Consider the following 56,833-nt stretch of genomic DNA (forward strand, 5'->3'; position numbering starts at 1 on the left):
GGACCAGCATAGAAGGCGTAGGCACAACGGTAGAACCCCTGGACCGGGTGCTTGTTGCCGCCAGCGCCATCATTCCCATCTTCGGGTTTAAAGACTGGGAATATTTCAACCTGACCAACGTCATCCTCTACCCGGATACATTCAATGAAACCTACCAATACGAGGGTAATCGCAGGAATATCCTGGGAATGGTCGGCAGCGGGCCGCTGAACGGGCAGATGATACTCTCCCGCTCCGCACTTAGGGAAGGCTTCTCCAACACTACAGATAAAAGCAATACCGCTATACACGAATTTGTACACCTGCTGGATAAAACAGACGGCGTAATAGACGGGTTCCCCAGCAAGCTGATAGAACATAGCTACAGCATTCCGTGGATGCAGCTTGTACACAAAACCATCCAGGATATTTCACACGGCCATACAGATATCAATCCTTACGCGGCATTGAATGAAGCTGAATTCTTTGCAGTTATTTCAGAATATTTCTTTGAACGTCCTGATCTGCTGGCAGAAAAGCATCCGGAATTATACCAGATGCTGACGAAAATATTCAGGCAGGATCCGGAGAAAATGGTAGCGGGGAATTAAAACATCAGTCTATAACAATAAAAAAAGAGTCTCTGATCATCGACCGAGACTCTTTTTTCTATACTATTCTTCTACAACGTTTTCACCCTGATATTCCTGAACCTCACTACAGAACCATGCCCGAGGAAGCCGATATGCCCGGTTTCATTTTTAAGCCCCGGGTGATCCTTATGATCCAGCGTGCCATTTTTACGCGCCTCTGCGATATCTCCATCCAGGATCACTGTACCATTCAATATCACTTTGATCTTTGTACCGTTCACAATCGCTTCTTCCGTATTCCACTCTCCCACCGGTTTCAGGAAACCGCGTTTGGCAGGAATAACGCCGTATACAGACCCGTGGTATTGATAGACATTCAGGTCCTTGTAAATATCTGCTTCGTTGTCGAGGATCTGCAATTCCATTCCCTGGTAAGCGGCATCGCCTTCCAGCGGAGCGCGGATACCCAGGCCGTTATTGGCGCCGGGAGTCAGCTGGAACTCGAAACGGAAAGAGAAGTTTTTATACTCGTCTTTCGTATAGAGGTTACCGTGCCCTCCATTAGTTGGGTAAATAACCAGGTCGCCATTGTCTATCACGTAGTCTTTGGTATTACCTATCCATTCGTGCATGTTGGTACCATCGAACAATACCTTGTAGCCGGCTTTCTTTTCTTCGTCGCTCAACACGAAAGGTTTAGGACGCGGAAGCTCCTTGATATACAGGTCCCTGTACGCTACATAGGTACCATGCGCCTGCAGTTCGATCTGTTCTTCCGGGAAGATTGGCAGTCCCCTGTCCCAGTAATTTTCAAGGATGGTATTGTCGGTAACCAGCTGGCCATTCAGGTAAACAGTTACCCTGTCGCCCTTCATGATGATATGGAAATGGTTCCACTCACCGATGGCGTTATCAGCCAGTACCAGCGGTTTGCTTTCATTTTTCTGGTTGTTGTATAAACCGCCCGAACCTACCTGGGCGCCCACATCGCGGCGGGAAGTATCCCAGATCTGTACTTGCGGCGTACCACGCAGGTAGATGCCGGCATCGCCCTGGGAAGTGATCTTCCAGTCGACCAGCATTTCAAAGTCGCCGTATTTCTTTTCGGTGCAGAGGTTATCGCCATGCCCGTTGAATACCAGCAGGCCATCTTTTACTGACCAACCGGTGCGCATGGTTTCATCCGCTTTCTGCTGCGCTTTAGCCAATGCCTGCGCATTCATTTTGCCGCGGGCGATGGGGTTTTCTACCAGCCCTTTCCAGCCGCTCAGGTCTTTGCCGTTGAAGATGGAAACAAAGCCTTCGCCGGCAGGCATTTCGGCAAGGTATTTCTTAATGGCCTGGCGCTGGTAATCAGCATCTCCGCCTTTTAAAGCAGCAGACGTTTTTTCCAGCAGGTTGCGAACAATTTGCCCGTTATAGCTTTTATCGGCCAGGGCGATGTTCATTACCGCGTTGGCTGCTGCCTGTTTGGTAGCCTCGTTGTCGAGGTAGTTACCTGCAAACAACAATGCAGGCAATGTTTTACATTGTTCAACATTGCGAAGGATCTTCACCTGCAAAGCCGGAGAAGTAGCCAGTTCCATAGCATTTCTCAGCATCAGCAATTTCTGATCGGCAGGAAAAGCAGATTTACGGGCAAGTTCCACGTACCCTGCCACGGCGTCTTCACGGCTGTCGCTGTTCTTGCGGGCGATATCCAGCAGTACAGGAGCGGCTTCGTTGTTCTGCCAGGAAGAAAGGGCCGCAACGGCCGCTTTTTTCGTAGCTGCATCACCGTTATTAAAGGCAGCGGCAACGGCGTTCAGGCTTTGCTGTCCGCCAATCCCTGCCAAAACAGGAAGATAGAGCGCCTGTTTATTTGCGCCTGCCTTTTGGTATTGTGGCATGATCTCATTTCCGCCGGCGCCGCTATTGATGATTGCAGCCTGAAGACCGCCAACATCCGCAGCGTTGCTGCTGTTATCCAGCAATTCAAACAAGGAAGGCAGGATATTTTTTGAGGATACATCTTTCAATGCACTTACCGCCGCAGTTCTTACTCCTGCGTCGTTGCTCCGTGCCAGCGCCAGTACCTCAGCGGCTTTGTTGTCGGCCTGGCGGGAAGCCAGCACATTCAACAAGGCAATCTGTGATGCAGCAGGTACTGCAGGTAAAGCTGCGGCGGCCTGGTTAACCACTTCGTCGCCCGGTATTACCAGCAAAGAATTTTTCACCGCCTCCACAGTGGCGGCGTCGCCTGTTTTCAACAAGCCTATCAAAGCGCCGACAGCTGCTGTGCCGCCTGTTTGGCCGGCAGCTTTAATGGCTGCAAGTTTTACGTCTTCGTTCTTACTTGATAATGCTTTCTGGATAAGGGGGAAAGCGGCAGCTACTTTATTATTTCCCAACATTCCTATTACGGCGGCTTTATCGGCATTATCAGCGCCTGCCAGCTTCTTCAGCCAGGCCGGGTTAGCAGCCAGGCCATACTGACCAGCAAATTTCAGGGCCGCATCGCGGTATTCGGCGTTTTTATCATTAGACGCCGCCAGCAATAATGGAAGGGCTTTTTCACCATCGATAGCCGTCAGCAGTTTCAAAGCAGCGGTGCGGGTATAAACCTGCCCCGGCGCTTTGGCTTTCGCCAGCAACTCGCGGGCGATTTTCGCAGCGGCGTTTTTATCGTCCAGCGACTCAGCATATACCAGGTAAGAGCTGGTTGCATTGGTAGTTTCGTATGAATAGTTGCTTTTCGCAGCTGCAGCGGCCAATACCGGCGCGGAGGAAGGATCAGCAATATGAGCCAATGCATAGAGGGCTACCTTTGCCAGTTTTTTATCCGGAGATGCAGCCAGGGGAGCGATCGCTGCAGCGGCAGCTGTATATTTCGCATCGCCCAATGCCTCTGTCAAAAGGATCTTGTTTTCTGTTGAAGCGGATGATAAAGCATTCAATAATGCAGCTTTAGCGTCCGGCGTATTTATTTTAACCAGTGCCCGGGCAGCAGGGTCGCATAAGCGGTTATCTGCCAGGTAAGGCTGCAATACGGCTACCGCACTGTTGTCGCCTACCGTCTGAAGTTGCGAGATAAGGAAATCCTTTATTTCAGGAACGGAAGCTTTGGTAAGGGCCTTGCAAAGAGAGGTCACCGCCGTTTTACGGGCGCCTTCCTTACCGGGTTGAGTAACGTAATAGGCGTAGCCGGAGATGGCATATTCCAGCTGGGTATTATCGCCTTTCCCCGGAGCCACCATCATACCAGCTATGGTTGTCAGCCCGTCTTCACCCAGTGCCGCAATGGTTTCCATATTAGCATTGAACTGGGTTTTATTCTGGGCTGGCATCAAAGCCAATACATCGGCGATTTTGGTATTAAAGGCCCGCTGATCCAGTGGCCCCTGGGCCATTAGCCCGGTGCTTATTCCGATCAGCAAGGCTATAAGCGCATAGCGTATCTTTTTCATACTTGTTTACTTGTTGATGTTAGATAGTCCAGGGACCACGCATTGGTTGATATATCAGGGCGTTTGCGCCTGCATCGTCTATGAACTCCTGTTTTACCGGGTCAAATTTCAGTGAGCGGTTCAGTTTCAGGGCGATCTTGCCCATGTTCACCAGTGTTGCAGAACGATGCCCGTTTTCTTCGTTCAGGGCAAATTTGCGGCGGCGTTTTACGGCGTCCACGAAATCTGTTTGCTGCGGGGCAGGATCGGGAAATGCTGCCAGCTTTTTCTGCAGATCCGGGATATCTGAACGGAAACCAGGATATAGTTTTCCTTTAGGGCCTTCTATATAAGCTGCTTTTTCATCAGCTCCTTCGCCATCCAGGATGATCTGGCATCCGTCGGCATAGGTATAGGTGATCCTTCTCCAGGTTCCTACAGCGTCAAAATGCTGTTGGGGAGCGTCTACTTCCACGCTTACAGGACTGGTATCATCTTTACCCAGGAAATACTGAACAGGATCTAAATAGTGCTGTCCCATGTCGCCAAGGCCGCCTCCATCGTAGTCCCAATAGCCGCGGAATGTGCCATGTACGCGGTGCGGGTTATATGGTTTATAAGGAGCGGGGCCCAGCCACATATCATAGTCCAGTTCTTTTGGAACTGGTTGGGCTTCGAGGTTGGTTTTACCAACCCAGTAGAATTTCCAGTCGAAGCCGGTATGTTTGCTGATGGTTACTTTCAGGGGCCAGCCGAGCAGGCCGCTTTCAACCAATTTCTTGATAGGCTTAACAGTGGTACCCATCCCGTAGAAGTTATCTTCAAACCGGAACCAGGTGTTCAGGCGGAAGATCCGGCCATGTTGCTGCACGGCTTCCACGAGTCTTTTGCCTTCGCCGATAGTGGCAGTCATAGGTTTTTCGCACCAGACGTCTTTCCCTGCGCGGGCGGCATCGGCGGCAATAATGCCATGCCAGTGAGGAGGCGTGGCAACGTGTACGATGTCTACCTCGGGGAGGGTAATTACTTCCCGGTAATCTGAAAAGGTTTTCACTCCTTTACCTTTGTCGCCAAGGGTAGATAAGCCCAGTTGCAGGTGTTTGCTGTCTACATCGCAAAGCGCTACAACCCGCGTACCTGCATAGCCGAAGTGATTACGGCCCATGCTGCCCGTACCTATTACCGCTTTGGTTAACTGATCACTCGGCGCCAGGTAACCACGGCCGAGTACATGCCGGGGCACAATAGTGAATGCTGCAAGCGCTCCAAGGGAATTCTTTAGAAATGCCCGCCTTGAGTCGCTGTTTTGTTTAGCCATATATAAATGATAATTGTATTTCCGATGGAAAGACTCTTGTTCACTGAATTTTCACGCGTTTTTCATTCGTAGAATCGGATAGGGCATACCGGCCTACTTGTAGCGAAAGATAGGGTGAAGACGGGGTAAATGCAAGACAGCCCTCCTAAATATTGATAAGCGGTAAAGTGTAAAAAGTACCGTTACAATACCTGGGAAAGGCCTGGGGCGCTGTACAGTAAGTAAATTAAAGGGATTTCCCTGTTTTGATCTTAAACAGGAAGAAGTGAAGATAATATTGGAGATTAATAAAATTAATGCACCCTGATCTCTTCACTTCTTACTTACTTATATGCCAGTTAAATAGTTTGCAGATCATACCAAAGGCTGGCAGCGCCGATCAGCGCGGCAGCTTCGCCCAGCGAGGCAATCTTCACAGGAATATCGAAACCGGCGTTCTGCAATGCCTTTTTTACCTGCGGAAGGAAATAATCTGCCGCGTTGGCGATATTACCGCCTATAACGATAGCTTCCGGCTTGCCGGTTTTGACAAAATCAAGGAGGAAATCGCCCAGGTTCGACGCAAACTCGTTGAAAAGCTGCATTACTTTAGGATCGGTATCTTTCAGGGCAACCAGGGCTTTTACATCAGCTACGTCCGCACCGCCAACTTCTTTGTAGCGGTTAACAAACCAGCGGGTCGACAAGTAATCTTCCGCTATTTTGCCCTTAAACGGCGAACACCAGAGATTCGCATCCTGCGCCACGCCATCGGTGTAAATGGCAGATCCCAAACCAGTGCCCAATGTAAGGCCTACTACCCTTTCGTAACCTTTGCCGGCGCCGCTGAAAACTTCTCCCTGCAGGAAACATCCGGCATCGTTAATAAAGCGGATCTGGGAAGGATCTATTTCCAGGCTTTCCGCCAACATCTGTTTTACATTCAGTCCGTACAGCGAATCGAATTTATGCTGTCCTTTCATGAGGCTAATGCCTTCTTCATAATCGAAGGGGCCGGGCATGCCTATACCTATATGCTTCACCTCTCCCGGAGCTTTGCTAAACACTTCCCTGATTACTGCTGCCCAGGCTTCAATGATTTCGGTTGCTTTGGCTTGAGAATTTACCCTGGTGCGGTTCCATGTGCCGTCAATGAGGGACCTGGATTGCAGGTCTACCAGTGCTGCTGTGATGTGTGAACCGCCAATATCTATTCCTAACGCCGTGGAATTACTCATTAAAAATTGTTTAAGGTATGCTAAATCGTTTAAGCAAGACAAATATATAAAAATATTTTCTGGATTTAAGAAAATGAAAATTTATTGGCAAAAGGTGTTCGGTTTCAGGCAAATGAATGGAGGCAAGCGTAGGCGCAAAGAACTTTTGACCGAAGGGGATTTAAAGAAGCAAAGACGGTGACAACAAAGATTTTTATGCTACAAGCTTTCCTTCCCGGGCCTTTAAATTCCTTACCTCTTTGCCTGCTTTGTTGCTTTGCTGGTACATCGTACTTTTGTAATCATGAGAAAAGAGACTTCATCCAATGCGATCAACAGGCGGCAATTAAGAGGCGATTGCGGGACTGCTTATACCCTTTCGCTGATCGGAGGGCGATGGAAAGCGAGCATCCTATGGAAGCTGCTGGACGGAAGATTAAGGTTTAATGAACTGAAGAAATCCATTAACGGGGTATCCGAACGGGTGCTGGCTTTGCAGTTAAAAGAACTGGAAAGAGATGGATTGATCACCAGGATCGTATATCCTGAGGTGCCTCCAAGGGTGGAGTATGAATTAACGCCGCTGGGGCTCAGTATGGAAACAATGTTGCGGGCGATTTCTGACTGGGGAGTAATTCACCGGCAACAACCTGCGGCGCTGCTGCCGGCGATCACTGAAAATTAGATTTTTAACCCGGCATCCTTCATTGCACCGGTTGCCAAAGCCAGCCAGTCGGCGTCTTTTACGCCCTGTGCCAACACAGTGGTCAGGCGGCTATGTACCAGGTCGGCCATTGGTAAAGGGGTCAGTGTATTCCTGCCTGTTTGCAATACTAGATTGATATCCTTTAATCCCAACGCCGCATCAAACGATGGATTCCCGGCAAACTGCCTTTCCAGTATCATCCCGCCGTAGTTCCTGAAAATAGGACTGGCAAACAATGTAGAGGTCAGCATTTCATACACGGTTTTTACTTCCAGCCCGTTCTTCTCCGCCAGGGTAAACGCTTCCGACATCAGCTCAATGGAAGCGGCGATCATAAAGTTGCCTATCAGTTTCAGTACATTGGCATGCCCGGGGTCTTCTCCCAGGTCGAAAATATTCTTTGCAAAACCGGCAGACAACAAAGGTTTAATACGTTCTTTTGCACCTGCATCGCCGGAGATGACCGCGTTTCCAACTTTATTGGCCGCTGCATTAGGGCGGGCAAAAACGGGAGCCGCTACGTAATGTACCCCGGCGGCTTTACATTTTTCCGCCATTTTTCGGGCGCCATCCGGAGAAATGGTACTCATGGAAACATGAATTCCTCCTTCTCCCAGTGCTGCCAGCAGGGCATCGGTATTGATGGCTTCTACAGCCCTGTCGTCGGCCACCAGGCTCATAACAATCCCCCCTTTGGATGCGGCAGCCTGCGGGCTGTCGACCAGTTCGGCGCCCAGCGCTTCCAGCGGTTTGGCTTTGGAAGCAGTGCGGTTGTATACTTTCAGTTTATAACCTGCCTTCAGTATATTTTCTGCTATCGGGTAGCCTAAGTTCCCGGTTCCTATAAATCCGATCGTTTCCATACGGTTAAATTTTAAACTAAAAAACAAGATAGTATTTGAGATTGTTGATAAATCTATGCGAAGTTAAGGTTCGTATATACTTAAACGATGTGCCTCAACCGAATATAGCCCAGCCCCTGTCTGCTCGCACAGAGACAGGGGTTTTTCTTTTTCTCCGTTTCATAGCGGCGTTGCCCTTGCTTACAGCTGATTTACTTACTCATATCCAATAGGCTTTTACGTTATACGTTCAAACCTGGCCGCCGGGTCCGGGTGAATTTTCCTGGCGCCTGACCGGAATTTTTAGTAAATTAAGTGTAACTAAACATACCGCGCTATGAAAACCATCAACGACTGGTTGGATGAATATGGCAGCAGTCATCGTAACCATACCAATAAGCTTATACATTGGATCTGTGTTCCTGCGATCTTTTTCAGCATAGTAGGTTTCCTGTTTGCAGTGCCTATCCCGCTATTCCCCAACGCCGAACTTACGCTGGCCCATATAGTGTTACTATTGGTAATTCTTTACTATACGAGATTGTCGGCTTCCCTGGCGGCCGGGATGCTGATCATAGGCGTTGTTTGCCTTTGGCTATGGCGCTGGCTGGCAGGCACAGGCATTGTGGTCTGGCAGCTTTCTCTTGGCATTTTTGTACTTGCCTGGATCGGCCAGTTTATAGGCCATAAAATAGAAGGAGCCAAACCTTCTTTTTTTAAGGATCTGCAATTTCTGCTGATCGGCCCAGCCTGGTTGCTGAGTTTTATTTACAAAAAAGCGGGTATTCCTATCTGACCTATGCTGCCAGGTATAACCTGAGTACATATGAAAGCTCGTAGATGAAGAACAGTACTACCAGCGCTCCGTGAAATGCGCGGTTGTTGATCCTGATGGCCAGCAGGCAGAGAAGGATATGGGTAATGTTGCGAACCGGGTATTCCCAGCCAAAATGTTTATAATATACTTCGCCCTTTATCAACGTATCTACAACATCCGCCAGGAAGAGGAAAGCCAATACGCCAAAGAACCATTTGCGCCTGCTGAAGAAATAATCCTGGTACCCCGTGTAATCCTTTATATCGTCGGGATACAGGAGGGCGCAAAGAAGAAAAAAAGTGGTGATGAATATCACGACAAAGAGATATTCGGGGAAAGTCCAGCGATGCAGGTTATGCAACGGCATCTCCCACCACCAGAAATGCACCAGCATGATAAAAATGTAAGCTACCCAGGAAAGATGTATCCAGTAGGGTTTATCCCTGTTCGGGTGCTGGATGAATTTAGCGCTGCCCTTCAACAGGTGCGCAAGACTAAGGCTGAGTATAAAGCCAATGACCATACGAACGTGTCCGAATGTTTCCATAGCGAGGGGGTCTTTCAACGGAAATTACTGAAATTATCTTCAAAAAGAAAGCCCCGATTAAAATCGGGGCTTATTTACCTAAACCTACAACTGTTACACTGTTATTGCAACAATATTTTATGTTGAACCGTTCCCGTTAGTGCATAGCTGACGGATCCAGTTTAGCTGTTTTCTTCGCTTTTACCATTAACACAAATGGGATACAGATCAGGAACATGATACCGAGATACAGGAATACATCCATGTACGACATTACCGCGGCCTGCTTGGTTACACTGTAATCAATCGCCTTATAACCGCTGTTCAGCGCTGTAACCTTATCCATTCCTTTGGCGGCAAAGTTCTGAGCCATCCCATGTACCCTGTTGATCACATCCGGGTTGTTTACGTCTAACTTCGCTACCAGGTCGTTCCTGTGCACCATGTTCTGACGGGACATGAAAGTGGTGATCAACGCAATACCAAACGAACCGCCTAACTGCCGCATCATACCGGTGAAAGCCGCTCCCTGCCCGATCTGTTGTCCACGCAGGGAAGACAGCGCCAGGGTAGTAATAGGAATGAACAACAATCCCATACCCACACCACGAACGATCAGCATCCAGAAGAAGGCGTCAGACCCGGTATCAGAAGGGGTAAGAATGTAGTATCCCCATAAGCTGTAGACAAAGAACAAGAGCATCCCGGACGCTACAAGGTATTGTTGCGGCACTCCTCTTTCCAGGAGCTTACCGATGATAGGCATCATGAAAGCTGTGGTCAGCGCCGCCGGGATCATCAGCATACCGGATTGGGTGGCTGTCCAGCCCAGTGTACTCTGCGTATATAATGGAATAATGAAAGTTGATCCGTACAATCCGAAACCGAGGATAAACGAAAGTACCGTTCCTACCCGCAGGTTCCCGTTCTTCAATACCCGCAACTCCACTATCGGGTTCTTGTAGGTGAGCTCTCTCCATACAAAGAAGAACAATCCTAACGCACTTATAATGGATAAAAGAGTAATAAGCGGGTCATTGAACCAGTCGTCTTCCTGTCCGCGTTCCAGCACATATTGCAGGGAACCTACGGTGACGGCCAGCAGAATGATCCCGAGGAAATCGATCTCGTTCATCGCTTTCTTCTCCGCATATTTCGGACTGCGTACGAACTGTAAAGTTAACAGGGTAGCTATTACCCCGATCGGGATATTGATATAGAAGATATAAGGCCAGCTGTAGTTATCGGTGATATAACCACCCAAAGGAGGTCCCAAGGTTGGACCGATAATTACGCCTAAACCATATATAGCTTGTGCGACACCTCTTTTCTCTGGCGGATAACTTTCAGTGATGATGGTCTGGGAGGTTACCAGCAAGGCGCCTCCGCCAATTCCCTGGATGAACCTGAAGAGGATCAGTTCCCACATGGTAGTGGATTGTCCGCAAAGGAAAGATGAAACGGTGAATATAATAATGGAAGCAGCGAAGTAGTTACGACGACCAAACTGTTGAGATAACCAACTTGTCATTGGTACGATGATCACGTTACCGATCGCATAAGCTGTTACCACCCAACCAATCTCGCTGAGGGTAGCGCCCATATTACCACGCATTTCGTTCAATGCCACATTCACGATAGTGGTATCCACTATTTCCAGCAGCGCGCAGAAGATAGCGGTGATCGTGATGATCACCCTGCGCGAGCCGTATTCTATCAATGATTCTTGTTGCATGTAGCACGTATATTTTGAATGAACGGCAACGAAGCCCGGAGTTAATAATTAACGAACAACCTCCTGTCTGTCGTTGATCTGTTGTTACTAATGATTAGGTCCTTTGCGTAAAGTTTGCATGGTTCCATTAATTATTAACTCCCGGCCTGTTGCGTTCATGTATAATTAATCAAGATGTACATCTACCACTACGTTCATGCCCGGGCGCAGTTGTTTAACTACTGCATCGTTAGGATCATTGAACTCGATTTTAACAGGCAAACGTTGAACAACTTTTACGAAGTTACCGGAGGCGTTATCCGGAGGCAGCAGTGCGAATCTTGCACCGGTTGCAGGAGCAAAGGAAGTTACTTTGGCTTCCAGTTCTTTACCGGGATAAGCATCAACATGTACGGAAACTTTCTGGCCCAGTTTCATTTTAGCCAGCTGGGTTTCCTTGAAGTTGGCCACTACCCATGGAGTGGTGTTCAGTACTACACTGAACAAGGATTGACCAGCAGCAACATATTGACCAGGTTGAACGTAGATCTTTGAAAGTACGCCATCTTCAGGAGCGGTGATCACGGTGTAAGACAGGTTCAGCTTAGCATCTTCCACTTCGGTTTCGCGTTGTTTGATACCTGCATTAGCGATATTGATCTGTTTTGAAGTAGCGCCGCTTTGAGTAGATACTACATGCGTCTGGCGGCTGGCGGCAGCTTTTTGTTTAGCCAATACATCCAGCTGACGTTCAGCGGTTTGTTTGGCGGCTAAAGCCTGCTCATATTCCTGTTGGGTGATCGAGTGATCTTTGATCAGGTTAGCATAGCGTTCGAAGTCCTGGGATGCTCTCCAGAGGTTTACTTTCGCTGCTTCGATCTGGGCGTCGATAGTTCCGATCTGGGCCTGTGCAGTACTGATGCCGGCTTCGGCGGCAACGGTGCTTGCTTCAGCTGCGCCTAAGTTAGCCTGGGCAGCATAGAGCGCGTTTTCAGCTTGTTGTACTTTTAATAAGAAATCACGGTTGTCTAACACGACCAATGTATCACCTTTCTTAACAACCTGGTTATCTTTCACCCTTACCTCTTTCACATAACCGGATACACGAGGGATCACAGGGCTGACATTTGCATCGATCTGCGCGTTGTCAGTTTCTTCATGGTGTTGCGCATGAATGTATTTAGTGATACCAAATGCGCCGCCACCGAGTACCAGCGCTGCCAGTACTATGACGAACCCTTTACTTCTCTTTTTAGGCGCGGTAGTTTCCTGCATGTTTATATTGTTAGTAGGTTTTGTTTGAGTTTGCGTTTCCACAGCTTTGATATTTATTAGTTTGGTATTATTTATTGTTGGATTCGAGTAATCCTGCCGCTTCTAACAGTTTGTTATAAGCCACCAGCGCGTCTGCTTTTGCATAAGCGTAGTTGAGGTGTGATTGCAGTTTGGCTACATCAGCATCCAACAAGTCTGTAGTCGTAGCCAGGTTGTTGTCGTGTTTGTTCTTGGTAATACGATAATTCTCTTCTGCCTGTTCTATTGCTTTAACGTATGTATCCATTTTTTTACGGCTCAACAGGTAATTCTCGTATGCCTGGTTTACTTCCAGATGAATATCGTCTACCAGTTTCGCCTGGTTGGCTTCCACTTCTGCTAACTGCGCTTTTGCGTTAGCGACCTTGGAACCATTTTTCCAGAGAGAAGACAGGTTGTACTTCAACCCTACCCCTGCGGTGATAGCATTGGTAATGGTTACAACATTCGGAATGTAAGCCGCTACATAACCGCCGGTTACAGCTAATGAAGGATAATATTCCCCCTTCGCTCCTTTCACCCCTGCATTGGCTGCTTTAGCTCTCAGGCCCAGCGCCGCTGCATCTTTACGATTCTGGTAAGCCAACTGCTCAAATTCTGCTGCTCCCCTGGCATCCATCGCATTATCAACCCTGAAAACAGTACTGTCAACTTCAAGGATGGTGTTGTCTGGAAGTCCAAGCATGATATCCATGTTCAGGTTGGCAATTTTCAGGTTGTTTTCAGCATCCATCAGCGCCAGTTGGTAGTTGGATTGTTGCAGTTCTGCTTTTAAGAGATCGTTCCTGGCTAATAATCCATTCTTTTCTTTGTTGGAAAATTCCCTTACCCGTTCGTCTGACTGCCTGATGTTTTCCTGCACCAGCGCTACAGCTGCTTTAGCTTTATACAGGTTGCTGTAGGCAGCGATGGTGTTCTGGATAATTCCTTCCTTATCATTTTCCACGTCCAGTTTGGCAGCTTCCGCCAGGTAACGGGCAGATTCTTTACCGCTCTGGATCATCATTCCGGCAAAAACCGGGATCGATACATTGGCTGTTCCGTAGGCCGCGCTGTTGACTTTGGGAAATTCAGATTTGTTTCCGCCATTTCCTCCATTACCGGAGGTATTGAGTTTAAGATCGATGTTTGGTTCAGTCACACGTAAATAAGACCCACTCACACTTACGTCAGGTAATTGACGCTCATTGGCTGTTTTAAGCGATGCAACTGCCTGGTCGACCCTTGCACGGCTTACTTTTAATTGTTTGCTGTTTTGTATACTCAGCGATATGGCTTCATTTAACGAAAGCGGTTTAACGCTCTGTTGAGCAGATGCTGACTGAAAGAAAAAAATCAGCATGATCCCCGATGCAAGCGCATATAATCGTGCGTATATGCTTTTAGAACTCATGTGTTAGGATTGCTTTGAACAATTTTTTTAAATGTATACTTAATCTCTGTTTGAGGTTTTCCTTAAAAGTTGCTTCATCAAGGTCACTGAATTCAGGATCATTCCGCAGCAATTTTTGGGCTGGAATGATTTGATGAATAGTGCCGAATAACGATGTCATCAACATCACTACATCTATATCTTTATGAAAGATGCCGGCTTCCTGGGCATCAGTTACTATCGGCTGCATCAAGCCCAGCATTTCCCTCTTCAACTCCCAGATCAGATCCCTCACCGGACTTTTTTCGCTATTCAATTGTTCCCGGCTCATGATACACTGGAAGTTCTGTTCTCCCATCATCTTATTAATGAACCGGTCTATCATCGCGTATATTTTATCAAGGGGCTTCATCGTATCATCCACCAACAGGTCCTGGATAAACTTCTGGGAAGCCTTCATTCTATATTTGACAATTGATTCCAGCAATTTGTCTTTGGAGCCGAAATAATAGGAAATCATGGCAATGTTAACGTCTGCTTCCTGAGCGATGTCTCTTACCGATGTGCCATGAAAGCCCTGATCGGCAAATAGCCGCTCCGCAACCTTTAAAATCGAGAGCTGTTTTTCACTAATTTCTTCCATGTTCCATTTTATTTGACGAAGCAAAGTTAAACAAACGTTTAATTTAAACAATCGTTTATTCAGCCATTTGTTTAAATTATTTATTTAATAATTTTTATAATAATGAATATCAATTCTTTAGAAAAATATTTTAAGGAGATTTTAATAATTCTTAATAATTAGGTAACACTTATTAATCATTTTTAGGCAGGTAAGGGGAACAATCCTAAGAAATATGTTAAATTCATTTCACCAAAATCTGATCGTATGCCCTCTTTTATCAAGTCCGTCGCCCTTACCGGCTTCATAGCCGGCACGCTGGATATTATTTCCGCCACCATCCATTTCCTGGTCCGCCATCCCGACATGGGTATTTCCGATCTGCTTGTCCGCATTGCCAGCGGAGCCTTTGGCAAAGAAGCATTCAATGGCAGCCCCCTCATGCCCTGGGTAGGCCTGCTCTTCCATTATATCATTGCTTATTCATTCACGCTCCTGTTCTTTATATTATATGGGCGGATAGCGTTGATCAGGAAACAACCGCTGATAAGCGGCCTGTTATACGGCATTGTTGTATGGAGTATTATGCAGTTCATCGTGTTGCCGCTGACCTATATCCCAACCGGCACACTGAACCTGGCTAACATCAATACCCTCATTGGTATTGTTATACTGATGATCATGATAGGAATCCCTGCTGCATTAGGGGCTAAAAGGTATTACGGGGCTGGCTGATATCGTAAAAAGAAAAAGGGCGGGTGCTACATCGCTCAAAGAACCCGCCCCTGCACATCTCGAACCATTACAAGATGTTTGTGCCTGTTTATCAACCGTTTCTTTAATACATTAATTATTTCTCTCTTATTTATAAAAAATCCACTATAAATGATCAAATAGCTTATAGTGCGTTTGATACTAATATATATTTAACAGTAGTCAGGGAAAAATGTTTAAAAAAGGATAAAATCTGTCTAGCAGCCACAAGAAAAGTATAGAAATCATCAAAAAAATAAGGCCTGGTGCGATCTTCATCACACCAGGCCTTTTAAATTTTATACAGGATCTTATTTCAATGAATTGATCCAGGTAGCAATTTTCTGGGCGTCTGCATCCGGCACCTGAGGTAACGGAGGCATTGGCGTTGCATAGCCAGGCCAGTTTTCAGGTTGCGGATTTTTGATCAGCTGCATGATCTTCGCAACAGAATAATTTCTTTTGGCAACATCTTTAAATGCTGGTCCTACCTGCTTCTTATCTGCATTATGGCAGGAAGAGCAGGTCCATTTATTCAGCAATGGTTTTACCTGTTCGTAAGTTACCGCCGCAGGCGCTTTGGTAGCCGCTGCAGGTTTAGCTGCTCCTGCTTTCGCATCTGCCGCTTTTGCGCCAGGCTTAGTTGCTGCTGCCGCAGGTTTGGCTGCACTGTTTTTAGTACTTAATGCAGATGCAGGCAGTTTTTCGCCATCCGGGATAGCATTCAGGGTATAATACACATCCGGGTGAACCAGTGAGTAAGAACCTTCCTGGGCGCGGATGCCGTTCAGGGTCAGTTTATGAATATAATACTGACGCAGCCCATCGATCACCAGGCGAACGCTCATACCGTCGGCAGCCACTTGCACACCTTTAACGGTTGGTTTCTCCATATTCACGGTTGGACTACCATACACAGGATGGTATTTATAAGTGAAACTTTCTACTGCATAAGAAGCAATATCTTCCGCCTGTTTTTTATCAACCGGCATAGTGAAAGTGATCTCGAAACCATCAGGACGAGCGCTTACTGTTCTCATTTCAAATGGTACGCGGTTGTTCCATACCAGTCTTTGCAAGCCCTGGTTGGCATCGCCTGCAGAACCCCATCCCCTGTTGGTTTCACCAACGAACAGCGATCCATCAGGAGCCCAGGCCATACGCAGAACGCCAGACTGGAAACCGCTTCTGAAATCCCATGCCGCTCCCTGGTACTCGCCATTCACTTTTTCAAGGAACACACGCATGATCTTACTCTGACCCTGATCGCCTACCAGTACCTGTTTTTCGAAAGGTCCGAAAACGCCTTCAGGAATAGACAGGGGCTGAGAGTTAGAAATACCCAATACGCCGTGAGGCAGCCATACTGAAGGCAATTGTATCTCAGGGAAGAATTTCTTCATATCGAAAAGCGTATAGAACTTTTCGTTCTCCACGTTTTCTGGTTTAATGGCGCGGCCATTTGCATCCCTGCGGAAACGGGGATCTACTTTGCTGTACAGTTGCTCTGTCGTCAGTTTCACAGGCGAGTTAGGCAGGTTGGTCCAACGCAGACCCGCAGGGTGACCTACGAAGCTGCCTTTTTTTACGTGAGTTAAACCACCGGAACCCATCCAGTCGCCCTGGTTCTCTGTATAGAACAGTTCACCGTCAATAATACCTAATCCGCAAGGAGAACGGAAACCGGTTGCCCATGGCTCCATTTTACCGTTTTCGTTGATGTGCATCATCCAGCCTCTCCATGGAACGCGGCTTTCACCTCTCCACCATTCTTCGTCGCCGAATGCAACGTTGCCTGAAACAAAGAAAGTACCGTCCGGCGCCAGAACAGGACCGAAGCTATATTCGTGGTAGTGTCCTGAGATCGGCCATGCATATACTGTTTCGAACTTGTCGATTTTGCCGTCCATGTTCGTGTCAGTCATTTTGGTCAACTCACCTCTCTGCGCACAGTAAAGAGAACCGTCTTTGTATGCCAGCCCTAACACTTCGTGCAAGCCGGAAGCGACTTTCCTGAAGTAAGGTTGTTTGCTGGTCGGGTTCTGAACGATATAGATATCGCCTCTCCGGGTAGCGATACCCAGGTCGCCGTTTGGCAGAGTACATAAACCACCCACTTCAAGTAACGTTCCTTCAGGAGAAACAACGCGGGCGATGCGGAAGAAATCTTCCTCCTTTGGCGATTCCTGCGCTTTCAGCGGACTGAAAGCAGCGCTCATCATAAATAAACCGGCTGTGATGCCTGCTGTAATGCTTTTATAATTCAGTTTCATAATGTCGTTAGTATTGCTGCTTAGAAGATAACCGCATAACCTATTTTAGCCTGGAGAGGCATGATCAATTCTGCACGGCCGTTCTGATTGCGGATGATGGTATTAGCTTTAGCATCGTCCATCTTCACATAATAGGATTTATCTCCTACGATGAATAAACCCGGAGCTACCCGCTCAATTTTATCTGCAACGGCTATACGTAAGTACAGGTCGCCGGCTGGAGACTGTGCAGTGATAGAACGGTAGATACCCTGGTTTTCAGGTAATACGCTGATATCATCGTTTACGGATGTTCCGTAAATGGTATAACTGAAGGTTGGTTTGCCCGCAGCATCAATTGAGTAACCGTTCGGACGGTAACCGGTACCGGCAGTGTCGGCAGTCCATGCTGCATCTTTATCCGACAGCTTGGCAATTGCCATACCCGGTTGAGCAGCCAGGATCTGTACAGCGCCTAATGGACGAGAAGATCCATCGCCGCGTTCATGCCACATCGGGGTAGTGTTCAGGAATTCGCCGCGCCATACCTGGAAAGGAAGACCATTGTCCATGTCGTAGGTATAGTTCACTTTGGTCGGGCTTCCGACAGAAACCGCGTGTACTACCCTTCTCTGGCCCCGGATATCCATAAAGCTGCGCAGGATGGTGTTTTCAGGCGCCATTACCAGGATGGGATCTGCTTCTTCATCGGTTGGCACGTTGGTATCGGCCAGTGAGAATTCGCGCAGGCTGGCTTCTTTTACTGTCAGGCCGATCTCTTTCTTCGCCCAGTCGGTATTTTTATAATACAGGATCTCTACGTTGTGAGCGCCTGGCTGTAAAGTGATACTGCCTTGTTTATCCCACCTGTTGCGGTAGCTCAGCACCTCCTGGTTATCGATCTTCAGGGCGCCCGGACCGCCGTTGGTACGGAGGCTGAAGGTATAGTCGCCGGCTTTTGCAACATTCAGCGTAGCGGTATAACGTACGAGGAAATCGTTTCCTGGCAGTTCTGCCATGTTAGCGCTTAACAGTTTTTGAGTGCCGGTAGCATTAGGTTTCAGCGTAGCAAAGTTCGGCTGGTTGTCGAAACGGCCGTTGTAAATGCTGTATTTTACGTCCTGCAACTGAGGTTGCGGCGCGTCAAAGTTGGTAACAACGATGTTGCGGAATGCAACGGTTCCGTGGTCGCCCTGGATACGCAAAGGACCCTGAGGAACTTCGTCGTTGCCGATTGCACCGCGGGTAGGACCTGCCAGTTCAACATGATCCTGGATGGTTACGCCGTTCAGCTCAATGCGGAGGATCACTGCGTTGCTGATCTTTTTTCCGCTGGCGTCGAAGCGCGGCGCCTGGAAAGAGATCTTCATGTGTTGCCATAATCCCGGCGCTTTGCTGGCATTCTGACGTGGGGCGTGTCCATCATAGCCTTTCTGGCCTTCAGGTTTGCTGTCGTCCCATCTTTCATAAATACCGCCGTTATCAGATGCTTTAGGCGCTGTAACACCCCAGCTGTCCAATAACTGTACTTCATACCTGCCTTGCAGGTAGATACCGGAATTAGATGCTTTAGACATCAGGTAATCAAATTCAAGATCCAGATCGCCATGTTGAAAGGCGCTGAAAAGATCTTTTCCAGGCGCTTTTTTGTCTGGAAGATTAACCAGGATGCCAGTTCCTGATGTTGTTTGCAGTACATTATTCTGCTGCAGGTCGGCAGCTACACCACCGGCTATACGCCAGTTGGGAGAAGCCTGCTGAAAAGCAGATAAATCTGTTAAAGGCAGTTTGTTTTGAGCAAAAATTTGCTGACAACTGCCAATACTTAAAATCAATACCAAAGTTCTCCTGTCGTACGCACGTAACTGTTTCAACTTTGGACGGAACATGTTCCATCTAAGCATAGATCTGGATTTTTTATAAAGTTTACATTGACTTGCTAAATGCATTTAGCGATTTACGTCCTGCATAGGTTTATTATCTACTTTTTTGAACCTCAATTTGAATGGAGATTATTTCAACGATAGCTAGACGTGGGACCATGCATTATTTCAAACCGCGTGGCAAAATAGAAATTAATTATAAGAAAGTGAGTATTAAAGGCCGAAAATTTACACCAGCGGTAAAAATCGGGGATATGGCAGTAATCTTTTGCAAGAAAAAGATTCTCAATCGATTGTAAAATTGACGGCCTTTCATTCAAAAGCATTTAAAGAACAAGTCCGTGCGCCGCCAGTTGTTCCACCGTAGATTGATAGCTCTGGTGGCAAATAGCATTGATGCCCAGTCCTTTGGCAACATCCACGAACATTGACCTGTCTTCCAGGTAAATGACTTCCGCCGGTTTCACCTGGGCAATGTCCAGGGCTATTTTATAGATATCTGCATCCGGTTTGCGGAAATGTACAAAACAGGAAGAAATATAGAAATCGACAAAGCGGTTGAGATTAAAGTGATGGATACGATGTTCGTTCAGTTCCCTGCCTTCGTTATTAACGATAGCGATCTTCAGTTTGTATTTTTCTTTCAGCCGAACGATCAGGTCTATCATCTCGGGGTAGGGTGCCGATTGGGCCAGCATAAATTCTTTGAACTGCTGCCGGGTAAATGTTCTTTCTTTATAAAACACTACCCTGGTAAGGTATTCATCCAATGTAAGTTTGCCTTCTTCATAGGTATCGAAGGTGAGGTGATGCCGTTCTTCTGTTTCCAGGGCTTCCAGTCCAAAAAGTTCTATTGCCTGTTTCCTGGCGTTCCTGTCCCAGCCATTGGTCAGTAAAACGCCGCCGATATCAAGGAAAAGCGCGTTGATATTACTCATAAATGTTACAAAAGTTTTCTCGTAAAAAGAGCGTAAGAAAGCAAAGAAACATAAGAATTCTGATGATTGCTAATTTGCCTTATGCTTCTCTCCTGCTCTCTTACGCTCCGTCAGAGAAAACTATCTCCTTTTAGCCGGAATCGCCTGCAGCGTACCGTTAAAACTGATAGCGGTCCTGTCGTTGCTGGTAACCTGCAGCGTTGCATATCCTTCGCTGGAAACAGTGAGGTACATGGTTTGCACCGACTTGTTGTCTTTAGGTTTGATAGTTATTGCCCAACCATCTTTTTTGCCGGGTGTTACCGTATAGTCGAAAGAGGTAGAGGTAAAGTCAAGCGGCGACCTTGTCACATTATATTCCGCTGTATAAGCCCTGCCGAAATAAGGCAGGTAACTGACAACAGAATCTTTTTTCACGACCAGGTCGTAATTGGAAGTAATATTGCGCATACGACCACCTATAGGAAAAGCAGTTTGTGCGTTGAACAGGTAATAATGACTATCTATTAACGCTTTTACTTCGGCTGCTTTTTCTGCTTTTTTGTCTGATCTTTTTTCCGACCTGGTTTCCTGTGCAAAAAGAAGAGGGGCTGATAAAAGTCCTGTTGCTAACAAAAGGGATAACCTGATTACAAAAAACCGTTTCATGATATAATTATTTAACAAAGGAGTAATGCCAATTCTATACCATAACGGGCAGACCCGTCCTTTTGTTTCACTTCTTCCGTTACAAATAACGTCTCTTTAACAGGATTTAATAAAAACTATAACAAATAAGTTTTTTTATTAATATTGCAAAGATTTCATCCACGCTTAGTTCACTCCATCTCCCTATGACCTTATTTATACTATGAAGACCTATGCAGCGACTCTCATTCCAGGATCTAAAACGCAAAGTAAGAACCAGCCAGGATCCGGATGAAGTCATCGCCTGTATCGGCCAACACCTGACCTTCCTGACCAGGGACGAACGATCGGAGCTGCTATGCGACCTGCTGGAGTACCAGGAGATCTTTTTCGAAGCGGCAGAATTATTAATAGAGGAAGGAGGCGCAGATATTCATTATAAGAAGGAAGGCGTTATTCCTATTGTTTTTTGCGCGGTTGGCGCCAATAAGCCCATAGCCGTACAATATGCCATCAAGAAGGGAGCCCGGCTGGTTGTCGACAATCCCGATTATCTTTTTGCCATTGCCTATATATTCAAACATCACCGGCTGGCGGCGATCACAGACATGCTGTTGCTGCTGATCGAGCACAATATAGATTTCAATTTTGTGCTGGCCAGCCAGGAAACGCCGCTGCTGCTGGCTACCCGGCATAATAATAACCGGGAGGTGATACAATATTTACTGGGTGAAGAAGTGGACAAGTATGTATATGATGAAGATGGTTTTACCGCCATTCATTATGTGCCGTTTGCCAAAGCGCCCAACCTGTATAAAGACATGATCGTTTGTATGGACGACATCCTTGTGCGGCCGAAATTCGCCACCAGCATGGAACCGGTGTTTGAATGCGTGATAAAGGTGAATGAAGATCATACCTTCGAAGAGTTTATTTACGAGGCGCTGAATGCGTTCCTGGAAAACAGGCACCGGATGTACGACGATATTTTCGAGAAATATTATTACCGATTGCACATGATAGCAGAACATATTTCCCTCATCCGCTCGGGCGCAGAGAGCTGAAAACTAGTGCTTGCAAATATTAAAACTATTTATTACTTTAGAAAGATATACCATTATTTATCCTAAATTAACCGAGACATGCTCACAACACTCGCTGTACTAGCCGCCTTGTTTTTCGTTGCCCACGTTTACCTGCTGTTCACCTCTTTTGGAAAAAACGGGTTCCAGAAACAGAAGTACTTATGGTCGCACATTACCCTATGGATCACGGGCGGACTGGCCTTTTTAATAGCATTGCTGTTTGCCGGCAAATCTGTTTCCTCCGTGATAGATGTATTTGACACCCCGGCCAAAGCGGCCCTGCTGCTGTTGCTGGCCTTCGGTTTATCGGCCATTGCCCATACCATCGTTAAAACGCTGGTACTGCCCAGGTATACCAAAGCGGCGGCCTGATTAACGGCAAAAGTTATACGAAAAGCCCTGGACCGCCCGTTCAGGGCCTTTTTTATGATGTGTATAAAAAAATAATTGCAGCTAATGAATAATTCCTATCTTTATAACAGTTGATCCTGATTTCTTAAACCCGACAGCCAAGACGGGATTCGCAATCACTGCCAAACTCCGCAGCATCTACACATGATCTTCACAGAGTTATAATTGCGATGAAATCATCTTCATAAACCTTAACAGACATTATTAGTTTATAGACATAGAGAAGAATCTTGTATGAACAAAAAAGAAATCTGGAGATATAAATCTTTGGAGCAGCTCGAGAATAAAAAATGGGAACCCAATACAGCAGAAAATTCAGGACTGGCACAGAAATGCCTGGCACTAACCAAAGTTCCACTGGTGAAGCTTTCCGCCAATGAACTGAGTATGCTGATTGGCCAATCTTATAACCCCCATTATCTCGTGCCGCTCGCACTGGAAATTCTCAATAACGACATCTTGATCACCGCCGGTTTATACCCGGGCGACCTGTTGAAATCTGTACTGGACGTGCCTTCATCTTTCTGGGAAGAACATCCTGACCTGCATAATAAGCTGCAGGACCTGATGAGAGAAAGGATGGAAGAGGTAGAATCTGAACTTGACTTACCTGACTATTGGAGATAACCATTGTTTGTTAGTAGTAATTCTCCTGACTATCCGGACGGCTGGCACAACGGACTTCTATAACCTTACCGGTTATATCAGCAATATTATGCTAATCGAATAACGACAGCTGGGTGACCTGGTTGGCTTTATCTGTATCAGTCATTTGATTATCCTGGAAATTGGACAACGTAATACCTAGTAACCTGATCTTGTGATCATCGGCTAACGTGGCGGCCAGCAACTGTTTGGCTGTAGCCACTATGGTTTCATAATCCCCTACCGGGAAGGGAAACGACTGGTTGCGCGTTATCTGCCGGAAGTCGTTATACTTGACCTTTAATGTAATTGTACGGCCTTTCAGCTGGTAACGCTGCAACCGGTTATACACCGTTTGCCCTATTTTCTCCAATTCAACTTCCATTTCCTCCAAAGTGGTGAGATCTACAGGAAAAGTATCTTCAGCGCCTAACGACTTGGTTTCGCGATGGGGTTGAACAGCCCGGTTGTCGATACCCCTGACGATCTGGTAGTAGAAACTGCCTACCTTCCCAAAGTAGTTCTTCAACTCCTGTTCCGATAGCCTTTTCAGGTCAGCGCCGGTATACAGGCCCATTTTTTTCATTTTATCGGCAGTCACCTTTCCCACCCCATGGAACTTTTCGACCGCCAGTCCTTCCATGAAGTTTTTGATAGAAGAAGGACCAATAAATGTAAAACCATCCGGCTTATTCAGATCACTGGCAATCTTTGCTACAAACTTGTTAATGGAAATACCCGCCGATGCGGTCAGCTGCAACTCGTCCCGGATCGCCTGTTTGATCTGCCGTGCTATTTCAATGGCCGATCCTATCTGCAGTTTATCTTCTGTCACGTCCAGGTAGGCTTCATCCAGCGAAAGCGGCTCTATCAGGTCGGTATAGCGGCTGAAAATTTCACGGATCTGTGCAGATACCGCCTTGTAAGCATCAAAGCGTGGGCGTATAAAGATCAGGTGAGGACATAACTGCAGGGCTTTTTTAGATGGCATGGCCGAACGCACCCCGAATTTACGGGCTTCATAACTGGCAGTAGCCACCACTCCTCCCCGGCCCTCGGGCGAACCTCCAACCGCAATCGCTTTCCCACGGTAAACCGGGTTATCGCGCTGCTCTACAGATGCATAAAATGCATCCATATCTATATGGATTATTTTACGGTGTGTAATATGTTGTTCGCTGTCCATCTCCAACCTTCCCTGTTTAGCCATTCAAAGTTAGTAGATTCCGGTACAAGAATCAGCATAAAAAACACTGAAAATCCTGCACGCTTTTGTTAATTTACCATCATAAAAATATCCATCCCTTAAAGTATATTGTAATCAATAATTCTACGGAAAAACCAGTGAACAATGGATTGGGCTATCCCAACCGATAACAGCTATTACACTGCACCATGACAAGGAAGAAAAAAGAAGGATTCAAAGGGCAACAGGCCATCGTTCTGCCACGAAATATTCAAAATGCCTGTGCCCGGGATGCCGCTACCAAACAACTTTACATCACCGACATCGGGTATTACCCGAAAGCTGAACTGCATCACAGGAAAAGAGAAGAAGGCGCCGCCGAACATATCCTGATCTATTGCCAGGATGGCAAAGGCAGCATCACACTGAAAAAGAAAACCTATTCCATAGGGCCGGGCGATTGCTTCCTGCTGCCCCGCAACCAGTTCCATGAATACGCGGCCGACCTGGAAGAACCATGGACCATTTACTGGGTGCATTTCCTGGGCGCCAACGCTGATGCGCTTTTCAATACTGCCGTCAAAACCTGGAAGGGAAACAAAACCTTCATTCCTTTCAATGCAGAAAGGATACAATTGTTCAACCGTATTTACAGGCAGCTCGAAAGAGGCTACCGGCGTGAGCACCTCGCATTTGCCAACATGAATTTCTGGAGCTTTCTCACTTCCTGTTTTTACCCTGATCTTTATGCCGCCAATCATAACGCACCCGGCACCAATGTAGTGGATATGGCTATCGATTATATGCACCAGCATATCGACCAGATGCTCACCCTGCAACAGATGTCGGCCAGGCTAAACCTTTCCCAGTCGCACTTTTCCTACCTGTTTAAAAATGGAACAGGCTATTCGCCAATCGAATATTTCAATCACCTGAAAGTGCAGCAGGCCTGCCAGTACCTGCTGTTTACGACGTTAAGGATCAAGGAAATCGCCATCCAGCTGGGGATAGACGACCCTTACTATTTTTCCAGGATGTTCACGAAAGTAATGGGTTTATCGCCCAATCAATACCGGCAGAAAAAGGTGACACCGTAATATTATCCATCATATTCAGCAGATGATCTAGCAGCGGTCTCTGGATCTCAGCTTAACTTTAATGGGTCAATTTATAGCAGATGTTGTATCATTCCGCGTTGAGGATAACTGTAGTCCTCTCAACTGCCATTGCCATAGGCAGCGCTTTTTCTGCCTGTCAGTCTAAAAAGAAAGTGAACTTCAGTACAGAAGTAAAACCTTTGCTTAACAAACATTGCATCAGCTGCCATGGAGGCGTTAAGCAAAGCGGCGGCTTCAGCGTATTATTCAAGGAAGAAGCCCTGGGAGTCACCAAGTCAGGAAAACCCGCCATCATTCCCGGCCATCCGGAGAAAAGCGAATTTATCAGGCGGCTCACCTGTAAAGATCCCAAGGAAAGGATGCCTTTGAAAGGAGCTAAACTGAGCCAGGAAGAAATTGACCTGCTTACCCGCTGGGTGAAAGAAGGCGCCGAATGGGGCGAACACTGGGCCTATATCCCGCCCGTTAACGTACCTGTTCCGGATATCAAGATCGAAAAGGGGAATGATATAGATAAATTTATCAGGGAACGGCTGGAAAAAGAAAAACTGCCCGTTGCCCCCGAAGCCGATAAAATGACCCTGCTGCGTCGCGTCAGTTTTGACCTCACGGGGCTGCCGCCTTCTCCGGAACTGGCAGCCAGCTTCGCTGAAAGCAAAGACCCGCAGGCATATGAAAAGATCGTGGATACACTCCTGCAATCCAAACACTACGGCGAACACTGGGCGGCCATGTGGCTGGACCTGGCCAGGTATTCAGATACCAAGGGCTATGAAAGGGACGACAGCAGGACCATCTGGCGGTACCGCGACTGGGTGATAGACGCTTTCAACAATGATATGCCATATGATAGTTTTGCTATCAACCAACTGGCGGGCGACCTGCTTCCCGACGCCGGCAACGACCAGTTCATTGCAACCGCCTTCCACCGGAATACCATGACTAACGATGAAGGGGGTACGCTGGATGAAGAATTCCGTACTTCCGCGGTGATGGACCGGGTAAACACCACGATGGAAGTATTCCAGGGAATGACCATTGGCTGCGTCCAGTGCCACAGCCATCCTTATGATCCGATAAGGTTTGAAGATTACTACAAGCTGATGGCCTTCATGAACAATACCCGCGATGAAGACACGCACCTGGACCATCCCAAACTGCGGTTATACGACAGTGTCAGCAATACAGCATACCGCCAGATCAGCGACTGGGTAAGCAAATACGACAAGTCCCAACTTAAAGACGTACAGGAATTTATGCGGGTGCTGGAACCTAAAGTCCACGTACACGACTTCGATCAATACATCAACGGCGCTTACCTTGACTCGAAGTACACAGGCATCAGGCCTAATGGAAGTTGCCGATTACCCAACCAGTACCTGGAAGGCAAAACCACCATGTGGATGAACTATTGGACAGGAAACAAGGGAGGCACCATGATCGTAAAGCTGGATAGCCTTAACGGTCCTACTATTATCACCCATGCCATTGCGCCAACCAACGGTCGCCTGGCTATCGGGTTGCCGCTGCCAAAGATCAGCGGCCGGCACGACCTTTACTTTATCTTCCGCAATAACAATATCCCGCCCCAGGACCCTGTATGCGTAATGGAATGGCTGGCCTTCCGCAACGATTTACCGGGCAAAGGACAGCCAGGCTATGAACAGGTGGCAGCCGCCTTCACCAGGTTGATCAACCAAACGCCGGACGATATTCCTGTGATGATAGAAAATCCCCTGGAAATGCGCAGGCCTACCAGGATATTTGAAAGAGGGAATTGGCTGGTAAAAGGAAAAGAAGTGACGCCGGATGTACCGCATTCGCTTAACCCCTTCCCTGCCAATGCACCGCGTAACAGGCTAGGTCTTGCCCGCTGGCTGACCAGCCCTCAGAACCCGCTTACAGCAAGGGTCATGGTTAACCGCTGCTGGGAACAGTTGTTTGGCATCGGCATCGTGGAAACCCAGGAAGATTTTGGTACGCAGGGTTTTCTTCCATCCAACCAGGAGTTGCTGGATTATCTCTCTTACAAATTCATGAATTCCTATAAATGGAAATTAAAGCCTCTGTTGAAAGAGATCGTACTGTCTGCCGCTTACCGGCAGGATTCCAGGTCAACGCCCGCGCTTACGGAAAAAGATCCGGCTAACCGCCTGCTGGCCAGGGGACCGCATTTCAGGTTAACGGCCGAAGAGATCCGCGACCAGGCATTAGCGGTGAGCGGACTATTGGATACGAGGATGCATGGCCCCAGCGTAATGCCTTACCAGCCGGATAATATCTGGCAAACGGTATGGAACGGTAACAAGTGGACGGTAGCAACCGACGGGAACCAGCACAGAAGAGCAGTATATACCTACCATAAACGCACCAGTCCTTATCCTTCCATGATCACCTTCGATGGCAGCAGCCGGGAAGTGTGCCTCCAGCGCAGGATACGGACCAACACCCCATTGCAGGCATTGGTAACGCTGAACGACCCGGTGTATATGGAAACAGCCGTTGCATTGGCAAAACAGATGGCAGAGAAAGGGAAAGACGATGTAAACGCAGGTATACGCTGGGGTTATGAACGGGCCATCCTGCAACCAATCACCGACAAGAAACTGGCAGTATTAAAGCAATTATATACGAAGGCCTTAACGTCCTATCAACAGGATTCTACAGCCCTTCAATCGCTGCTTCAAACAAAAACGGCAGGGCCGGAAGAAGCAAAAACCGCAGCACTGGCTATTGTAGCCAATGCAATTATGAACCTTGACGAATTCCTTTCAAAATCCTGAGCGCTATGACTCGTTACGAAAAACTAATCAAAGAAGCCGAAGAAGAAAGGCTGAGATATATCACCCGCCGGCATTTCCTGCTCGACTGTGTAACAGGTCTGGGCGCCGCGGCATTCGGGTCTTTCCTGGCCGGTTGCAGCAACAGTAGCGCCGCTCCTAATGTAGCGGCGAACGCAGCCAACATTACAGATCCGATGGCGCCAAGAGTACCGCATTTCCCTGCGAGAGCCAAGAGCGTGATCTACCTGCATATGGCAGGCGCGCCATCGCAACTTGAATTATTTGATTACAAACCTGCTTTGCAGAAATTACATAACCAGGCATGCCCTCCTTCCCTGCTGGAAGGCAAAACCTTTGCATTCATCAGCGGGGTTCCCAAGATGCTTGGCCCACAGGCGGTTTTTAAACAACACGGCCAATCGGGCGCCTGGGTATCCGACCATCTTCCGCATTTCGCCACGATGGCCGATGAGGTTAGTTTCCTGAAAGCCGTGCAAACCGACCAGTTTAACCACGGGCCTGCACAGTTGCTGATGCAAACCGGGAGCGCAAGGCTGGGCCGTCCCAGTATCGGGTCGTGGGTCACTTACGGCCTGGGAACTGAAAACAGCAACCTTCCGGGATTCGTGGTGCTGACTTCAGGAGGAAAAACCCCTGATGCCGGGAAAAGCGTTTGGGGAAGCGGTTTCCTGCCATCCGTATACCAGGGAGTACAATGCCGCACACAGGGCGATCCTGTTCTCTTCCTCTCCGATCCTGCCGGGGTAAGCAGGGACCTTCGGAAAGCCTCTATTGAAGCGATAAACGACATCAACAAGCAATCATACGATTCATTTGGCGACCCGGAAACACTGGCGCGTATCTCGCAATATGAGTTAGCCTATAAAATGCAGATATCTGTTCCCGAAGTGATGGATATCACGAAAGAACCGGCTTACATCCACGAATTATATGGCACGCAACCAGGTAAAGAATCGTTTGCCAACAACTGCCTGCTGGCCAGGAAGCTGGTGGAAAAAGGAGTACGCTTTGTGCAATTGTACGACTGGGGCTGGGATAGCCATGGCACCGACGAAAACCTCTCTATCGACTATGGTTTCAGGAATAAATGCCGGGAAATAGACAGGCCAATAGCCGCACTGCTGCAGGACCTGAAACAACGCGGGTTGCTGGACGAAACGCTGGTGATCTGGGGCGGAGAATTCGGACGTACGCCTATGCAGGAGAACCGCGACGGGAAGGATATGCCATTCCTCGGACGGGATCACCATGTGGAAGCCTTTACCATGTGGATGGCCGGCGCCGGTATCAGGAAAGGCTTTAGTTATGGAGAAACAGACGAGATCGGCTATTCGGCTATTAAAGGTAAAGTAGCGATCAACGATATACACGCTACTATACTCCAGCAGCTGGGATTTGACCATGAAAAGCTCACGTACCAGTTCCAGGGACGGCCATTCAGGTTAACAGATACCAGTGGAAAAGTAATTACGCCTATTTTAAGCTAACGATACATGAGTAATTCCAGGAGAGATTTTATTAAACAGTCGGCCACGTTAAGCGCCGCTTTCTGTTTACCAACCCTTCCTTCATTTGCGGCTGCTATGCCGGCAGCTGCTGCAGGTTTTGAACTGATCGTACTGGCCACGAACTGGGGGTACAACGGAAGTGTAAAGGATTTTTGCGCTAAAGCGAAAAATGCAGGTTATGATGGTATCGAGATCTGGTGGCCAACAGAAGAAGCGGCACAGCAGGAATTGTTTGATGCGCTAAAAACCTACGACCTGAAAGTGGGGTACCTTGCCGCCGGTTACGACAGCGATTTCAACAAACATTACCAGCAATTTGAGATTATGCTGAAAGCCGCTACAGGCAAGCATCCGGTGACGCCGTTATACATCAATTGCCATAGTGGCCGCGATTATTTTTCTTTTGAGCAGAATTGTAAAATAATTGATACCGGTATTGCTGTCAGCAAACAATCCGGCGTACCTGTATACCATGAAACGCACCGGTCAAGAATGTTGTTTGCGGCGCATGTGGCGTCGCAGTTTATCAGCGCCAGGCCGGAATTAAGACTGACGCTGGATATTTCACACTGGTGCAATGTACACGAAAGTTTATTGCAGGACCAGCAGGCTACCGTGGCAAAAGCGTTGGACAGGGCTTCGCATATACATGCCCGTGTCGGGCATCCCGAAGGGCCGCAGGTGAACGATCCCCGGGCGCCGGAATGGGAGAACGCAGTGAAAACGCATTTCGGATGGTGGGACCAGGTAGTGGCTAAACACCGTGCGGCGGGCAAGCCCCTTACCTTCCTGACAGAATTCGGACCGGCAGATTACCTGCCTGCCCTTCCCTATACCCGTCAGCCGGTTGCTGATCAGTGGGATATTAATGTGTACATGCTTCAGCAGTTAAAAAAACGATACGGCAATAAATGAACCTACAAATAACACAGGGAAGCTGGGGCCAGTTATTTGCCCGTTCGCATCCCATATTCGTACATCTTCCTATAGGCATTTTATTACTGGCCATGATCATGGCTTTGCTGGCAAGCAAAACAAGATGGCATGCATTACGTGCAGCCATTCCTGTTACCTTGCTGGTTGGTTTTATTTCGGCAGTTGGCAGTTGTTTAAGCGGTTACCTGCTATCGCAGGATGGAGGGTATGAAGAAAAGCTGCTGCTCACGCACCAGGTATTGGGCATCAGCGTGGCGGCGGCCAGCGGGTTATTGTACCTGTTGTACAGGAAACCCGGGCGTTTCGCCAGGTTGCAGCTACCAGCCGTTATTGTTATAGGGATACTTTTAAGCATCACCGGGCATTATGGCGGCAGCCTCACCCATGGCGATGATTATCTTACCCAGGCGATGCCGGGGTTCCTGCAAAAAGTGATGGGCGCCAAAACCGCTGCTGCGAAAACCGCAGCCTATGCCTCCATTCCCGATGCAAGGCTATACGAAGACCTGGTGCAGCCTATCCTGGCAAACAAATGTTACAGCTGCCATAACAGTCAAAAGCTGAAGGGAGGTCTGAGGCTGGAAACCATCGCCCTGATAAAAAAAGGCGGAGAACATGGCCCGGCGCTTAAAGACAGCCTGCCTGAATCCAGTGAATTATTCCGCCGGCTGTTGTTGCCCGAGAATGACGAACACCGCATGCCACCTAAAGGCAAACCGGGTATCACCCCGCCGGAGTTGGCGCTGATACAATGGTGGATCGAGCAGGGAGCGCCTGAACATAAACAGGTGAAAGAGCTGCCTAAAACCGGTATGATCGCCGCCGTACTGGAAGGGTTGCAGGGCGGAGCCGATATTGAGAAGAATGAATTTGTGCCTGAAGAAGCAGTAGCCGCGGCCGACAGGAAAGCGATAGATACCCTGCAAAGCAGGGGCGTTAAAGTAATGGCGCTGGGAGAAGGGAGCAATTACCTGTCTGTTTCCTGCGTTAATGCAGCAGATTTCGGGGATTCGGATGTTCTGTTGCTGCTGCCTTTGAAACAACAACTTGTATGGCTGGATGTATCGGGAACAAAGATCAGCGATTCTGCGATGGTTAATATTGCACAGTTGACGAAGCTGACCCGGCTCAATATGAAGCAGACAAGGATAGCCGGCAAACAACTGAATGCGCTGGCAACCTGCCGGCAACTGAAGTATCTCAATATTTCAGAAAATGACCTGCAACAGGGCGATATACAGGCGTTGCAGGAAAACAAGTCATTGCAGCAGTTGTACCTGTTTGGCAGCAATACCAACGCTGATAAGGTGAAGGCGCTGAAATCGCGCATGACCAGCCTGCGCATTGATACCGGCGATGCGGCACTTCCAAAGCTGGCATCAGATACCCTGGTTTATCATAAAGTGCAGGGATGATCATCCATAGACGCTTGCTGCCTGTGCCAGCCGTTTGCTGATACGGGCGGCAAGTCCCGCGGGCGACAAAACCTTTACATGTTCTCCAAACCCCAGTATCTCCCTTTCCAGTTCAAAATTTATTACCACTTCTATACTGATCACCGTTCCCCCGGCGCCGGTGTGTAAAACCTTTTGGGAGGAGTGTAAGGGTTTGGTCAACACATAAGGAGCATTGTTTTTATCAAACTGTAGTACCACTTTCCTGGGTTGGTCCTTTTCCGTTTTTGTGACGCCTATCAGATCAGCGTAATAGGTATCGAACGGTACGCCATCATATTCCTTAAACTTTTCTCTTGTTTTTTCTGTAACGGAGGTCATCCTGTCGAGCGCCATCGTTACGAGCGCAGCAACGCCTTTCTGCCTTGCTATCAGGAACCAACGGTTGCGATATTCTTTCAGCAGGTAAGGATAACAGATATGCGCGGTATCGTTCGTTGCTTTGAACGACTGGTATTTGATCTCCAGGGCCTTTTTGTTTAAGATGGCCTGGTATAAAGGATTAATGAATTCCAATCCCTTCAACTGGTGGTTGTTTTCGAACTGGATGCAGTTACGCGCTTCGTTGTCGGGTAACAAGTTATTTTCGAGACGCATGATCATCTCGCTCATATCGTTGAAGAAATGGAAGCCGTTCAGCTCTTTCAACACGCCTACTATTTCTTTCAGTTTATCCAGGTCGGCATTATTAATCGGTGCGTTGGTAATGCTGTAAGACGGATCGTCGTAGGTATAGTATTTTTTATCTTTTACAATGATAGGCGCGTTGTATCCCAGCCTGTCGCTCCGCATAACCTGGATATCCGCCTGGATGGTACGTTTGCTGACGCCGTTGGCGATTCCTTCCAGGTCATATAATTTATCGCTGACTTTCTGTATCAGGTCTTCCAGGGTCCATTTCCGGTAGCGGTTGCGCAAACATTGATCAATGATCTTATACCTGATCAGGGCGAGTTTATTAATCGACATACACCTGTTTTACGGTCTGGCTATTTATTACTTTCCATCTGCTTAATAATATTATTAACCTCTGCTTCTGTAGCCCTTAATTTCTGCTGGCAAAAGGCGATCAATACGGCGGCCCGTTTCACTTTTTCAGACAGCAGGTCAACAGATACCTCCTCGTTCTCAATTTCGGAAGCGATTACCTGCAATTCCGTGTAGGCTGATTCATATGTTAATTCTTCATTCATGCTCATTGGTTTTACTATTGATGGTTGCCTTCATCCGGGCATCCGACATCTGTATTTCTATTCCAGCGCCCTCGCTGATGGAAGCAGCGTTGCCAACGATCTTGCCGTTATGATGAATAATTGCAAATCCTCTTTTCAGGATGTGCGCAGGGTCCATCAGCTGGCACAGTGATACATAATGCGCAATTTGCGAATTTTTACGCTGAAAGTACAGGCGCCCGGATGATTGAAGGGCGGCAATGGTCATGGCGATATCGTTCTGCCTTTTGGCCACTACCATGCGGGGTTTCAACAGCAAGGTACCTGATACGGCTGAAAGATCCTGCTTTTTATTCGCTAGCATTCCTTTTGCGGCCTGCGCAATGGTATGCTGATGCGCCACTACGTTTTCCTTTTGTGCGGTGATCAGGTCTTTGGTTGTATTGATTATACCGCCCTGCAAAGAAGAGAGTACCTGCAAATTCCTTGAAAAAAGCTGCTGGGAGCGGATGATGATCTGCTGGCGGAGCTGCGTCAGTTTTTCTTCAAACATCCTGTTATGGGCGATGATCATTTCTGCGGCCTTGGTAGGCGTTTTAACAGCCGTATGGGCCATCAGGTCGGCAATCGTTTCATTTTTCTGGTGACCGATCCCGGTGATGATCGGGATTGGGAACCGCGCTACCGCCCTACCTACCAGGAAAGTATCAAACAACAGGAAATCCGTTTGGGCGCCGCCTCCCCGGATGATTACCACCACATCGTAGGCAATGCCGCTGTTGTAAATATCTATCAGCCGTTGCTGCACCAGTTCTGCCTGCGCTTCTCCCTGTACTACCGTAAAATAATTATCTACCTGGAAAGAATACCCGAAATGATTGTTGCGGATAGTGTGGATGAAATCCTGGTAGCCTGCCGAATTACCGGATGAAACAACGGCAATGCGCTGGATCACCTGGTTCATTTGCAGTTGGTTGTTCCGGGTGATATAACGGTTACCTGATTGCCGGATGAATTCAGGATAAGTAGTTACCAGCCGCAGTAAGGTAGCCTGTTTTTGCTGTTCCAGCAATCCTACTGTGAAGTTGGTATCAATATCCAGTAACGTGATCTGCAAACCATGGATCTGGTGAAAGCTTACGGCAACCCGCACCAACACATGAATATCATTCTTAAACTGTTGTCCTGTTACGATCTCGAACTCCCTGATCCGTTCCGCTCCCGTACCCCAGGCAACTGCCGATACTTTGGCTACTATGCCACCACCCTGCACATCTTTTTCCACCAGGTCGAAATAATGATATCCTTTCTGGCTGTAGAAAGAATGATTCGTCACGTCGGCTACTACCCAATAGGTTTGAGAAGCAAATGCGTTGTTGAGCGTTTGCTGGATCTGCCCAGTGAGTTCCGACAATTTTATGGACGAAAACATATGCATATCAGGAGGGTAAATATACGTACTTTTCTTTCAGGTGCTGAAAGGCATCCCTTCATCATTTTGATGGCAGAAATTTGAAGACGAAACTATACCTTTGCGCTCATGTCGCTATTTATTACATCATTGAATTCGGGAAGTAACGGGAATTGCTATTATATTGGCAATGAGGACACGGCTGTATTGATAGATGCGGGAATTTCATGCAGGGAAACGGAAAAGCGCATGGCCAGGTTAGGGTTATCAATGATGAAAGTAAAGGCGATCTTTATTTCCCATGAACACTCGGATCACATTAAGGGGCTGACTGTTCTTGCAAAAAAATACAGGTTGCCTGTTTACATCACCAACAGCACGCTGGAACACGGAGGGCTAAAGATCGATGAGCGGCAGGTGATCAGCTTTACGCCATACGAGCCTGTAAACATCGCGTCCCTGACGGTTACCGCATTCCCCAAACATCATGACGCTGCAGAACCTCATAGCTTCGTGGTAAGCGGCAACCAGGTAACCATAGGTGTATTTACAGATATTGGCGTCCCCTGCGAACACCTGGTCAAACATTTCAAGCTTTGTCATGCTGCTTTTCTTGAAGCCAACTACGATGAAGAAATGCTGGAAAAAGGCAGGTATCCTTATTTCCTGAAAAACAGGATACGGGGCGGCAAAGGCCACTTATCGAACCGCCAGGCCCTGGAACTCTTTACTACTCACCGGCCCCCTCACATGACGCATTTGCTGCTGTCGCATTTATCGAGGGATAATAATAACCCCGACCTGGTAAAAGCCCTCTTCAGCGAGCGGGCAGGAGGAACGGAGATCGTTGTTGCCTCCAGGTACCAGGAAACCGCTGTTTACCGCATCCTGCCTGAAGGGCAATTAGCCGAACCCCGGCAAACAGTGCTTACGTTATTTTAGCAACACACATCATCAATATGTTCAGACTATTCCACAACCGGCATTAGCAGGCTGTAACTGTCAAAGGCTTGTCATACATGCAACAGGCGCCATTGGCATTATTTATGGCTTTTAAAGGTTATAAAATCCTTTAATATGGAAACACCTACCACGACCATAACCAATGAAGTGCTGAACGATCTTATTGCAATCAATAACGATCGTATTGAAGGTTATGAAAAGGCATTGAAAGAAATGAAGCACACGAATGCCGTGATTTCGGGTCTCTTTAAGAAGATGATAGACGAAAGCAGGGAATTCAGGAATGCGTTGGGAACAGAAGTGCAGGCGGCGGGCGGCAACATGGAAACCGGAACTACTGCCGCCGGAAAAATATTCCGCACCTGGATGGATTTTAAATTCGCGTTTTCAGACTCCGATCCGAAAACCGTGCTTTCCACCTGTGAAACCGGCGAAGAAGCCGCACAAAGGGCTTACAAAACAGCGCTGGAACATAAGCAGTTGCCCGAGCATATCCGTTCCCTTTTAGTGGAACAAAAAGCCAGTTTAAAAGCTTCGTTAGACCAGATCAGAAGTTATTACGAAAGTCTTAAATAATACGGCCAGAATGTTTGATGAGAAAGCCTGATGACCTGAACAGTCACCAGGCTTTTCTTATTATGCCCTGAAATTTTTACGGTATACAAACCAGCCCAGCCCTGCTATTGCCAGGAAAGGCCAGATCTGGATAAGGAATATGAATGTATTCCTTAACGCTGAAGCTCCGCTGCGGAAGGCAGACAACAGTTCGGAGCCAAAGGCTGCGCGCTGTTGCTGGTCAGGGTTTACAACGGTATAAACCTTTGCCACTTCCGGCTGGAACAATTCAATGGTAAAAGTCGAATAATTTACATCGTCGAGAATAGCCAGGTTATTCATACGCCTGTCTATCGCTTCCGATTCTTTGGAATCGTTATATCTTTCAACATCCAGGGTGCTGTCTTTAGCTCCTGGCGTTACTGCTCCTCTCCTGGCCTGCGCCTCGTTCTTCAGCACATTGGTGAGGTAAGTCAAAGTCCTGTCTTCCTCCTTCAGGGTGCGGTGATCAATAAAAGAAGCCATTGCCGTAAGCAGGTTCACTACTGTATCCAGGCTGGCTACAGGTACTTTTACTTCCATGTTCGATACGGGAGTATACAGGGTAACGCGCTTCAGGGAATCGGCTGTAAAAGGAAGATCTTTTGAGCTGACCGAAATGTTATGGATGGTACTTTGTTTCGTAATTCCTCCTACCTTTGCAACAGCAGTTTCTATAGCAAAGGTGACAGCCGCTACATCTTTTACGCCGCAACGGATATCGGCGGTCCTTACGCGCTTGCGGGAAGCGCTCCGGATATCGAGCAGGCTGGAAGAGTAAGCCGTAGAATCGGCAGATGCCAGGTAACCATCCGCGGCAGGTTTGGAATCAGCTGCTTCGGTTTCGCCCGTCGGGCGGGAATGTAAAGACGAATTGCCGCAGGCAGCCATTAACAGTACGAGTGGAATAAGGTAAAGAATGGGCGAACGCATAAACTAGGATTTTCCCATAATCCGGATTCCCTGCGAAAGGTAACCTTTAAAAAATGTTAAAATCAAAAAGCTGTTAACTTAGAAAAAAATTGACTGATGCCTAATCTTCCTAAAAAATACCAGACAAGGAAAGCTGAGATCACAGCAACGTTTATTGAAGAGATAAATAAACATATCAACTCCATCGTGGCAGGCGAAACGGACAAGATGTACCATATAAAAGATATCGCAGGCATCATGCACATACATCCCGTTCACCTCAGCAATACCATTAAGCTGCATACCGGGAAGGCGCCCTGCGATTTCTTTGAAGAACGGATCTTGAGCGAAGCAAAACAGATGCTTGAAAATACTTCTATGAGTATTACAGAAATAGCTAACCGGCTGACTTACGACAATTCCAACTTTACAAAATTCTTCAAACGTTTTACCGGATACACCCCAGGTCAATACAGGGAAAAAGCGGCGTTAGAAGTAGCGTTGTAAATAAACAGGTTTCAGGAAGTAATAGTTATTGAGGGTTTTATTATCGAACAGATCTCCATCATCAAAATAAAACCCGTTGGTAAACTCTGTACGGGAATTCATCAGGATCTTCCCCGAGGCATGTTCTACTGAAAAATATACAGGTATCACCACATAGTATTTACCTGTTTTACCGGTAAACTTATTCCAGTTTATACTCAAATCTTTCATCTTGAATAAACGGGGTTTAAGGGATGCTGCCAGGTTCGTGGAGCAATCCACTTTTACCAGCGTTCCTCCTTTGTCGACCTCCGCTCTTAACGAAAAAGCAAGGCTGGAGCTGCCTGCCTTCATAGGAATAAGCGCCGTATCAATAAACCTGCACAATAATTGGTAAGTATCGCCAAAATTAGGGTTCTGCTGCCCGCTCACAGACCGGGGTGTTATCAATTCAGCGGCAACAGTAACAATGATTATTAACCAGTTTAATCTCATGATGCCTGTTTTCAAATAACATGAATAAACGTCAATGCCTCTACTAAAAGGGTACTAGTTAAGTTACGATTTCTCGGCCTAAAAAGATTGCAGCCTGTATCTTTCTGTTGAAAAACTTTATTATAAACGGAAAAAAGCCACTTTTTATTGAGTGGCTTTTTCATTTAGTTCAACAAGATATTGATTTAATTATCAGAGCTTTATGGTTTTCCCTGTAGCTACCGACCTTCTTGCCGCATCCAGTATCTTTACTACTATCACATTATTGGCAGGAGCGTATAAACCGTATTCCGGCAATTGTTCCTGTCCGTTGATCACTGCTATAAAATACTGGAATGGATCGGTATACACATGAACATCCTTGTCTGTGACCTGGTGACCTGTTACACCGTTCTTAGACTGGTTCCGCTGCACCAGCACTTCAGCAGAGGGAGCAAGCAACAGTCCTTTGTCTCCATAAACCTCCATATCCTTCCGGTTGAAGGTCCAGTTCCAGGAGGCCTGGATAGTGCATTGCATATCGCCATAATCTACCAGTATCGTAGCATCATCTTCTACTTTCGGATACACATGGGGTTTAAAATGCCGGGCCACCGCAGTAACTGAAACGGGCATACGATTTTTGGCCAGCGCCGTCATCAGGTTAGCTCCATAGCAACCAAAATCCATCAATGCTCCTCCCCCGTTCAATACAGGATCTGTGAGCCAGGCCAGGAATTCCGGACCACACCCGATCTCCTTAGGCCCCTGGTGCCCATCATTTACCATCACCTTTCTCACCTTCCCTACATAATTGCTATCATTAACAAGTTGAAAAACCTTGGCTACGGAAGGGTACCAACTGGTTTCATAATCTGTCAGCAGATGTACTTTGTGCCTGCGGGCCAGGGAATCCATAAAAACGGCATCGGCTACGGTTGTAGCCAATGGTTTTTCCACCATGATATGAATGCCTTTAGGCGCCGCTGCCGCTACAATGTCACGATGTGATTTGATATCGCCGAACGCAACTACCGCCGTTGGTTTTACTTTCAGCAGCATTTTGTTCAGGTCCTGGTAAAAAAGGGTATCCGCCAGGTGAAATTGCTTCGCCCTGAGTTTGGCAACTGCCGGATCGGGCTCGTAGATACCAACTATCTCTATATCTCCTTTATCAGGACGCCCAAAAATAAAAGCAGCATGGCCATGAGAAGTACCCGCAACCGCGAGGCGCAGTCGTTGCTGGGCCTGTATTGTTGTACCTGCGTGGAATAGTAAAAATAAAATGAGATATCGCATTCGTTAAAACTAGCGAAAGAAATCGGCATATGCAAGGGTAATCACTTCCTTATTCAACCGCTATTTTAATAACTACTTTTCTTACCGGCCGGGGTTTATCTACCATGATATTAGGCATATGAAGATCTGTAGGAAAGAAGATAGCAAACATTCCTTCCTCGAACCTGGAAAAGAACATTGGCGTTTCTGCGAACAGCTGGAAATCGGCCTGTTCATCGTAAGCTTTGGAAGGCGCCTGGTCTTTAAGGAAATCGTGTCCGACCAACTCGGAGCCGCTTACCATATACTGCACATCAATGTATTTCTTATGCGCTTCCATCTGTTCATTATCAGCAGGCACGGTATCGTATTCGTTCACCATGGCGAATATATGTTCGTCGATGGTATACTTTCCTTTTTCCATGGTTTTGAGATCCTTCTGGGCCAGGAATTCAAACGCTTTTATAAACCTGACGCCTAAACGGTAATACAAATGTGCATTCTGCAAAGTGTCTAATATCATGCTGTAAATTTCGTATTTCCAGGCAAGATACTTTTTTTAACAGTATATAACTATCTCTTTATTAAATGCGGTTCAACGGCTTCCTCCCAGATTGCATATCCCTGTTTATTCATATGCAGCATATCGTCTACGAACAGCTCCCTGCGCGGCTTTCCATCTTTATCCAGCATCCTGGAATAGATATCTACATATACAATATTCTTTTGAGTGGAGATGTATTCGCGGATCAATTCATTGGCCGCTATAGCTTTAGGAAAGGTACTTTCGCGACTGGGACTGGGTTTCATGGAAATATACACAACAGGGATCTCGGGTAATTTTTCACGGATCACGCCGAGCAGCACTTTAAACCGGTTGAAGATGCTATCGGCAGTTGAGTTCTGCTCTACCAGGTCGTTCTCCCCAACATAGATCACTATTTCCCTGGGATGATAAGGGAAGATGATCTCGTTGGCATAGTAGATGACATCATTGGTTACGGCGCCGCCAAATCCCCGGTTCAGGACTACATATTTTGCGAAGTTGCGTTCCAGGTCGTCCCATTTCCTGATAGAAGAACTACCTATGAACAGGATGGGATTTTCCGGTGCGGCATATATCTTATCGTAGTTGCGGATCGTTTTAATATCCTCTGCAAACCGCGGTTGAGCCTGTGCAAACAGCTGCCCGCTTATGAAGAGGCAGCATAGAATAGTCCAGATAGCTTTCATCTCTTTACTGATTTATCCGAAAAAGATAGAAAAAAATCCGGCTATTTCATCATTATAAGTACCAGAACTTTTCTGCGTTTCCTGTAACATTAACGCTGGCGCCGACTTTCAGGGCGGTATCCGTTGTTCTTACTATCAAACTGAATTCACCTACCTGTACGGTTGCATCGTAGTAACTTCCAAAGTAGGAAAGTTCTTTCACCTTTCCTTTTACCACGTCTTTCCGGCCTTTGGTAATGCTCAGGTCTTCCGGCCTGATAAATACACGTTTGCCGCTTTCAATACCGGGGATATCCTTTAACAACGCTGCCTGTTCAGCGCTCAGCAGGTTATAGGCGCCGAATAAACCACCTACGTATTCATTAACGGGTTGATTATAAATAACGGCAGGACTTCCCTGCTGCACGATCTGCCCGTCTTTCATGACCAATACTTTGTCGGCCCATGGCAGGATATCCTGCGGGTCGTGCGAGCAAAGCATGCAGGTAATACCCAGCTTATCCCCTATATCCTGGATCACATTTTTCAGGATGCTTTTATGGATCATATCCAGGTTTGAATAGGGTTCGTCGAGCAGGAAAAATTTGGGAGCGCCTATCAGCAAACGGGCCATAGCGATCCGCTGCTTTTCGCCGCCTGACAACTGGTCTGTTTTTCTTTTTAAAAGATGTGAGATCCGGCAAACCTCGTACACTTCGGCAGCCGATTCGTCTGTAAGTTTATTGGCATAGGAAAGAATTTCTTCTACCCTGTAGTTATTGCGCAGTTCAAAATGCTGGGATAAATATGCAGTGCCGGGGTGGCCGGGGATCAATACTTCCAGCGCTCCTTTTACTTTGGCGCCTTCGAACATCACTGTCCCGGAATCTGCCTGTCCCATTCCGCAGGCGATCTTCATCAGTGAACTTTTTCCTGATCCTGTTTCTCCTGCTATTACCAGTTTCTCAAATTGCTGTTGTGTAAAGCTGACATCCTTTAAAATATAAGTACCGTTCAGTTCTTTGCTGATGTGATCTACTTCAAGAAAATTCATGGTTGCAAAATACGGAGTTTCCGGGGGAAAAGTTGCACGCAAAGAGGAGAAGGAGGCAAAAGAGGCAGAGTTTTTTTTCCCGCAAAGACGCAAAGAGGCAAAGAGGCATAAGGGTTTGGTTGCACGCAAAGAGGAGAAGGAGGCAAAAGAGGCAGAGTTTTTTTTTCCCGCAAAGACGCAAAGAGGCAAAGAGGCATAAGGGTTTGGTTGCATGCAAAGAGGAGAAGGAGGCAAAGAGGCATAAGGGTTTTGTTGCATGCAAAGAAGCAGAGGTTTTTTGTTGGGGTATTGGGAGAAGAAGTAAAAGATGTGGTTTGAGTGAGAAGCAGGGATGATATGACATTATCCCTGCTTCCTGGGTACGTTAGTTAGCTCCAGGCGGAGCGGAGTAAACGGAGCCAGTTGCCGTGCATAATATTTTCGATATCGGTCTTGCTGTATCCTCGTTTCTCAAATAATGCGGGTAAGCGTTGGAGGTCGGCGATGGTTTCAAGGTCGTAAGGACATTGTTCTTTTCCAAAGGCGCCGTCCAGGTCCGTTCCCAGGCCGATATGAAGGGTATTGCCTGCCAGCTGGCAGATATGATCCAGGTGATCTATCAGTTTTTCCAGGTTGCAGCCAGTTTCCCGGGGAGTAGATTTTCCTCTTACCCACCCTGGCACCATCATCCAGGCATCCATTGCTCCGCCGATCACAGCGCCTTTCTGAATGAGGACCTTGATCATTTCGTCGCTGAACTGCCGGTTATGATTTACCAATGCACGGCAATTGTTATGACTGGCCCATACAGGGCCGTTGAAGAGATCCATGGCATCCCAGAAGGCGTCGTCGCACAGGTGAGTAGCATCCAGGATGATGTTTAATCTTTCCATTTCCTTCAGCAAGGCTTTGCCCTGGTCGTTTAAACGCCCGGTAGCATCTGTACCATTTGCATACCTGCCGGGGCCGTAGTGTGCAGGGCCCAGGGCCCGCAAGCCACTGTTATAGGCTTTTTCCAGGTAGCGCAGATCGATGATAGAATCTGCACCTTCCAGGCTGAGAATATAGCCGATGGGTTTATTGTCGTTGGGTGTGCCATCGTTCCAGCGAGCGAGGTGCTGATCAAGTTCCTCCAGGTTTCGGATCATTGTCATCTCGCCGGCGTCTTCCATGGCTTTGTACCAGGCCAGCTGGCCCTGGGTCTGGGCCCAGGCCTGCTCGGGCGAAAACCAGCCGGGTAACGGGTTATCGGGCGCTACATATCTTGCGATCTGTGTAGCTACTACTAACCCGATATTTCCCTGTCGCAGAGCGGGTAAAGAAACCACTCCATTCTCCCTGTCGGGTTTGTCCGTTTGCCCCTTCTCCCGCCGGCGGATATCCGTTACCGGTAGTCGCAGGTTCCGGTTCCATTCCAGCGCGTTCATGCTGAGATCGAGATGGGCGTCTATAGTAAAGATCATTGTTCTGGGTTTAATGACGTATATGCTGCCGGGTTAGGCAAACCGGAGTATGCTCCGCTTGTATAGTTGCCAGTCGTAAATTAATACAGTTCGAATAATGCCTCGATTTCAACGGGGATGTTATCGGGCAGCGAACCGAACCCGACTGCGCTTCTGACGCCGATGCCGTTTTCTTCGCCCCATACAGCAGCAAACAGTTCGCTGCACCCGTTGATCACATAAGGATGTTTTTCAAAATCAGGAGTACAGTTTACCATTCCCAGTACCTTGATCACACGTTTTACTTTGTCGAGGGAGCCAAGATTTGTTTTGATGGTAGACAGCATAGTGAGTCCAACCTGGCGGGCGGCGAGTTTGCCCTGGTCTTTATCGAATGCTTCGCCGATGCGGCCTATGATCAGTGATTTATCGTCCTGCACGGGGCCGTGGCCGGAGAGGTACAGGTATTTACCATCTACCAGGCATGGTTTGTAAACGCCCAGTGGAGCCGGGGCCGGGGGCAATGTCAATCCTAATGCGGCAAATCTTTCTTCAGCATTGATGTTCTGCATAACTTATAATTTGGTTCTTCTGTGGCAATAAAATTAGACATAAATATTATTTATGCAATTTTTTTGCAAATTTACCCTGCAAAGGCTGCGACAAAAATTGTCTTTTCTTATCAATAAAAGATAAATAATATATAAATATTTACAATTTGACAGTATTCATCAAAAGAAATGCTTATTTAGTGTTTTAATTACCAGTTGCTTTTTTGCGTTTTTTGCGTGAAGTAGCGGGTAAATTAACCTGAATTCTCAGATATAATCATCCAAGAACCAATAAAGTGATGGACAATACCAAGGCAACCGAACAACTTCCTCCTGTTGGTTTGACGAAGAAAGCGCGGAAGCATCTTATTATCCAGCAGGTGAATATCCACACCCGCATTACTTATAGCGAGTTGGTGAAGCTCATCAATGTATCGGAAGATACGGTACGGAGAGATGTGAATGAACTGGCGGAGAGCGGCGAAGTGGTAAAGATCAAGGGCGGCGCTATGTCTGTTGCCTATCAATATGGATCGCCGCTTCCTTATGCCCAGGGCAGCAAGGCGGTTATTGCAGAAAAGGCGCTGCAACTGCTGCGCGACGACATGGTAGTGTTGATAGGCGGCGGCACTACGATCAGGGAGCTGGTAAAGAGAATACCGGAAACGCTGAAAGCAACTTTTATAACGGTGAATGTATTTACGGCAGCGGAGTTGCTGGCCAAACCGCTTATCAAAACGATTATGATAGGCGGGCAGATCTCGGCCTACAGCCAGATGACGGTTAGCGGAGAAGTGTTTGAATACCTGTCGAATATCAAAGCGGATCTCTGCATTATCGGAACGAATGCAATAGACCCGGAGAATGGTTTGACGGATGCTGACTGGGAAACTATCCAGGTAAAGAAGGCGATGTTGAAATCGGCTGACGAGGTAGCGGTGCTGGCGATCACGGAAAAGATGAATTCATCTATGAAATTGAAGTTTGCGGACCTGCAAGATATTGATTACCTGGTAACAGAGCTGCAACCGGGCGACCCGGTTTTGGCTGGTTATCATTCCACGGGTGTGAAACTGCTTTAAAATACCAGTATGCAGATTGCTTTGCATACTGGTATTTTGTTTAGTCTTCCATTACCTGGCAATGAAAGCCGTTTTCATTCACGAGCATTACCACTTTACCGGGTTGAAAATTCTCCCCTTCTACCCTGAGTACTTTATCACAATCTTCCAGGTCAAAATTAATTTTACGCCCGGGGAAATTCTGCAAAAGGATGGCAATAATATCTCTTGCTACAGTGGTGCGTTGTACGTTTGTTTTAAATACTTCTACCATACAATTTTGAATTGAACAGTTGCGTCTGCAAATTAACCGTACTTCACTAAAGGAATAGATGCTGTTATGGACAAAGTCGGGGCTATTTGCGACAAAAAATTTATTAAGTTTGAATATCGGTTTTAAACCTTGCTTATATGCTCCATATAGGAATCCTTCTTCTTAAACACTACAAGCTTCTGAGTCTGGCCGCCCTGACAGATGTACTTGATACTGTCAACAAACTTTACCAGCAAAAAAATGAGCCGGCTCCATTCAGGATTACGTTAGTGCATTCGTCGGACACCCATCAAATGGCGCAGGCTTTCCCTCACTATGGCAATGAATGCCTGCAGACTGGAAGTCGTTTTAACCTGGTGCTGGTACCATCATTTACGGCTGATAATATACAGGAAGCAGTTGCAGAAAATGCGGCTTTCTTTCCCTGGATTCAACAACAATACAGGCAGGGAGCGGAAATAGCCAGTTTTTGCACCGGCGCCTTTTTACTGGCGGCAGCAGGAATGCTGGACGGACGTATTGCCACCACGCATGTGGATGCCTGCAAGGCTTTCAACAAGGCGTTTCCATCGGTGAACCTGTTGCCGGATAAGACGGTAACGCACGACGGCGGCATTTATACCAGCGGAGGCGCGACTTCTACTTTTAACCTGTTGCTGCATTTGGTGGAAGTGCATTTAGGTATTGAAACCGCTATCAGAACTGCCAAGATATTTGCGGTGGATATGGGCCGCGACAAGCAGCATTACTTCAGTACTTTCCAGCCGGCCCGTCAGCACAACGACGAGCTGGTAGCGGCAACGCAGGATAAAATCGAGCAGAGTTACCAGGAGGCTGGCACAATCGAGGAAATCATCAAAGACATTCCATCCAGCCGGCGCAATATTGTAAGACGTTTCAAACAGGCTACCGGTATTACACCTATCGAATACTTACAGCTTACCCGTATTGAAGCGGCGAAGAAAATGCTGGAACAAACCGGCGAGCAAATGACCTCTATCATCCTTAATTCCGGCTATAATGATCCCAAGGCATTCAGAAAGGTATTCCGTAAAACGGTAGGAATGACGCCTTCTGAATACCGGGAAAAATTTAATGCCAGCGCGCACAGGTCTTAGCGCTCGTAGAAGTAAGGAGGCTCTATGTTCAGAGCGCGTAAATACACGTACCCCTGTCCGCGGTGATGAATTTCATTATCTACAATATAAAGCAGCAGGCTGTATATTTCCCCATCATACTGGTTGAACAATGAGATCTGCTTATGAAAATCAGCTTCCGGAATTTTGTTGAACAATTCAGTTATCCGGACAGTCAATGCATCCCACAGGGCCAGTAATTCTTCCTTAGTTTCAGGATTTGCTTTTACTCCTGCAGGCGCCAGGACGTCCAGGCCTTTCCATTCGCCGGTGATCATACCGTGGAGGCTGGGAACGCCCATAGTGGTAAATTCTTTTGCCAAATCGGAGAATGGGCGCATGCCTCCAATGCTGAAGCTGAACAGTTGGTCTTCAGGGAAGGCGTCAATAACCCTGCGGGTCAGGCTACGATGCCCCTGCCAATGGGCCAGGAATTCTTTTGGCGTCATATAACCTTTAGTGGTAGCGGATTTTTCTGATAAAACATTGTTTTCCATAAGTCAGTAATTTTTAGTGTGATACAAATGTAAATAGGGGGGTATGACAACCCTATGTCAGCAGGAAAATGAAAAGTCGAATTTTTTTTATAAATGTTGATTTACCAACTTTGCGATCGCGAAATCAATGTTGCATTTCCAGTTTCAGAGACCTCCTCGATCTGAGAGCTACTCATTTCAGATTCATTAGATATTGCTTGATCCATAAAATGAATATGCATATTGGATATTTTAGCATAGGGTATACAAAACACACCCTGTGGCTCAATATTCTTTTTTTCTTCTTCTGTAAAATCTATTTCCCCGCTATCACTTTTCTTGCTAAACAGCCTTTTACTTGCATTGGTGAGGTAAATGCGATCCAACACCTCCCCATCGGCTATCCAATCAAATAATATTCCTTCGTATAATATACTTACGTCTTTCCCCTCATACAAAACAGTGACGAAGACATTAGGGTTCTCATTGCGGAGATATGCATAGGCCGAATGATATTTGTATAAATTAAAATAATACCACCATTTATTAAAATACCTGAGATTATTTCCGTGCGCTTCATTTCCCCTTAGTTTACGAACGATCCACAGCGATCTCAAACGTTTTGACCTGACAATAAAAGAAACCACAAAGCCGGCAATTGAACTGCAACCGCACACGCCGGAGATGTAAATTATAAATTGGAAAAAATATGAGGGCATTTTTGGCCGGATCTCCACCATGAATTTTTCACTCATATTCCCAGAAAGTATCCGGAACAATAGTTCAAAATCAATGTCCAGGTTTAGCAGACGGATAACTGCGCCATGAACCACCAGCGATATCACTGCTGATGAAAGCAAGTACTCTACTATTGAAAATTTAGGTACAGATTTAGAAAAGGCCCCTGCTTTATAGGAATAATAAAAGATCAGGGGAGGAATTAACAAAATAGCAATTATTATTGCTCCAAGTGCCAGGTTCACGGGTTAACAATTTATCTATTAAAACTAATAATTTAACAAACGCGTCGTCTCAATCTATCTTTGATTTACCGGAGAGTTCAACGCCTATTATATTCTGTAAAATCCGGGGGTAATTCATCGGCTTCTTTCGTATCTCGCACAAATACGGCACTTATGGTATCAGTATCTTCCAGCTTTTCTTTTTCAGTGCGCCTATCCGGACCTATTATTATTCGCAATATTAATCCTTTCCTGATTTGAATTTCGAAATAGCCTCTTCTTTTTTCTTTTGGGGTCAGTTTATATACTTTATCCATTATATACCGTATCAGTACGGGGTTACTGGCTACAGCCCAACCTAATTTAGAAAACTTTACATTAAACATATCTCATCATCTTTTCCTAAAAATACTCCCATCTATTCATAAGAGTACCAATTCTTAACATAAATATTTTTTACAGCAGAGCAGCAAATTCAAATCGAAAATGAGGCATTTAAATTGAGCCGATATTATAGAAAATAATAGCCTCAGTAGCACTGAACAGAAGTTATATTATATAAAACGAACGATATGAAAACAGCATTTAAAATAGGCGATCATGTGACCTGGAATTCTGAAGCTGGTCACGTTAACGGAGTGATCATTAAAATCCATACTGCAGATTTTAACTTTAAAGGATATACCCACCATGCTACGCCGGAAGACCCGCAGTACGAGATCAAAAGCGACAAGACCGATCACATCGCAGCCCATAAGGGACAAGCTTTGAAGCGAATAAAATAATTCTGGCACTATTTTGGCAGGCAGCGGTTGTTTAGAGAAAAAAATTTAACCATGAAACAGTTTTTTATAGCTGTAGCCGCTGCGGTCGTATTAGCTTCCTGTGCTGGCAATGCCAATAATGAAGCGGCTATAGAAGCAGCAAAAAAAGCAACGATAGACTCTATCAATAACGTAAACGCTATCAAACAACAGGTAGCCGACTCTATCAACGCGCTGAACAGGCACCATTCTTCCCGTTCTTCCTACAATGAAAATGTAGCAGCAGCTCCTGCCAATGAAACAGCAGCTCCTGTTGCCGCCACTCCGGCAGAAACACCGAAGAAAAAAGGATGGAAATCATGGAGCCATACTGCTAAAGGCGCTGTAGTAGGCGCTGGCGCAGGCGCTATAACCGGGGCTATCGCGAATCCCGACAGGGTAAAAGGCGCTGCCATCGGAGCCATTATCGGAACAGGCGTAGGAGCCGGAACAGGCGCCATCGTAGATCACGCAAAGAAGAAGAAACAACAAAGTCAATAAATTCTTAAAGCTGGCTTATCGGCCAGCTTTTTTTTTCTGCCTGAAATTTCAACATAGTAAATGTTCCCCGTCACCCGTCACTCTCCTTTGCACTCCACCTCGCATTAAAACAACATTAGAATTTATTTCCCGCCCCCGCTCAATCGCCCAACAAGCCTAGCTATCCTCCCGCTCCTTACTTTTCAGATATATTATCTGGCACATAACGGCATTATCTTTGGGGCATCGCGCGGCATGTGGAATCAAATTTTAGAAAGAACAGAACACCTGCCCGATTTCCTATGGAATTTGATTTTAGCGGGCATTGCAGTCATCCTGGGATGGCTGATCAAGTATTTATTGGCGATCTTTTTACGTCAGTCTGTGAAAAACGGGAACCAGTTTTCCCTCATACACAGTATCCTGTTACGTACCGGCAAGGCTTTCAACTATTTGCTGCCAATACTGTTGCTGAACATGGCTTTACCGATGATGCGGTTAAAACCAAAATTTGAAATGATCATCAGCAAAGTACTGGAAATTGCGCTTACCCTCTCCTTTGCCGCATTGGTTATTGGAATCATCAAAGTACTGGAAGATTATATCTACCATACTTACGACCTCAACAAAGCGAATAACCTGAAAGAAAGGAAGATCCGGACGCAATTGCAATTCGTTCGCAAATTCGTAGTATCGTTGATCTTAATCCTCACTGCGGCAGCCATTCTTCTCAGCTTCGACAGTATGCGCAAACTAGGCGCAGGGCTTTTAACCGGTGTGGGCGTCGGCGGTATCATCATTGGTTTTGCTGCGCAGAAATCGCTGGGTAACCTGCTGGCAGGATTCCAGATCGCGTTTACGCAACCCATCCGTATCGACGATGTACTGGTAGTTGAAGGCGAATGGGGGCGAGTGGAAGAAATCACGCTAACCTACGTGGTACTTAACATCTGGGACCAACGAAAACTGATACTCCCCATTAATTACTTCATTGAAAAACCCTTCCAGAACTGGACGAGAACAGGCTCGGAAATTTTGGGAACGGCCTTCTTCTACCTGGATTATACAGTACCGGTAGATAAACTGAGAGCAGAATTTGAACGGCTTCTTTCCCTTTCCCCGCTTTGGGATAAACGGGCCAAAGCCTTGCAGGTAACCAATATCACAGAACGCACAGTGGAAGTCAGAACGCTGATGAGCGCTACTACCTCAGGGAATGCCTTCGACCTGCGTTGCTACATGAGAGAGAATATGCTTAAGTTCATCCAGGACAATTATCCTGAATGCCTGCCTAAAACAAGGGCTGAAATACAGGCAGAAACAGCAGTAAAAAATATTACCTAAACTAAAAAAGGCCTGGTGTAAAAACCAGGCCTTTCTATTACTATTAAAAAATTCCGTTTACTGAATTTCAATATACTGCCGCTGAACATTATGACCATATACTTCTACCTGCGCTTTCCCTTCTTTTACTACATTCTCTCCACTGATCTCTATCGTTTTCGTTTCACCAGGTAAAACTGAAATATAGTTATCGTCGTAAAATACTGGTAATATTCTTTCATGTTGCGCATTCACCAGCGATACGCGGTTAAAGAAAGCAACTGCGCCATCAGCAGGGTTCTTCAGCGTTACACTGATCACACCAGGTTTAATGCGTTTGGCGCTGCACTGCAGGCCGGCCACCGGCAACTGGGCCAGGCCATTGTATTTCCCATCTTCGTTGGGCAACCAGTAAAAGTTGTCTGAAACGATTTGCCCTCCTGCCTTCACGAGGCGAAGCGAGAGGAAAATCCCTTCCTTCTTTCTCAACTGATCTATCATTGGTTTTACAGACAAATACTTCTGGATACTGGTTGGACCTATTTCCACGAATACTTTTGTCAATACAGAATCATGTCCCAACCGGTCAAAAGTTCTGACTTCCAGCATCATATCCCGCTCATAGTTGAAAGTATTGTTCACTCCTGTCACCATTCCATCTAATGGGTTGTACATGATGTGCAGCGGCTCCGCGCCTTTACGGGTTCCGTACAGGCAGGCGTTTGGATCGAGATAGTAATCATACATCTGTCCGCGTAACGCAGTCCATGGATTCTGTGTTTTCCAGATGATCACGCCCGTATACCAATCCCACATATGCGCGCTGAAACCTTCCATGAGCGCGCGATACTGGTCGTAGTTCACCAGTTGCGCCTTGTTGGCCCATTCTCTCAGATCATTGGTTGCCCCGTAAGGGTCTATATGCTGGTTATAGGAAATGTATTTATGATAATCCCAAACCGGGTCCAGTTTCCCTTTGCCGGTTGCCGGCACTACCAGGTTTTCCTTTGGCAGGAAACGTTGCAGCGATTCATAATCGCCGGTTCCAACCGATCCCACTTCCGAGTTGAAAGGAAAAGTACGTTCGCCCCAGAAAACAGAAATTGGCTGAATGCCGTATGGCCCATCTCCGTTCCCGCCGATGTGGTTATATGACATACTATCGGAATTCGAGTAATCGAAAAAGTAACGGGTCCCGTCCAGCTTCGGTATGAGGCTATCTTTCATGGCAGCAAGGATATCGGCTGGGGGCGTGATCTCGTTTCCTCCGCACCAGAACGCCAGGGAAGGATGATTGCGGATCATTTTGATCTGGTCGGCAACGCTTTCCAGGAAGAGGTTATGATCATCCGGGTATTGGCGCCGGGTCCATTGATCTTCTTTCTTCATCGGATCCAACCAGCGCCCGTTGCAATCGCCCGACATCCAGAAATCCTGGAAGACCAGCAATCCGTATTTGTCGCAGGCGGCAAAAAACTCAGGCCTTTCTGTGAGGCTTCCTCCCCAGATCCGGATGAGGTTCAGGTTCATATCGCGATGGAAGCGCGCTTCCGCATCATATCGTTCGGCCGAAAAACGGAAAAGCGCATCGGAGGTGATCCAGTTACCGCCTTTGATAAAGATCTTCTGGCCGTTCACTGCTACCTCGCGGCTGTTGGTATGCGGGTTCCAGGAGGTTTGTATCTCCCGGATGCCGACAGGGATAGTATTTGCAGATTGCTGCTTACCCGCCGCATCTATGAACTGAAGGGATGACTGGTAAAGATATTGTTCTCCATACCCGTGCGGCCACCAGAGTTTTGGTTGCTTCACCTGCAGGCCAGGTAAGGCAACTGTTACAGTGGCGTGAGCCGGCAGCGTCACTTTAGCGCTTGCCGTAGTATTATCGATAGTATATTTCAGCGTACCGCTGATAGAGCGGGAAGAACTGTTTTCCAGGGTTGCCGATACTTTAACATCGGCAGGCGCCTGGGCAAGGCCGGGTTTACGCACTCCCGGAACCAGGGTAACGATATGCGGATCTTTAATGCGCACAGCGCCTGTTCTTTCTATAAATACTTTATCCCAGATACCGGTGTTCCGGTCGCGCATGGGCTGTATCCAGTCCCAACCGGCGGTGTACTGTGGTCCTACTCCTTTGGCAATGGCGCCGTCGCCGCCCTGGCCACCATTCGGGTTGCCCGGGAATGGCGGGGGATATACGATAACAGCTACCCGGTTATCGCCATTTTGTTTCAGCCATGGGGTGATGTTGAATGACTGCCGGAGATAAGCGCCGTGATGTGTGGCAGCAGTAAGGCGATGACCATTGAGGAAGATATCGCAGCCCTCGTTCACTCCCCTGAAATGCAGCCATACCTGGCCATCTCCGGCGGGCGGCAGTTCTTTAAAATCTTTCACAAACCAATAGGTATACCGGGCATTGCCAGTATGATAAATATCCGGGATCTTTTCATTGTTCATCCCAAACATGGGATCGGGAACCTGTTTGTTGTTGATCAGGGTGGTGAGCACTGTTCCTGGAACAGTGGCCGGCTGCCAGTCGGTCAGTGCAGCTGATGGCACTGAAAGTTGTTCTCCGTTTATTTTTACAGCTGAAGCAATACTGCACTTCCAGCCGCTGCTCAATTCATATTGCTGTTGTGCGAACAAGTGATTTCCAAGCAATAGCCCGAAAAAAAGGGAAATTGTCTTATACATACTGAGGATTTACGATCGCTGCAAATATATGACTTGCAACTGTTTGCCCCTCAGAAATTCCCTTACTCCACTTCTTCTTCCAGCACCTGCCTGTTAAATTTATTCCTGTATTCCATGGGTGTAAGCCCTGTTATACGTTTGAAGATAGTCCTGAATGCTTTGGAATCGATATAGCCAACATCGCTGATCACTTCATTGATGGTTTTATCGCTGGATTCGAAATCGCGTTTTGCCGCCTCAATTTTGATCCGCTGGATGTATTCCACTACTGTGTTGCCTGTATTCTTCTTGAACCGTCTTTCAAAAGAGCGCCGGCTGATGGCTGTCATATCTGCCAGCTGGCCTACGGAGATCTTTTCCCTGAATCCTTTTTCTATAAATTCCTGCGCCATTTTTATCTTTTCATCCTTATGCGCTTTCTGTCCTTCGAATATCATGAAAGCCGATTGACCGGGCCTGTTCATCTCGATGGCGTAGGCCTTTGCTATTGCAACAGCCATATCCCGGCCTGCATATTTTTCTACCAGGTAGATGAGGAGATTGAGATAAGAGAATGCGCCGCCACTGGTAAATATCCTTCCATCTTCTGTGATAATCTTTTCATCGCGCAGTTCAATACCAGGATACATCTTCCTGAAAGTTTCCGCCCATTTCCAGTGAGTGGTACATTGTTTTCCGTTTAACAATCCTGTGTCTGCAAGCAGGAAAGCGCCGAGGCATAGGCTGGCCACGGAAGCGCCCTGGTGATAGTGTTTCCTGATCCAGGGAACCAGTTCCCTGTTTGCATCGAGCATATGTGGAATTTCACCTTGCAGCGACGGGATCAAGATCAGGTCGGTGTGCGGAACTTCGTCAAGATGCCGGTCTGGGGCTACCATAAACTGATCGTCGCGTTGCGGGATCTGGTCTCCGTTCCCCACTAATTCAATTTTAAACAATGAATTGCGTTGCTGTGCTTCCAGGACTGAATTGACTTCCGAAAGGATCTGGTAACTGCTCTCGATATTGGCGACGCTACAACGGCCCAGTGGTACTAAAATGGAAATGTGTATCATAGCTCTTATATATAGTAAACATTGGCAAAAAATGCCTGTGAATTGTCGCTATCTCCCCCCGTCAGAACGCCGGGCTATAACGACCTTTGTACTGATCAATGAATGATAGCATGAGCTGTATCTATACTTATTTTACGTTTAATGGTAACTGTCGGCAGGCGCTGAGTTTCTATAAGTCATGCCTGGGCGGGGAATTGGTCCTGCAAACAGTGGCGGATTCACCGATGTCGGACGAGTTGCCTGACTATATGCAGGATTTCGTGCTGCATGGTTGCCTGACAAATGATGCGCTGGTGATTGCAGGTACAGACATGGTGCCCGACGCAGGGCTGACATCAGGCAATAGCGTGTCGCTATATCTTAACTGCAGCTCTGCAAGTGAAGCAAAAGTCTATTATAAAAAACTATCAGTAAATGGAACTGTTACTTATCCATTGCAGCCCACTCATTGGGGCGCATTGTTTGGTACATTAACCGACCAGTACGGACATCACTGGCTGATAAATTTTGAGGGAGAGAAACGCTAACCGGCTATTCGCCCTTATAAGCTTTTTCCAAAACCGATATATCTATTTTTTTCATTTTCATCATTGCCTGCATTGCCCTGCCGGCTTTTTCTTTATCACTGTCTGCTATTAACCTGTTGAGGATGGTAGGAACCACCTGCCAGGACAGACCAAACTTATCTTTCAACCAACCGCATTGGCTTTCTTTTCCTCCATCTGCTGTCAGTTTCTCCCAATAATAATCCACTTCTTCCTGTGTTTCACAGTTAATGGTGAAAGAAATCGCTTCGGTAAAAGAAAAGACAGGCCCGCCATTAATGGCAACAAATTCCAATCCTTCCAACTGGAAAGTGGCTGCCAGTAAGGTTCCTTTAGGCAGTGGCGCATTCTCTCCGTAGTAGGATGAGTTAACAATTTTACCTTGCTTAAATACGGTTAAATAGAAGTCAATCGCTTCCTGGGCATTGTCATTAAACCAGAGAGAAGGAGAAATTTTCTGCATAATTCAAATTCTTGTAGGTGAACAATGAACGATGACACAAAGATATCTAGCTGGGAAAAATTCAGGAGGTGCAAAAGCGACAATCTTGATGGTGAAATACGACAACAATCACATAACAATTTGATAATCAATAAATAACCATCTGTCGTATTTTCCCCTTACCGGGTTAAGCCTGTAAAACCTGCCTGACAGGACTCGTATGAAATCACCTAAAATTACTTTATTTTGTTTCAATTATAACCACGATATGAAGCTAAAATTCCACTCACTCACCTGTTTGCTGGCAGGCTTACTGCTTTTCACTAACGTACATGCACAAACGCCCAAATTCAATGTAATCGCTTTTTACACAGGGAAAAGCGACCAGGCGCATATCAGTTTTGTGCATGAGGCTAATAAATGGTTTCCTGAAATGGCGGCAAAGTATAATTTCCGTTATGATTCAACCAACAACTGGAAAAACCTGAATCCCGAATTCCTGAAAAAATACCAGGTAGTGATATTCCTGGATACCAGGCCGGAAGACTCCGCGCAACGGGCGGCATTCCGGCAGTACATGGAAAATAACGGCGCCTGGATGGGTTTTCACTTTTCCGCATTCGCGCTTACTCCATCTATGTTCCCCCAGAACTGGGACTGGTATCATGAAACCTTCCTGGGTTCGGGGCAGTATGGTTCCAACACCTGGCGTCCAACCAGCGCAGTACTGAGAGTTGAAAGCAAACACCCTGTAACAAAAGGGCTTCCCAAAACTTTCAGCGCATCGCCTAACGAATGGTACCGATGGAGCAACGACCTGAGAAAGAATAAAGATATACAGATCCTGCTGGCAATAGATTCAACCAGCTTCCCGTTAGGCACGGGCCCCAAACAACATGAGATATGGCATAGCGGCTACTATCCCGTTGTATGGACCAACAGGAACTACAGGATGGTTTATTTCAACATGGGGCACAATGATATAGACTACGAGCATCATACCAACCAGGACCTGTCCCATACCTTCGATAACGAAGTCCAAAACAGGCTGATACTAAACACCCTCCTCTGGCTCGGGGGTTCACGCAGAGGGTTTCACGCAAAGGAGCAAAGGAGCAAAGAAGCAAAGGAATTTTGACAGAAGCGAATTTTAAGAAAGCAAAGGGAGCGGAGATTGTATGATAACATAATCTCCGCTCCCTTTGCTTTCTTTTATCCTTAAAAAAATATCTTATGCTTCTTTGCTCCTTTGCTCCTTTGCGTGAAACCCTTTGCGTGAAACCCACCGCGTGAGCTAATTCGCGAGGAGAGCTTCTATTCGTCGCCGTTCGCTTCCGCTGGAGTATTGGCCGTACTTAGACAGGTACTCTTTCGCGACAGGAATAAAGCTGGCTTTGTCTTGTTTATTCAGGAGATAGATTGTTTTGGCGCGCAGATAGATCTCGTCTCCTGCTGCGCCGTAAGGTTTTAAGGTTTCGTATATCGCTGCCCAATCGGGATTGGCGTTTTGTTCAGGGATGGATGGTGCAATAAGATCCTGGTAAAGGAGGTTCATGATCTTAACGGTCGATTGCCGGGCGCCCATTGCCTTATCTATTGCTTCGGCGTTAGAGACGATGATCCGGAAACCGGTGTCCCTGGTGCTTCCTGTGACTTGCATTGCATAACGCAGATCATCGTCGGTGTAGGGCGGTTTTACCTGTTTGAAGTAATCCTGGCCGGCGAGGGAGGCGGCGTCTTTATCGCCTGCCTGCACGGCGTACATGGCCATTTTACGAAGGAAGGCCGGCGATTTATCTCCATCAATATACTGTTGCAACAGCTGGCTGTAAGTTTCAGTTGGATCAGTAAGGTCGGCGTCGGCGGCCGTGATGTCCGGCATTGCGCCCATATCTGGATTTAACGGTGCATGAATTTTCCGTAGCACGGCGAAAGGAATTTTTACCACTTCCCTGTCGTAGGTGATGAGACCATTCTGTTCTCCTTCCACATCGAAAGGTTGGGTATAAATGCTGCCGGAAAGG

Annotated in this window: 56 protein-coding genes (2 of these 56 only partly in view); 23 read left to right on the plus strand and 33 right to left on the minus strand. The window is 47.0% G+C overall.

Annotated features, from left to right (window positions below):
* Nucleotides 1-590: the 3' portion of a M90 family metallopeptidase gene (locus tag BLV62_RS08300; protein ID WP_089760543.1), read on the plus strand. It extends 199 nt beyond the left edge of the window; only the last 590 of its 789 coding nucleotides appear in the window; its start codon lies beyond the left edge, outside the window; it ends in the stop codon at nucleotides 588-590.
* Nucleotides 591-661: 71 nt separating this feature from the next.
* On the opposite strand, the gene BLV62_RS08305 is transcribed toward BLV62_RS08300, so the two are convergent.
* From BLV62_RS08305 to BLV62_RS08315, 3 genes are all read right to left on the minus strand, one after another.
* Entirely contained in the window at nucleotides 662-4,018 is a 3,357-nt protein-coding gene (locus BLV62_RS08305; protein WP_089760545.1) for a 3-keto-alpha-glucoside-1,2-lyase-like domain-containing protein, read from the minus strand.
* Between the two features lie 19 nt (nucleotides 4,019-4,037).
* Entirely contained in the window at nucleotides 4,038-5,315 is a 1,278-nt protein-coding gene (locus tag BLV62_RS08310; protein WP_089760548.1) for a Gfo/Idh/MocA family oxidoreductase, read from the minus strand.
* A gap of 338 nt (nucleotides 5,316-5,653) precedes the next feature.
* Nucleotides 5,654-6,532 (minus strand): ROK family protein, encoded by an 879-nt coding sequence (locus BLV62_RS08315; protein WP_089760550.1) that lies wholly within the window; start codon nucleotides 6,530-6,532, stop codon nucleotides 5,654-5,656.
* Between the two features lie 283 nt (nucleotides 6,533-6,815).
* Here BLV62_RS08315 and BLV62_RS08320 point away from each other — a divergent pair, with 283 nt between their 5' ends.
* Complete coding sequence (locus tag BLV62_RS08320; protein ID WP_089760553.1) at nucleotides 6,816-7,196, plus strand: winged helix-turn-helix transcriptional regulator; 381 nt, start codon at nucleotides 6,816-6,818, stop codon at nucleotides 7,194-7,196.
* Here the strand turns inward: BLV62_RS08320 and BLV62_RS08325 are convergent.
* Nucleotides 7,193-8,080, minus strand: a complete 888-nt coding sequence (locus BLV62_RS08325) for an NAD(P)-dependent oxidoreductase (RefSeq protein WP_089760555.1) — start codon at nucleotides 8,078-8,080, stop codon at nucleotides 7,193-7,195. The two genes, BLV62_RS08320 and BLV62_RS08325, sit on opposite strands and share 4 nt — an antisense overlap.
* 316 nt (nucleotides 8,081-8,396) lie before the next feature.
* Between BLV62_RS08325 and BLV62_RS08330 the strand changes: the two genes are divergently transcribed.
* On the plus strand, nucleotides 8,397-8,855 hold the full coding sequence (locus BLV62_RS08330) for an Mpo1 family 2-hydroxy fatty acid dioxygenase (protein ID WP_089760558.1): 459 nt from the start codon (nucleotides 8,397-8,399) through the stop codon (nucleotides 8,853-8,855).
* Between the two features lies 1 nt (nucleotide 8,856).
* Here the strand turns inward: BLV62_RS08330 and BLV62_RS08335 are convergent, their stop codons facing one another.
* The 5 genes from BLV62_RS08335 to BLV62_RS08355 form a co-directional block, all read right to left on the minus strand.
* Nucleotides 8,857-9,423 carry a hypothetical protein gene (locus BLV62_RS08335; RefSeq protein ID WP_089760560.1) on the minus strand — a complete coding sequence of 189 codons (567 nt, stop codon included), beginning with the start codon at nucleotides 9,421-9,423 and terminating at the stop codon, nucleotides 8,857-8,859.
* Between the two features lie 136 nt (nucleotides 9,424-9,559).
* Nucleotides 9,560-11,137 (minus strand): DHA2 family efflux MFS transporter permease subunit, encoded by a 1,578-nt coding sequence (locus tag BLV62_RS08340; RefSeq protein WP_089760561.1) that lies wholly within the window; start codon nucleotides 11,135-11,137, stop codon nucleotides 9,560-9,562.
* 165 nt (nucleotides 11,138-11,302) lie between these two features.
* The gene (locus tag BLV62_RS08345; protein ID WP_089760563.1) at nucleotides 11,303-12,391 is read right to left on the minus strand and encodes an HlyD family secretion protein; all 1,089 of its coding nucleotides are present in this window, start codon (nucleotides 12,389-12,391) and stop codon (nucleotides 11,303-11,305) included.
* A 67-nt stretch (nucleotides 12,392-12,458) separates the two neighbouring features.
* Nucleotides 12,459-13,823, minus strand: coding sequence for a TolC family protein (locus BLV62_RS08350; RefSeq protein WP_089760565.1), 1,365 nt, complete (start codon nucleotides 13,821-13,823; stop codon nucleotides 12,459-12,461).
* Nucleotides 13,813-14,445, minus strand: coding sequence for a TetR/AcrR family transcriptional regulator (locus BLV62_RS08355; protein WP_089760567.1), 633 nt, complete (start codon nucleotides 14,443-14,445; stop codon nucleotides 13,813-13,815). Before BLV62_RS08355 ends, BLV62_RS08350 begins: the two co-directional genes overlap by 11 nt.
* Before the next feature lie 246 nt (nucleotides 14,446-14,691).
* Here BLV62_RS08355 and BLV62_RS08360 point away from each other — a divergent pair, with 246 nt between their 5' ends.
* On the plus strand, nucleotides 14,692-15,159 hold the full coding sequence (locus tag BLV62_RS08360) for a hypothetical protein (RefSeq protein WP_089760569.1): 468 nt from the start codon (nucleotides 14,692-14,694) through the stop codon (nucleotides 15,157-15,159).
* A gap of 329 nt (nucleotides 15,160-15,488) precedes the next feature.
* Here BLV62_RS08360 and BLV62_RS08365 read toward each other — a convergent pair whose 3' ends face one another.
* The 4 genes from BLV62_RS08365 to BLV62_RS08380 all read right to left on the minus strand — a co-directional run bounded on the left by BLV62_RS08365 (nucleotide 15,489) and on the right by BLV62_RS08380 (nucleotide 20,898).
* Entirely contained in the window at nucleotides 15,489-17,450 is a 1,962-nt protein-coding gene (locus BLV62_RS08365; RefSeq protein WP_168927768.1) for a c-type cytochrome, read from the minus strand.
* 20 nt (nucleotides 17,451-17,470) lie between these two features.
* Entirely contained in the window at nucleotides 17,471-19,333 is a 1,863-nt protein-coding gene (locus tag BLV62_RS08370; protein WP_089760571.1) for a 3-keto-alpha-glucoside-1,2-lyase-like domain-containing protein, read from the minus strand.
* A gap of 305 nt (nucleotides 19,334-19,638) precedes the next feature.
* Nucleotides 19,639-20,250 (minus strand): HAD family hydrolase, encoded by a 612-nt coding sequence (locus BLV62_RS08375; protein ID WP_089760573.1) that lies wholly within the window; start codon nucleotides 20,248-20,250, stop codon nucleotides 19,639-19,641.
* A 120-nt stretch (nucleotides 20,251-20,370) separates the two neighbouring features.
* Nucleotides 20,371-20,898 (minus strand): DUF4251 domain-containing protein, encoded by a 528-nt coding sequence (locus BLV62_RS08380; RefSeq protein ID WP_089760575.1) that lies wholly within the window; start codon nucleotides 20,896-20,898, stop codon nucleotides 20,371-20,373.
* 212 nt (nucleotides 20,899-21,110) lie between these two features.
* Between BLV62_RS08380 and BLV62_RS08385 the strand changes: the two genes are divergently transcribed.
* From BLV62_RS08385 to BLV62_RS08395, 3 genes are all read left to right on the plus strand, one after another.
* Entirely contained in the window at nucleotides 21,111-21,941 is an 831-nt protein-coding gene (locus BLV62_RS08385; RefSeq protein WP_089760577.1) for an ankyrin repeat domain-containing protein, read from the plus strand.
* Nucleotides 21,942-22,019: 78 nt separating this feature from the next.
* On the plus strand, nucleotides 22,020-22,334 hold the full coding sequence (locus tag BLV62_RS08390) for a hypothetical protein (protein ID WP_089760578.1): 315 nt from the start codon (nucleotides 22,020-22,022) through the stop codon (nucleotides 22,332-22,334).
* A 273-nt stretch (nucleotides 22,335-22,607) separates the two neighbouring features.
* Nucleotides 22,608-23,000: a contact-dependent growth inhibition system immunity protein gene (locus tag BLV62_RS08395; protein WP_089760581.1), complete on the plus strand. Its 393-nt coding sequence runs from the start codon at nucleotides 22,608-22,610 to the stop codon at nucleotides 22,998-23,000.
* A 91-nt stretch (nucleotides 23,001-23,091) separates the two neighbouring features.
* Here BLV62_RS08395 and dinB read toward each other — a convergent pair whose 3' ends face one another.
* Nucleotides 23,092-24,228, minus strand: coding sequence for a DNA polymerase IV (gene dinB / locus BLV62_RS08400; RefSeq protein WP_225889540.1), 1,137 nt, complete (start codon nucleotides 24,226-24,228; stop codon nucleotides 23,092-23,094).
* 185 nt (nucleotides 24,229-24,413) lie between these two features.
* On the opposite strand from dinB, the gene BLV62_RS08405 reads away from it, so the two are divergent.
* The 5 genes from BLV62_RS08405 to BLV62_RS08425 all read left to right on the plus strand — a co-directional run bounded on the left by BLV62_RS08405 (nucleotide 24,414) and on the right by BLV62_RS08425 (nucleotide 31,985).
* Nucleotides 24,414-25,301 (plus strand): AraC family transcriptional regulator, encoded by an 888-nt coding sequence (locus BLV62_RS08405; protein WP_089760586.1) that lies wholly within the window; start codon nucleotides 24,414-24,416, stop codon nucleotides 25,299-25,301.
* Nucleotides 25,302-25,381: 80 nt separating this feature from the next.
* Entirely contained in the window at nucleotides 25,382-28,105 is a 2,724-nt protein-coding gene (locus tag BLV62_RS08410) for a DUF1553 domain-containing protein (protein ID WP_089760588.1), read from the plus strand.
* A 5-nt stretch (nucleotides 28,106-28,110) separates the two neighbouring features.
* Nucleotides 28,111-29,613, plus strand: a complete 1,503-nt coding sequence (locus BLV62_RS08415) for a DUF1501 domain-containing protein (protein WP_089760590.1) — start codon at nucleotides 28,111-28,113, stop codon at nucleotides 29,611-29,613.
* Between the two features lie 6 nt (nucleotides 29,614-29,619).
* Nucleotides 29,620-30,549 carry a sugar phosphate isomerase/epimerase family protein gene (locus BLV62_RS08420; RefSeq protein ID WP_089760592.1) on the plus strand — a complete coding sequence of 310 codons (930 nt, stop codon included), beginning with the start codon at nucleotides 29,620-29,622 and terminating at the stop codon, nucleotides 30,547-30,549.
* Nucleotides 30,546-31,985, plus strand: coding sequence for a c-type cytochrome domain-containing protein (locus tag BLV62_RS08425; protein ID WP_089760594.1), 1,440 nt, complete (start codon nucleotides 30,546-30,548; stop codon nucleotides 31,983-31,985). Before BLV62_RS08420 ends, BLV62_RS08425 begins: the two co-directional genes overlap by 4 nt.
* On the opposite strand, the gene BLV62_RS08430 is transcribed toward BLV62_RS08425, so the two are convergent.
* From BLV62_RS08430 to xseA, 3 genes are read right to left on the minus strand one after another with little or no spacing between them, the layout of a single operon-like run.
* Nucleotides 31,986-32,993 (minus strand): helix-turn-helix transcriptional regulator, encoded by a 1,008-nt coding sequence (locus tag BLV62_RS08430; protein WP_089760596.1) that lies wholly within the window; start codon nucleotides 32,991-32,993, stop codon nucleotides 31,986-31,988.
* A gap of 20 nt (nucleotides 32,994-33,013) precedes the next feature.
* Nucleotides 33,014-33,217 (minus strand): exodeoxyribonuclease VII small subunit, encoded by a 204-nt coding sequence (gene xseB / locus BLV62_RS08435; protein WP_211117694.1) that lies wholly within the window; start codon nucleotides 33,215-33,217, stop codon nucleotides 33,014-33,016.
* Nucleotides 33,210-34,610 (minus strand): exodeoxyribonuclease VII large subunit, encoded by a 1,401-nt coding sequence (gene xseA, locus BLV62_RS08440; RefSeq protein ID WP_258522416.1) that lies wholly within the window; start codon nucleotides 34,608-34,610, stop codon nucleotides 33,210-33,212. The genes xseB and xseA overlap by 8 nt, the downstream gene beginning before the upstream one ends.
* Nucleotides 34,611-34,736: 126 nt before the next feature.
* On the opposite strand from xseA, the gene BLV62_RS08445 reads away from it, so the two are divergent.
* Together BLV62_RS08445 and BLV62_RS08450 are read left to right on the plus strand one after the other, a co-directional pair.
* The gene (locus tag BLV62_RS08445) at nucleotides 34,737-35,549 is read left to right on the plus strand and encodes an MBL fold metallo-hydrolase (protein ID WP_089760602.1); all 813 of its coding nucleotides are present in this window, start codon (nucleotides 34,737-34,739) and stop codon (nucleotides 35,547-35,549) included.
* A 135-nt stretch (nucleotides 35,550-35,684) separates the two neighbouring features.
* Nucleotides 35,685-36,146 (plus strand): PA2169 family four-helix-bundle protein, encoded by a 462-nt coding sequence (locus BLV62_RS08450; protein ID WP_089760604.1) that lies wholly within the window; start codon nucleotides 35,685-35,687, stop codon nucleotides 36,144-36,146.
* 60 nt (nucleotides 36,147-36,206) lie between these two features.
* Here the strand turns inward: BLV62_RS08450 and BLV62_RS08455 are convergent, their stop codons facing one another.
* Nucleotides 36,207-37,097 (minus strand): DUF4349 domain-containing protein, encoded by an 891-nt coding sequence (locus BLV62_RS08455; protein ID WP_089760606.1) that lies wholly within the window; start codon nucleotides 37,095-37,097, stop codon nucleotides 36,207-36,209.
* Nucleotides 37,098-37,193: 96 nt separating this feature from the next.
* Between BLV62_RS08455 and BLV62_RS08460 the strand changes: the two genes are divergently transcribed.
* Nucleotides 37,194-37,583 carry a helix-turn-helix domain-containing protein gene (locus BLV62_RS08460; protein ID WP_089760608.1) on the plus strand — a complete coding sequence of 130 codons (390 nt, stop codon included), beginning with the start codon at nucleotides 37,194-37,196 and terminating at the stop codon, nucleotides 37,581-37,583.
* On the opposite strand, the gene BLV62_RS08465 is transcribed toward BLV62_RS08460, so the two are convergent.
* The 5 genes from BLV62_RS08465 to BLV62_RS08485 form a co-directional block, all read right to left on the minus strand.
* The gene (locus tag BLV62_RS08465; protein ID WP_139170024.1) at nucleotides 37,566-38,057 is read right to left on the minus strand and encodes a hypothetical protein; all 492 of its coding nucleotides are present in this window, start codon (nucleotides 38,055-38,057) and stop codon (nucleotides 37,566-37,568) included. The two genes, BLV62_RS08460 and BLV62_RS08465, sit on opposite strands and share 18 nt — an antisense overlap.
* A 192-nt stretch (nucleotides 38,058-38,249) precedes the next feature.
* Nucleotides 38,250-39,335 (minus strand): Gfo/Idh/MocA family protein, encoded by a 1,086-nt coding sequence (locus BLV62_RS08470; protein ID WP_089760613.1) that lies wholly within the window; start codon nucleotides 39,333-39,335, stop codon nucleotides 38,250-38,252.
* A gap of 49 nt (nucleotides 39,336-39,384) precedes the next feature.
* Complete coding sequence (locus tag BLV62_RS08475; RefSeq protein ID WP_089760616.1) at nucleotides 39,385-39,837, minus strand: NanQ anomerase/TabA/YiaL family protein; 453 nt, start codon at nucleotides 39,835-39,837, stop codon at nucleotides 39,385-39,387.
* A gap of 50 nt (nucleotides 39,838-39,887) precedes the next feature.
* Nucleotides 39,888-40,547, minus strand: coding sequence for a GDSL-type esterase/lipase family protein (locus BLV62_RS08480; protein WP_089760619.1), 660 nt, complete (start codon nucleotides 40,545-40,547; stop codon nucleotides 39,888-39,890).
* Nucleotides 40,548-40,599: 52 nt separating this feature from the next.
* The gene (locus tag BLV62_RS08485; RefSeq protein WP_089760621.1) at nucleotides 40,600-41,580 is read right to left on the minus strand and encodes an ATP-binding cassette domain-containing protein; all 981 of its coding nucleotides are present in this window, start codon (nucleotides 41,578-41,580) and stop codon (nucleotides 40,600-40,602) included.
* Between BLV62_RS08485 and BLV62_RS08490 the strand changes: the two genes are divergently transcribed.
* On the plus strand, nucleotides 41,579-41,779 hold the full coding sequence (locus tag BLV62_RS08490; protein ID WP_089760623.1) for a hypothetical protein: 201 nt from the start codon (nucleotides 41,579-41,581) through the stop codon (nucleotides 41,777-41,779). The genes BLV62_RS08485 and BLV62_RS08490 overlap by 2 nt on opposite strands.
* Nucleotides 41,780-41,948: 169 nt before the next feature.
* Here the strand turns inward: BLV62_RS08490 and BLV62_RS08495 are convergent, their stop codons facing one another.
* Nucleotides 41,949-43,022 (minus strand): dipeptidase, encoded by a 1,074-nt coding sequence (locus BLV62_RS08495; protein WP_225889539.1) that lies wholly within the window; start codon nucleotides 43,020-43,022, stop codon nucleotides 41,949-41,951.
* An 80-nt stretch (nucleotides 43,023-43,102) separates the two neighbouring features.
* A complete protein-coding gene (locus BLV62_RS08500; protein ID WP_089760625.1) occupies nucleotides 43,103-43,573 on the minus strand; it encodes a RidA family protein in 471 nt (156 codons plus the stop codon).
* A gap of 278 nt (nucleotides 43,574-43,851) precedes the next feature.
* Between BLV62_RS08500 and BLV62_RS08505 the strand changes: the two genes are divergently transcribed.
* A complete protein-coding gene (locus BLV62_RS08505) occupies nucleotides 43,852-44,634 on the plus strand; it encodes a DeoR/GlpR family DNA-binding transcription regulator (RefSeq protein WP_089760627.1) in 783 nt (260 codons plus the stop codon).
* A 40-nt stretch (nucleotides 44,635-44,674) separates the two neighbouring features.
* Here BLV62_RS08505 and BLV62_RS08510 read toward each other — a convergent pair whose 3' ends face one another.
* Nucleotides 44,675-44,887: a hypothetical protein gene (locus BLV62_RS08510; protein WP_089760629.1), complete on the minus strand. Its 213-nt coding sequence runs from the start codon at nucleotides 44,885-44,887 to the stop codon at nucleotides 44,675-44,677.
* A 137-nt stretch (nucleotides 44,888-45,024) separates the two neighbouring features.
* On the opposite strand from BLV62_RS08510, the gene BLV62_RS08515 reads away from it, so the two are divergent.
* Nucleotides 45,025-46,005: a GlxA family transcriptional regulator gene (locus BLV62_RS08515; protein WP_089760631.1), complete on the plus strand. Its 981-nt coding sequence runs from the start codon at nucleotides 45,025-45,027 to the stop codon at nucleotides 46,003-46,005.
* On the opposite strand, the gene BLV62_RS08520 is transcribed toward BLV62_RS08515, so the two are convergent.
* From BLV62_RS08520 to BLV62_RS08530, 3 genes are all read right to left on the minus strand, one after another.
* A complete protein-coding gene (locus BLV62_RS08520) occupies nucleotides 46,002-46,520 on the minus strand; it encodes a DinB family protein (protein WP_089760634.1) in 519 nt (172 codons plus the stop codon). The two genes, BLV62_RS08515 and BLV62_RS08520, sit on opposite strands and share 4 nt — an antisense overlap.
* A gap of 101 nt (nucleotides 46,521-46,621) precedes the next feature.
* The gene (locus tag BLV62_RS08525; RefSeq protein WP_089760637.1) at nucleotides 46,622-47,482 is read right to left on the minus strand and encodes a hypothetical protein; all 861 of its coding nucleotides are present in this window, start codon (nucleotides 47,480-47,482) and stop codon (nucleotides 46,622-46,624) included.
* 77 nt (nucleotides 47,483-47,559) lie between these two features.
* Nucleotides 47,560-47,778: a hypothetical protein gene (locus BLV62_RS08530; RefSeq protein ID WP_139170025.1), complete on the minus strand. Its 219-nt coding sequence runs from the start codon at nucleotides 47,776-47,778 to the stop codon at nucleotides 47,560-47,562.
* A gap of 255 nt (nucleotides 47,779-48,033) precedes the next feature.
* Between BLV62_RS08530 and BLV62_RS08535 the strand changes: the two genes are divergently transcribed.
* From BLV62_RS08535 to BLV62_RS08545, 3 genes are all read left to right on the plus strand, one after another.
* Entirely contained in the window at nucleotides 48,034-48,246 is a 213-nt protein-coding gene (locus BLV62_RS08535; RefSeq protein ID WP_089760641.1) for a hypervirulence associated TUDOR domain-containing protein, read from the plus strand.
* Between the two features lie 51 nt (nucleotides 48,247-48,297).
* Entirely contained in the window at nucleotides 48,298-48,765 is a 468-nt protein-coding gene (locus BLV62_RS08540) for a YMGG-like glycine zipper-containing protein (RefSeq protein WP_089760643.1), read from the plus strand.
* Nucleotides 48,766-48,999: 234 nt separating this feature from the next.
* Complete coding sequence (locus BLV62_RS08545) at nucleotides 49,000-50,088, plus strand: mechanosensitive ion channel family protein (protein ID WP_089760645.1); 1,089 nt, start codon at nucleotides 49,000-49,002, stop codon at nucleotides 50,086-50,088.
* 57 nt (nucleotides 50,089-50,145) lie between these two features.
* Here BLV62_RS08545 and BLV62_RS08550 read toward each other — a convergent pair whose 3' ends face one another.
* Complete coding sequence (locus tag BLV62_RS08550; protein WP_089760647.1) at nucleotides 50,146-52,767, minus strand: glycoside hydrolase family 2 protein; 2,622 nt, start codon at nucleotides 52,765-52,767, stop codon at nucleotides 50,146-50,148.
* 62 nt (nucleotides 52,768-52,829) lie between these two features.
* Complete coding sequence (locus BLV62_RS08555; protein ID WP_089760649.1) at nucleotides 52,830-53,822, minus strand: GlxA family transcriptional regulator; 993 nt, start codon at nucleotides 53,820-53,822, stop codon at nucleotides 52,830-52,832.
* Between the two features lie 110 nt (nucleotides 53,823-53,932).
* Between BLV62_RS08555 and BLV62_RS08560 the strand changes: the two genes are divergently transcribed.
* Nucleotides 53,933-54,349: a VOC family protein gene (locus BLV62_RS08560; RefSeq protein ID WP_089760651.1), complete on the plus strand. Its 417-nt coding sequence runs from the start codon at nucleotides 53,933-53,935 to the stop codon at nucleotides 54,347-54,349.
* 4 nt (nucleotides 54,350-54,353) lie between these two features.
* On the opposite strand, the gene BLV62_RS08565 is transcribed toward BLV62_RS08560, so the two are convergent.
* Nucleotides 54,354-54,830: a VOC family protein gene (locus BLV62_RS08565; RefSeq protein WP_089760652.1), complete on the minus strand. Its 477-nt coding sequence runs from the start codon at nucleotides 54,828-54,830 to the stop codon at nucleotides 54,354-54,356.
* Nucleotides 54,831-55,077: 247 nt separating this feature from the next.
* Between BLV62_RS08565 and BLV62_RS08570 the strand changes: the two genes are divergently transcribed.
* Nucleotides 55,078-55,947 (plus strand): ThuA domain-containing protein, encoded by an 870-nt coding sequence (locus tag BLV62_RS08570; protein ID WP_089760654.1) that lies wholly within the window; start codon nucleotides 55,078-55,080, stop codon nucleotides 55,945-55,947.
* A 156-nt stretch (nucleotides 55,948-56,103) separates the two neighbouring features.
* On the opposite strand, the gene BLV62_RS08575 is transcribed toward BLV62_RS08570, so the two are convergent.
* On the minus strand, nucleotides 56,104-56,833 hold the end of the coding sequence (locus BLV62_RS08575) for a glycoside hydrolase family 2 protein (protein WP_225889538.1). It continues 1,580 nt past the right edge of the window; the window shows 730 of its 2,310 coding nt (coding positions 1,581-2,310); its start codon lies off the right edge, out of view — the gene reads right to left on this strand; its stop codon occupies nucleotides 56,104-56,106.

It is taken from the genome of Chitinophaga terrae (ex Kim and Jung 2007) (assembly GCF_900107795.1).
In the GTDB taxonomy this organism is placed as follows: Bacteria; Bacteroidota; Bacteroidia; order Chitinophagales; family Chitinophagaceae; genus Chitinophaga; species Chitinophaga terrae.

Bases quoted from the DNA above. Each gene is read 5' to 3' on its own strand.
- BLV62_RS08465 (WP_139170024.1), bottom strand. From the start codon at position 38,057: ATGAGATTAAACTGGTTAATAATCATTGTTACTGTTGCCGCTGAATTG.
- BLV62_RS08480 (WP_089760619.1), bottom strand. From the start codon at position 40,547: ATGAAAGCTATCTGGACTATTCTATGCTGCCTCTTCATAAGCGGGCAG.
- BLV62_RS08515 (WP_089760631.1), top strand. From the start codon at position 45,025: ATGCTCCATATAGGAATCCTTCTTCTTAAACACTACAAGCTTCTGAGT.
- BLV62_RS08365 (WP_168927768.1), bottom strand. From the start codon at position 17,450: ATGAAACTGAATTATAAAAGCATTACAGCAGGCATCACAGCCGGTTTA.
- BLV62_RS08565 (WP_089760652.1), bottom strand. From the start codon at position 54,830: ATGCAGAAAATTTCTCCTTCTCTCTGGTTTAATGACAATGCCCAGGAA.
- BLV62_RS08460 (WP_089760608.1), top strand. From the start codon at position 37,194: ATGCCTAATCTTCCTAAAAAATACCAGACAAGGAAAGCTGAGATCACA.
- BLV62_RS08490 (WP_089760623.1), top strand. From the start codon at position 41,579: ATGGTTGCAAAATACGGAGTTTCCGGGGGAAAAGTTGCACGCAAAGAG.
- BLV62_RS08495 (WP_225889539.1), bottom strand. From the start codon at position 43,022: ATGATCTTTACTATAGACGCCCATCTCGATCTCAGCATGAACGCGCTG.
- BLV62_RS08375 (WP_089760573.1), bottom strand. From the start codon at position 20,250: ATGAGTAATATCAACGCGCTTTTCCTTGATATCGGCGGCGTTTTACTG.
- BLV62_RS08455 (WP_089760606.1), bottom strand. From the start codon at position 37,097: ATGCGTTCGCCCATTCTTTACCTTATTCCACTCGTACTGTTAATGGCT.
- BLV62_RS08535 (WP_089760641.1), top strand. From the start codon at position 48,034: ATGAAAACAGCATTTAAAATAGGCGATCATGTGACCTGGAATTCTGAA.
- BLV62_RS08310 (WP_089760548.1), bottom strand. From the start codon at position 5,315: ATGGCTAAACAAAACAGCGACTCAAGGCGGGCATTTCTAAAGAATTCC.
- BLV62_RS08475 (WP_089760616.1), bottom strand. From the start codon at position 39,837: ATGATATTAGACACTTTGCAGAATGCACATTTGTATTACCGTTTAGGC.
- BLV62_RS08335 (WP_089760560.1), bottom strand. From the start codon at position 9,423: ATGGAAACATTCGGACACGTTCGTATGGTCATTGGCTTTATACTCAGC.
- BLV62_RS08540 (WP_089760643.1), top strand. From the start codon at position 48,298: ATGAAACAGTTTTTTATAGCTGTAGCCGCTGCGGTCGTATTAGCTTCC.
- BLV62_RS08530 (WP_139170025.1), bottom strand. From the start codon at position 47,778: ATGGATAAAGTATATAAACTGACCCCAAAAGAAAAAAGAAGAGGCTAT.
- BLV62_RS08445 (WP_089760602.1), top strand. From the start codon at position 34,737: ATGTCGCTATTTATTACATCATTGAATTCGGGAAGTAACGGGAATTGC.
- xseB (WP_211117694.1), bottom strand. From the start codon at position 33,217: ATGAATGAAGAATTAACATATGAATCAGCCTACACGGAATTGCAGGTA.
- BLV62_RS08315 (WP_089760550.1), bottom strand. From the start codon at position 6,532: ATGAGTAATTCCACGGCGTTAGGAATAGATATTGGCGGTTCACACATC.
- BLV62_RS08355 (WP_089760567.1), bottom strand. From the start codon at position 14,445: ATGGAAGAAATTAGTGAAAAACAGCTCTCGATTTTAAAGGTTGCGGAG.
- BLV62_RS08370 (WP_089760571.1), bottom strand. From the start codon at position 19,333: ATGCTTAGATGGAACATGTTCCGTCCAAAGTTGAAACAGTTACGTGCG.
- BLV62_RS08560 (WP_089760651.1), top strand. From the start codon at position 53,933: ATGAGCTGTATCTATACTTATTTTACGTTTAATGGTAACTGTCGGCAG.
- BLV62_RS08350 (WP_089760565.1), bottom strand. From the start codon at position 13,823: ATGAGTTCTAAAAGCATATACGCACGATTATATGCGCTTGCATCGGGG.
- BLV62_RS08470 (WP_089760613.1), bottom strand. From the start codon at position 39,335: ATGCGATATCTCATTTTATTTTTACTATTCCACGCAGGTACAACAATA.
- BLV62_RS08430 (WP_089760596.1), bottom strand. From the start codon at position 32,993: ATGTCGATTAATAAACTCGCCCTGATCAGGTATAAGATCATTGATCAA.
- BLV62_RS08320 (WP_089760553.1), top strand. From the start codon at position 6,816: ATGAGAAAAGAGACTTCATCCAATGCGATCAACAGGCGGCAATTAAGA.
- BLV62_RS08410 (WP_089760588.1), top strand. From the start codon at position 25,382: ATGTTGTATCATTCCGCGTTGAGGATAACTGTAGTCCTCTCAACTGCC.
- BLV62_RS08325 (WP_089760555.1), bottom strand. From the start codon at position 8,080: ATGGAAACGATCGGATTTATAGGAACCGGGAACTTAGGCTACCCGATA.
- BLV62_RS08570 (WP_089760654.1), top strand. From the start codon at position 55,078: ATGAAGCTAAAATTCCACTCACTCACCTGTTTGCTGGCAGGCTTACTG.
- BLV62_RS08415 (WP_089760590.1), top strand. From the start codon at position 28,111: ATGACTCGTTACGAAAAACTAATCAAAGAAGCCGAAGAAGAAAGGCTG.
- dinB (WP_225889540.1), bottom strand. From the start codon at position 24,228: ATGGCTAAACAGGGAAGGTTGGAGATGGACAGCGAACAACATATTACA.
- BLV62_RS08505 (WP_089760627.1), top strand. From the start codon at position 43,852: ATGGACAATACCAAGGCAACCGAACAACTTCCTCCTGTTGGTTTGACG.
- BLV62_RS08395 (WP_089760581.1), top strand. From the start codon at position 22,608: ATGAACAAAAAAGAAATCTGGAGATATAAATCTTTGGAGCAGCTCGAG.
- BLV62_RS08555 (WP_089760649.1), bottom strand. From the start codon at position 53,822: ATGATACACATTTCCATTTTAGTACCACTGGGCCGTTGTAGCGTCGCC.
- BLV62_RS08545 (WP_089760645.1), top strand. From the start codon at position 49,000: ATGTGGAATCAAATTTTAGAAAGAACAGAACACCTGCCCGATTTCCTA.
- BLV62_RS08340 (WP_089760561.1), bottom strand. From the start codon at position 11,137: ATGCAACAAGAATCATTGATAGAATACGGCTCGCGCAGGGTGATCATC.
- BLV62_RS08450 (WP_089760604.1), top strand. From the start codon at position 35,685: ATGGAAACACCTACCACGACCATAACCAATGAAGTGCTGAACGATCTT.
- BLV62_RS08425 (WP_089760594.1), top strand. From the start codon at position 30,546: ATGAACCTACAAATAACACAGGGAAGCTGGGGCCAGTTATTTGCCCGT.
- BLV62_RS08330 (WP_089760558.1), top strand. From the start codon at position 8,397: ATGAAAACCATCAACGACTGGTTGGATGAATATGGCAGCAGTCATCGT.
- BLV62_RS08360 (WP_089760569.1), top strand. From the start codon at position 14,692: ATGCCCTCTTTTATCAAGTCCGTCGCCCTTACCGGCTTCATAGCCGGC.
- BLV62_RS08305 (WP_089760545.1), bottom strand. From the start codon at position 4,018: ATGAAAAAGATACGCTATGCGCTTATAGCCTTGCTGATCGGAATAAGC.
- BLV62_RS08500 (WP_089760625.1), bottom strand. From the start codon at position 43,573: ATGCAGAACATCAATGCTGAAGAAAGATTTGCCGCATTAGGATTGACA.
- BLV62_RS08420 (WP_089760592.1), top strand. From the start codon at position 29,620: ATGAGTAATTCCAGGAGAGATTTTATTAAACAGTCGGCCACGTTAAGC.
- BLV62_RS08510 (WP_089760629.1), bottom strand. From the start codon at position 44,887: ATGGTAGAAGTATTTAAAACAAACGTACAACGCACCACTGTAGCAAGA.
- BLV62_RS08380 (WP_089760575.1), bottom strand. From the start codon at position 20,898: ATGAAACGGTTTTTTGTAATCAGGTTATCCCTTTTGTTAGCAACAGGA.
- BLV62_RS08485 (WP_089760621.1), bottom strand. From the start codon at position 41,580: ATGAATTTTCTTGAAGTAGATCACATCAGCAAAGAACTGAACGGTACT.
- BLV62_RS08390 (WP_089760578.1), top strand. From the start codon at position 22,020: ATGCTCACAACACTCGCTGTACTAGCCGCCTTGTTTTTCGTTGCCCAC.
- BLV62_RS08405 (WP_089760586.1), top strand. From the start codon at position 24,414: ATGACAAGGAAGAAAAAAGAAGGATTCAAAGGGCAACAGGCCATCGTT.
- BLV62_RS08520 (WP_089760634.1), bottom strand. From the start codon at position 46,520: ATGGAAAACAATGTTTTATCAGAAAAATCCGCTACCACTAAAGGTTAT.
- BLV62_RS08345 (WP_089760563.1), bottom strand. From the start codon at position 12,391: ATGCAGGAAACTACCGCGCCTAAAAAGAGAAGTAAAGGGTTCGTCATA.
- BLV62_RS08550 (WP_089760647.1), bottom strand. From the start codon at position 52,767: ATGTATAAGACAATTTCCCTTTTTTTCGGGCTATTGCTTGGAAATCAC.
- BLV62_RS08385 (WP_089760577.1), top strand. From the start codon at position 21,111: ATGCAGCGACTCTCATTCCAGGATCTAAAACGCAAAGTAAGAACCAGC.